We start from the raw sequence: 41,681 nt of genomic DNA on the forward strand, positions 1-41,681 counted from the left end.
CGGCTGTACGGCGCGATCGACGGCGGCAGCGTCTGCCAGTGCTGGTAGCGCGCGAGCACCGACCACGGCCCGTTGTTGTACGTGAGGCCCGCTTCCTGCTGGTACAGCGTCTGCGTCCCGTTGATGAACTGGTTCGCCGAGCCGAGGTCTTCGGGATACGTGTTGTCCGAGACCTTGTTGTAATAGACGTAGCCGCCGAAGCCGCCGCCGAAGTTCTGCTGGTGCTGCCAGTAGATCGCGTAGCGGTTGCGGTGCGCGAGCCGGTCATCCGGCAGGTAATTGGCCGTAAACGTGCCCGAATACGACGGCGACAGATAGCGGAACGTCGCTTCGGTCATCACGCCGCGCCGCGAGATGATGCGCGGCGTGAGCGTCAGGTCGCGGTTCGGCGCGATGTTGAAGTAGTACGGCAGCGACAGCTCGAAGCCGTTGCTCGAGTTCATCGAGAACGTCGGCGGCAGCAGGCCGCTGCGCCGCTCGCCCGACAGCGGGAACGTCATCCACGGGCTCGCGAAGATCGGCACGCCCTGGAAGAACAGCACGCCGTTGCGCGCGGTGCCTTCGTCGGCGCCCGTATCGAAATCGAAGCGGCTGCCCTTGATGTACCACGCGGGGTTCGTCGAGCACTGGCACGCCGTATACGTGCCGTTGACGAACACCGAGCGCTCGTTGTCGACCATGTCGACACGCTCCGCGCTGCCCGAGCCGCCCGTCACGTTGAAGTGATACTTCGGCGCGGTCATGAAGCCCTGGTTCGCCTCGATCTTCAGGTGCGCCTCGGGCCCGGCGAACGACGTGCCGCCATTGATCACCTTGACCTGGCCGTACGCATCGGCCATGTCGGTATCCTGATCGTAGTGGATCGCGTCGGCCTTCACGACGGCGTCGCCGCGCCGCAGCTCGGCCGAGCCCTTCGCGGCGAGATCCTGCTCGGCGGTGCCGCTCGTATGGTCAGCGATCACGAAGGCGGCGGGCTTCGCGCCGTCCTTCAGCGGATGATCCTCGAGCTGGGGCGCGAGACGCAGATCCCACGGCGAGTCGAGCGGCTGCGGCTGCGCAGCCGCGCCCGACAGCTGCGCATACGACACGGCCGGCACGAGGCCGGGCACGGCCAGGAGCGCGAGCGCGAGCCGCCGTTTGCGCGGCGCCCCGTCACCGGGGAAAACATTCGGGAATAGCGGTTTGGGCGGCATCTATCGTTTGGCGAATCGCCCCTTGTCAACCGCGCCTGCACGGCACCTCGCGCGCGGCGGCCGCGCCGTCGAGCCGCGACTGCGGCTCTTCGCAAACCGGGGAGGCGATCGGGCGGACGGCGCGACAGGCGGCGGGCCTGCACGGCGGAAGCTGACGCGGGGCGCGTCAAAAAAGTCGTGGGGTATTATATGGCAAGACGTTCCCCCCTCCGCCGAGTTTCATGACGCCCCCATCCGCCGCATCCCAGCCCGACGCCCGCCTCGACGCGCTCACCGCGTGGCTGCACCCGCTCGCCGAGCGCTACGCCCTCGACCTGTCGACCCTCGCGCCCGCCTCGTCGGACGCCAGTTTCCGCCGCTACTTCCGCGTCGCGTCGGCCGCGAGCCCCGGCGGCACGCTGATCGCGGTCGATGCGCCGCCGCCCGAGAAGTGCCGCGAGTTCGTCCAGGTCGCGCAGTTGCTCGCCGCGGCCGGCGACCACGTGCCCGACGTGCTGGCCCACGATTTCGACGCGGGCTTCATGCTCGTGACCGACCTCGGCCGCACGTCGTACATCTCGGTGCTCGATCCGGCCGACCCGGCCGCCGCACGCCCGCTGATGCGCGCCGCGCTCGATGCGCTGATCCGCTTCCAGCTCACGTCGAAACCGGACGTGCTGCCGCCGTTCGACGAAGCGTTCCTGCGCCGCGAAATGGAGCTGCTGCCCGAATGGTTCGTCGGCCGCCACCTCGGCAAGCCGGTCACCGACGCGATGCGCGGCACGCTCGACCGCACCTTCGCGCTGCTGGTCGCGAGCGCGCACGCGCAGCCGCAGGGTTTCATGCTGCGCGACTTCATGCCGCGCAACCTGATGGTCTGCGAGCCGAACCCCGGCGTGCTCGACTTCCAGGACGCCGTGTATGGGCCGCTGACGTACGACGTCGTGTCGCTGCTGCGCGACGCCTTCATCAGCTGGGACGAGGAGTTCGAGCTCGACTGCTTCGCGTATTACTGGGAAAAGGCGAAAAAGGCCGGCCTGCCGGTCGATCCGGATTTCGGCGAGTTCTATCGCCAGCTCGAATGGATGGGGCTGCAGCGCCATATCAAGATCCTCGGCCTGTTCGCGCGCATCAACTACCGCGACGGCAAGCCGCATTACCTGAACGACCTGCCGCGCTTCCTGACCTATGCGCGCAAGGTCGCGCTGCGCTATCGCCCGCTCGTGCCGTTCGCGAAGCTGCTCGACGAGCTCGAGGGCAACGCGCCGGCCGACGTCGGCTATACGTTCTGACCGTCCTCACGCCCCCCAGTCGAACATGAGCACTACCCTGACCACGGCGATGATCTTCGCCGCCGGACGCGGCGAGCGGATGCGCCCGCTGACCGACACCCGCCCGAAACCGCTGCTCGAAGTCGGCGGCAAGCCGCTGATCGTGTGGCAGATCGAGGCGCTCGCGCGGGCGGGCATCGAGACGATCGTGATCAACCACGCGTGGCTCGGCGAGCAGATCGAGGCGGCGCTCGGCGACGGTTCGCGCTGGGGCGTGCGGCTCGCGTATTCGGCCGAAGGCGACGCGCTGGAGACCGCGGGCGGCATCGCGCAGGCGCTGCCGCTCATCGAGCGCGACGGGCGGCCGGCCGTGTTCGCGGCCGTCAGCGGCGACGTGTACTGCGCGTTCGACTACCGGACGCTCGCCCCGCGCGCCGCCCGGATGGCCGCGCTCGACACGCCGGCGATGCACCTGGTGATGGTGCCGAACCCGCCATTCCACCCGGCCGGCGACTTCGCGCTCGGCGACGACGGCCGTCTGGCGCTCGACGGTGCCGCGCGCCTCACGTTCGGCAACATCGGCCTGTACGACACGCGGATGTTCCGCGACCTCGCGCCCGGCACGCGGCGCGCGCTGACACCGTACTATCGCGCGGCGATCGAAGCCGGCCACGCAAGCGGCGAACTGTACGAAGGCATCTGGGAGAACGTCGGCACGCCCGCACAGCTCGGCGAACTCGACGCGCGGCTGCGCGCCGCGGCAAGCTGATCGTTTCGCGACTGACTGCCGGTTCCCCGGCGTGGCGGCCGATGGACTCACAGGCTGATGACGGTGCCTGGTCAACCGGCCGCGAACCGATCCGGGATCGAATGCCGGGAACGCCCCGCCGGCTCACCCGGCCGTGACGGCGTCACGCTGCACGCCGCCGGACAGCCGACCCACCATCCGCTCCAGCCACCCGCCGTGTCGCGCGGCACCCACGCTCAAGCAGCCTCGGCCTCTTCCCCACCCGCCGCCGCACGCTGCCGTTGCAGCGCCCACATCTGCGCATACAGCCCGTCGGCGCGCACGAGTTCGTCGTGCGTGCCGCGCTCGACGATCCGCCCGTGGTCCATCACGAGGATCTGCTGCGCGTGCACGACCGTCGACAGACGGTGCGCGATCACGAGCGTCGTGCGATGCCGCGCGATCTGGTCGAGTTCGTGCTGGATCGCGCGTTCCGAGCGAGAATCGAGCGCCGACGTCGCTTCGTCGAACAGCAGCACCGGCGGGTCCTTCAGCAGCGTGCGCGCGATCGCGACGCGCTGCTTCTCGCCGCCCGACAGCTTCAGCCCGCGCTCGCCCACCGGCGTGTCATAGCCCTTCGGCAAAGTTTCGATGAAATCGTGGATGTGCGCGGCGCGCGCGGCCGCGACCACCTCGTCGCGGGTCGCCGTCGGCCGACCGTACGCGATGTTGTAGTAGATCGAGTCGTTGAACAGCACCGTGTCCTGCGGCACGATCCCGATCGATGCGCGCAGCGATTCCTGCGTGACGTCGCGGATGTCCTGACCGTCGATCCGGATCGCACCGCCCGTCTCGCGGTCGAGATCGTAGAAACGGAACAGCAGCCGCGACAGCGTCGATTTGCCCGAACCGCTGTGGCCGACCACCGCGGTCGTCGTGCCGGCCTCGATCGTAAACGTCACGTCGTGCAGGATCTGCCGCGACGGCTCGTACGCGAAGTTCACGTGTTCGAAGCGCACCTGCGCGCCGGCCACCGCGAGCGGCCGCGCATCGGGCCGGTCGGCCACTTCCTTCGGCGCGGACAGCAGCCCGAACATCCGGTCCATGTCGGTCAGGCTCTGCTTCAGCTCGCGATAGACGACGCCGAGAAAGTTCAGCGGAATGTACAGCTGCAGCATGAACGTGTTGATCAGCACGAGATCGCCGAGCGTCAGCTTGCCCGCGAGCACGCCCTGCGTCGCGCGCCACAGGATGAACACGAGGCCTGTGCCGATGATCGCCTGCTGGCCGAAGTTCAGCACCGACAGCGAGTTCTGCGAGCGGATCGCGGCCTTCCGGTAGCGCTTCAGGTTCTCGTCGTAGCGCTGCGCCTCCCACTCCTCGTTGCCGAAGTACTTCACCGTCTCGTAGTTGATCAGCGAATCGATGGCCCGCGAGTTCGCGCGCGAATCGAGCTCGTTCATCGTGCGGCGGAAGTGCGTGCGCCAGTTGGTGACCTTCACGGTGAACACGATGTACGTGACCAGCGCGGCGAACGTCACGTACGCGTAGTAGGCCTCGTACTTGACCACGAAGAAGCCGAGCACGAGCCCGACCTCGACGAGCGTCGGCAGGATGCTGTACAGCGAATACGAAATCAGTTGCTGGATGCCGCGCGTGCCGCGCTCGATGTCGCGCGACATGCCGCCCGTCTGGCGTTCGAGATGAAACCGCAGCGACAGCCCGTGCAGATGCCGGAACACCTGCAGCGCGAGCTGGCGCACCGCGCTCTCGGTGACCTTCGAGAACAGGATCTCGCGCAGCTCGGTAAAGAGCGACGTCGACAGCCGCACGAGCGCATACGCGACCACCAGCAGCCCGACGCCGCCCGCGAGCACGATGCCGGCCGACTGTTCGGCACGGCCGAGCGCGGTGAGCTGCTGGACGTAGGACAGATGGTCGACGATGCGCTTCATCACGACCGGCACGCCGAGGTTCGCGACCTTCGCACCGATCAGGCAGCCGAGCGCGAGCGCGACGCGCCATTTGTAGGTGGTCAGGTACGGCAGCAGCGACCGGATGGTCTGCCAGTCGTTGCGAGGCCCGGTCGAAGCCGGCGCGGGCTCGCCGGAAGCAGGAAATCGGCGCATGGGGAAGGGTTCCGCGGCGGGGCTCCAACCGTGTCTCGACGGCCGGCTCGCGCGCTTTCTCGTACAATTTGTGAACGTTGTATTGTCGCAGAAGCCGCTTCGCGCCGCTGCCGGCGCCCTCGCCGGCCAAGCCTGCGCGCGGCGGCTCATTTATTACAGGATGAAAGCCCCCGCCATGACCGATTCGACCCTCGAACTCCCGCAGAAGCAACCCGCGCTGCGCGTCGTCCCGCAACCGCACGACGCGAACGTCCACGGCGACGTGTTCGGCGGCTGGATCATGTCGCAGGTCGACATCGCCGGCTCGATCCCCGCGAGCCAGCGCGCGAACGGCCGCGTCGCGACGGTCGCGGTCAACTCGTTCGTGTTCAAGCAGCCGGTATTCGTCGGCGATCTGCTGAGCTTCTACGCCACCATCATGCGCACCGGCAACACGTCGATCACCGTCGACGTCGAGGTGTACGCACAGCGCATGCGCCTGATGGGCGAAGTCGTGAAAGTCACCGAAGCGACGCTCACCTACGTCGCGACCGGGTCGGACCGCAAGCCGCGCCAACTGCCGCCGCTCTGACGACGGACACGCGCCGCGCCGCAGCATACGGCCGTCAGTGCGTGGCGGCCAGCCCGAACTCCCGCATCGCCGGCACGAAATCGTGATTCAGCGCCGGCTTGCGCGACAGCTTGACCAGCACGTAGCGCTGGAATGGCGCAAGCCGCTGCCACTGCGCGAGCGCCGGCGCCGGCAGCCCGGCCAGCGCGCTTTGCTGCACGAGCGACGCCGGCACCGTGTCGACGGCGCGCCAGGCCGGTTGCTCGTCCGGCTGGAACCATGACGGCTCCAGATCGGCGTGCGTGCGCAGCATTTCGAACAGCGCGTGATCGAAATTGGGCTCGATCGCGGTGTCGTCGTCGGCCGGAAAGCGCGCGAGCAGCTTGCGGTCCTCGAGCGGCAGCAGTTGCCACTGTTCGAGCGAAATCCGCAGCCCGAAGCGGTCGAGATTGAAACGCACGATCATCGGGATATACGTGAAGTTTTCCGACGAATCGTGTTCGAAGTTGAAGAGCAACGGAGCGTCGCTGAGTCCCATGGTCGTTACCTGACGTGGCGGATGCCGGCGCGGCCGGCTTGCCTGGGGTATTTTAGAACCTCTGCGCGCGGGCGGCGGCACGATCGTCGCCGACCGCGCTTCGAATCAACGGGAGTGCTCGTGAATCCGACCCAATCAGACGAACTGCACGACGCATTGCGCGACGAACCGCGCGGCGCGATCGAGCTGCCCGTGAGCCGCACGCGCGGCGGCGCGGTCGAGACCGCGCACGACTTCGTCGGCCAGGAATGGCCGGTCGCACTCGTCTTCAACGGCATCTCGCACGCGGTGATGATGTGTACGCCATGCGACCTCGAAGCGTTCGCGGTCGGCTTCGCGATCTCGGAAGGCATCGTCGCGCGCGGCAGCGACATCAAGGACATCGAAGTGATCCTGCACGCCGACGCGCCGCTGCCGCATGCGGAAGTCCATCTGGAAGTGGTCCAGCAGGCGTTCGCCGCGCTGAAGGACCGGCGCCGCGCACTCGCGGGGCGCACGGGCTGCGGCGTCTGCGGCATCGAGAGCATCGACCTGCTCGACCTCGCGCCCGAACGCGTGCCCGATACCGGTTTTCTCGCGCGCCTCGCGCCCGACGCGCTGGCGCGCGCCGCGCATGCGCTGCCGGCGCATCAGGCGCTCACGAAACTGACCGGCGGCCTGCACGCGGCCGCGTGGTGCGACGCAACAGGCGCGATTCGCGCGGCATTCGAGGATGTCGGCCGCCACAACGCGCTCGACAAGCTGATCGGCTCGCTCGTGCTGTCGCGCGCCGATACCACCGACGGCTTCGTGTTCCTGTCGAGCCGCGCGAGCTACGAGCTCGTACGCAAGGCCGCGCGGGTCGGCATCCCGCTGGTCGCGACCATCTCCGCGCCGTCGTCGCTCGCGATCGAGATCGCGAAGGCGGCCGGCTTGCGGCTCGTCAGCTTCTGCCGCGAAACCGGCCACGTCGATTACGGCACGGCCTGATCCAGACCGTGCGAGCGCGCCGACGGTCTCCCGCTGGCGCGCGCCGGTCCGTCAGTCGAACTGACGGAAATCCGGCTTGCGCTTCTCGAAGAACGCGGTCATCGCCTCGCGCGCCTCCGGCGCGCGCAGCATCTCGGAGAAGTGCGCGGCTTCCTCGGCCATCCGCGCGGGCGTCGCCACGCCGCCCGTATCCTTGAGCAGCGCCTTCGTCACCCGCAGCGATGCCGCCGGCAACGCGGCCAGCTTCGCCGCCTGCTTCGCCGCGAACGCGTCGAGTTCGGCCGCCGGCAGCACGCGGTTGACGATGCCGATCCGGTGCGCTTCCAGCGCGTCGAACGCCTCGCCCAGCAGCAGCTTCTCGGCGGCGACCTGATGGCCTGCCAGGCGCGGCAGCAGTGCGCTCGACGCAGCTTCCGGGCACAGCCCGAGCTGCACGAACGGCAGCGAGAACGTCGCGGTGTCGGCCGCGTAGACCAGATCGCAGTGCAGCAGCATCGTCACGCCGACGCCGACCGCGATGCCCGGCACCGCGGCCACGACCGGCTTGCTCGCGCTGCTGATCCGCGCCAGGAACTGGAACACCGACGCGGTGTCGTCCTGCGGCGGCGCCTTCAGGAAATCCTCGAGATCGTTGCCCGCGCTGAAATTGCCGTCGCTGCCGCGCAGCAGGATCACGCGCGTCGCCTTGTCTTCCTGCGCGTCGGCGAGCGCATCGGCCATCGTCTGGTACATCGCCGCCGTCAGCGCATTCTTCTTCGCCGGGCGCGCGATCGTGATCGTCATCACGCCGTCGGCGCGTTCCACTTGAATGTCGGCCACAACCGTCTCCTTTGACTGTCTCTACCGGAATGAAAAAACGGTGCGCGAGCTCGTGGCCCGCGCACCGTCGTCGCTTCTCGTCGTGTCCCGCTTACAGGCGTTCGATGATGCCCGCCGCACCCATGCCGGTGCCAACGCACATCGTGACCATCCCGTACTTCAGGTTGCGGCGGCGCAGGCCGTGCACGACGGTCGCCGCGCGGATCGCGCCGGTCGCGCCGAGCGGGTGGCCCAGTGCGATCGCGCCGCCCATCGGGTTGACCTTCGACGGATCGAGACCGAGGTCGCGCATCACCGCCAGCGACTGCGCGGCGAATGCCTCGTTCAGCTCGATCCAGTCGAGATCGTCCTGCTTCAGGCCCGCGGCCTTCAGCGCGGCCGGAATCGCTTCCTTCGGACCGATCCCCATGATTTCCGGCGGCACGCCGCGCACCGCGAAGCTCACGAAGCGCGCGAGCGGCGTCAGGTTGAATTCCTTGAGCACCTTCTCCGACACGACGAGCAGCGCACCCGCGCCGTCCGACGTCTGCGAGCTGTTGCCGGCCGTGACCGAACCCTTGTTCGCGAACACCGTGCGCAGCTTCGCGAGGCCTTCGAGCGACGTATCGGCGCGCGGACCTTCGTCGAGCTTGATCTCGCGCGTCTTCACGTCGACTTCGCCGGTCGCGAGGTTCGGGAACCGCTCGGTGATCGTGTACGCGGCGATTTCGTCGCCGAACTCGCCGGCCTGCTGCGCGGCGAGCGCCTTGCGGTGCGACTCGACCGAGAACGCGTCCTGGTCGTCGCGGCTCACCTTCCACTGTTCGGCGACGCGCTCGGCCGTCAGGCCCATCCCGTACGCGATGCCGAAGTCTTCGCTGCGATCGAAGATGTGCGGCGACATCGACGGCTTGTTGCCCATCATCGGCACCATGCTCATCGATTCGCAGCCGCCCGCGAAGATCGCGTCCGATTCGCCGACGCGGATGCGGTCGGCCGCCATCGCCAGCGCGGTGATGCCCGACGCGCAGAAGCGGTTGACCGTCACGCCGCCGACCGTCTGCGGCAGGCCGGCGAGCAGCGCGCCCATGCGCGCGACGTTCAGGCCCTGCTCGGCTTCCGGAATCGCGCAGCCGATGATCGCGTCCTCGATCACCTTCGTGTCGAGACCGGGCACCTGCGCGACGGCCGACTTGATCGCGTGAACCAGCAGCTCGTCGGGGCGCGTGTTCTTGAAGACACCGCGCGGGGCCTTGCCGATCGGCGTGCGGCTGGCGGCGACGATGTATGCGTCTTGCAGTTGTTTGCTCATTTCAGACTCCTTGTCTGCTCGCTCAGTTACGCACCGGCTTGCCGGTCTGCAACATGCCCATGATCCGTTCCTGCGTCTTCTGCGTGCCGAGCAGCTCGACGAACGCGCGGCGCTCCAGCGCGAGCAGCCATTCTTCGTCGACGAGGCTGCCGGCTTCGACGTCGCCGCCGCACACGGCTTCGGCGATGCGGCTCGCGATCAGGTAGTCGTGGTCGCTGATGAAGCGGCCGTCACGCATGTTGACGAGCGATGCCTTGATCGTCGCGATCGCCGAGCGGCCCGCGACCGGCACGTCCTTCGCGCGCAGCGGTGCGCGATAGCCGGTATCGGCCAGCGCACGCGCTTCCTTCTTCGCGGTGTCGAGCAGTTCGAACACGTTGAAGACGATCGTGTCGGACGGCTTCACGTAGCCCATCGCCCGTGCGTCGTGCGCGGACGCCGACACCTTCGCCATCGCCGCGTTCTCGAACGACTTCGTGACGAACTTCAGGATGTCGGTGGTCGCGTTCGCGGCCGTCGCGGCGTCTGCCGCGCGCAGCGCCGCTTCCTTCAGGCCGCCGCCGGCCGGCACGAGGCCGACGCCCACTTCGACGAGGCCGATGTAGCTCTCGACGTGCACGACGCGCTTCGCGCTGTGCAGCATCAGCTCGCACCCGCCGCCGAGCGCGATGCCCGACACGGCTGCCACGACCGGCACGTTCGCGTACTTCACGCGCAGCATGCCTTCCTGGAACTTCTTCACGAACGGCTCGATGCCCTTCGCGCCGCCCATCATGAACGCGGGCATCGCCTCTTCGAGGTTCGCGCCGGCCGAGAACGGGCCGCCCGGCGTGCCGAGCTTCAGCGACGTCGGCTGCCAGATCACGACGCCCTTGTAGTCCTTCTCCGCGAGTTCGATCGCCTGCACGAGGCCGTCGATCACGCTCGGTCCGATCGTGTTCATCTTCGACTTGAACGACACGATCACGACGTCGTCTTCACCGGCACGGTCGTCGACCCACGCGCGCACCGCGTCGGTCTCGAACAGCGTCTTGCCGTACGTCTTCGGATCGGCGCCCGCTTCGCCCAGCAGCGGCGCGCGGAACACCTGCTTGCGGTACACGGGCAGGTCCGAACGCGGCACGAAGCGCTTCGATGCCGGCGCCCACGAGCCTTCGGCCGTGTGCACGCCGCCCTTCTCGGCGACCGGGCCCTCGAGCACCCACGACGGCAGCGGCACGTTCGCGAGCGCCTTGCCGGCCGCGATGTCTTCCTGCACCCACTCGGCGACCTGCTTCCAGCCGGCGGCCTGCCAGCCTTCGAACGGGCCTTCGTTCCAACCGAAGCCCCAGCGGATCGCGAGGTCGACGTCGCGCGCGTTGTCGGCGATCGACTCGAGATGCACGCCGATGTAGTGGAACACGTCGCGGAAGATCGACCACAGGAACTGCGCATGCGGATGATCCGTCTCGCGCAGCAGCTTCAGGCGTTCCGCCGGCGGGCGCTTCAGGATGCGGCCGACCGTTTCGTCCGCCTTCGCGCCGGAATCGACGTAGCTGCCCGTCTTCGCGTCGAGCACCTTGATCGCCTTGCCTTCCTTCTTGTAGAACCCGCCGCCCGTCTTCTGGCCGAGCGCGCCCTGCTTCACCAGTTCGGCGAGCACGGCGGGCGTCTGGTAGACCGGAAAGAACGGATCGTCGGCGAGGTTGTCCTGCATCGTCTTGATCACGTGCGCCATCGTGTCGAGGCCGACCACGTCCGCGGTGCGGAACGTCGCCGACTTCGCGCGGCCGAGGCGGCTGCCGGTCAGATCGTCGACTTCGTCGAAGCGCAGGCCGAACTTCGCGGCCTCGGTGATCACCGCGAGGATCGAGAAGATGCCGACGCGGTTCGCGATGAAGTTCGGCGTGTCCTTCGCGCGCACGACGCCCTTGCCGACGACGCTCGTCAGGAAGGTTTCGAGCTGGTCGAGGATTTCCGGACGCGTATGCGCGGTCGGGATCAGCTCGACGAGGTGCATGTAGCGCGGCGGGTTGAAGAAGTGCACGCCGCAGAAGCGCGCCTTCAACTCGTCCGAGAAACCTTCGGACAGCTTCGTGATCGACAGGCCCGACGTGTTGGTCGCGAAGATCGCGTTCGGCGCGATGTGCGGCGCGACCTTCTTGTACAGGTCGTGTTTCCAGTCCATCCGCTCGGCGATCGCTTCGATCACGACGTCGCATTCGGCGAGCTTCGCGATGTCGTCTTCGTAGTTCGCCGCCTCGAGGTACTTCGCATCGTCCTTCACGCCGAACGGCGCGGGCGACAGCTTCTTCAGGTTTTCGATCGCCTTCAGCGCGATCGCGTTTTTCGGGCCTTCCTTGGCCGGCAGGTCGAACAGCAGCACCGGCACGCGCGCGTTGACGAGGTGCGCGGCGATCTGCGCGCCCATCACGCCGGCGCCCAGCACGGCGACCTTGCGAATCAGGAAATTGCTCACGGGATGTCTCCGGATAGTGTCGTGCAGCGCGGAATGTGAGGGCTGCACGGCGAAGTGAGTACCAGGAACCGTTGCGTTCGGGCGGCGCGGCACGCGGCGCGCACCGCCCGGACTCGCGTCAGAACAGCGATTCGTCGACTTCCATCAGCGTCTTCGAACCGGCGCGCGCGGCGCGGATCGTCGATGCCGTTTCGGGCAGCAGACGCGCGAAGTAGAAGCGGGCGGTGGCGAGCTTCGACTTGTAGAACGGATCGCCCGACGCTTCCTTGTCGAGGGCGAGGCGCGCCATGCGCGCCCAGAAGTACGAGAACACCAGGTGGCCGACGGTACGCAGGTACGGCACGGCGGCCGCGCCGACTTCGTCCGGGTTCTGCATCGCCTTCATGCCGATTTCCATCGTCAGCTTCTGCACCTTTTCACCGATGTCGGCGAGCGGGTTGATGAACTCGGCCATCTCCGGCTTCACGCCTTCGGCTTCCGCGAATTCGGTCACGAGCTTGCCGAACTTCTTCAGCTTCGCGCCCATGTCGCCGAGCACCTTGCGGCCCAGCAGGTCGAGCGACTGGATCGAGTTGGTGCCTTCGTAGATCATGTTGATCCGCGCGTCGCGCACGTACTGCTCCATGCCCCACTCGGAGATGAAGCCGTGGCCGCCGTAGATCTGCATCGCGTGGTTGGTCGACTCGAACGCGTTGTCGGTCAGGAACGCCTTGATGATCGGCGTGAGCAGCGCGACGAGGTCGGCCGCTTCCTTGCGCACCGCTTCGTCGGCGTGCGACAGCTCCTTGTCGATCTGCAGCGCGGACCAGTACGTGAATGCGCGCGCGCCTTCCGCGTAGGCCTTCTGCGTGAGCAGCATGCGGCGCACGTCCGGATGCACGATGATCGGGTCGGCCGGCTTGTCCGGTGCCTTCGGGCCCGTCAGCGAGCGCATCTGCAGGCGTTCCTTCGCGTACGTCAGCGAGTTCTGGTACGCGACTTCCGTGAGGCCGAGGCCCTGCATGCCGACGCCGAGGCGCGCGGCATTCATCATCACGAACATCGCGTTCAAGCCCTTGTTCGGCTCGCCGACCATCCAGCCCTTCGCGCCGTCCAGGTTCATCACGCACGTCGAGTTGCCGTGGATGCCCATCTTGTGCTCGATCGAGCCGCACTTGATGCCGTTGCGCTCGCCCGGCTCGCCCGCGGCGTCCGGAATGAACTTCGGCACGATGAACAGCGAGATTCCCTTCGTGCCTTGCGGCGCGTCCGGCAGGCGCGCGAGCACGAGGTGGATGATGTTCTTCGACATGTCGTGCTCGCCGCTCGAGATGAAGATCTTCGTGCCGCTGATCGAGTACGAGCCGTCGCCGTTCGGTTCGGCCTTGGTGCGCAGGATGCCGAGGTCGGTGCCGCAGTGCGGCTCGGTCAGGCACATCGTGCCCGTCCATTCGCCCGACACCAGCTTCGGCAGGTATTGCTGCTGCAGTTCCGGCGCGCCGTGCGCGTGCAGGCATTCGTACGCGCCGTGCGACAGGCCCGGATACATCGTCCACGCCTGGTTCGCCGAGTTCAGCATTTCGTAGAGTGCGTTGTTCACGAACGCGGGCAGGCCCTGGCCACCGTAGTCCGGATCGCAGCCGAGCGCCGGCCAGCCGGCCTCGACGTACTGCTGGTAGGCTTCCTTGAAGCCGGTCGGGGTCTTCACGACGCCGTCGCCTTCATACGTGCAGCCTTCGCGGTCACCGACCTGGTTCAGCGGGAACAGTACCTCGGAGCAGAACTTGCCCGCTTCCTCGAGGACCTGGTTGATCGTGTCGGCGTCGAGGTCCGCATGCTTGGGCATTTGCTTGACTTCGGCTTCGACGTTCAGAAGCTCGTGCAACACGAATTGCATGTCGCGCAGCGGCGCGGCGTACTGTCCCATGACTCTCTCCAAAGGTGGGCAAACGGCTCGAGCTCCTGGCGGGCGGGTCACGCGCCGCTAACGGCTCTCGCTCTGATACGAAACAATCGTCTTTTCCAGCGCGGCCCACGTGAGGCGCACGGCGTCCGGCGAATGCAGGAAGCGTGCGTCGTGATGCAAGCCGAGCGTGAAGCTGTACAACTCGAAGAGCATCAGTTCCGGATCCGTATCCGCACGCAGATGCCCTTCTTCCATCGCCTGCGAAATGGCGCGCAGCAACGCGGCACGCCAGGCGGTCACGCTCGCGATCAACTGCTCGCGCACGGGGCTGTCCGGCCGGTCGTCGTACTCCACTGCGCCGCTGATGTAGATGCACCCGGTCGTCACCTCCTGGATGCGCTTCTCGATCCAGCGCGCCAGCATCGCCCGAAGACGCGGCAGACCGCGCGACTCGCGCAGGCTCGGAAAGAACACCTCGTTCTCGAAACGATGGTGGTACTCGCGGACGACCTCGACCTGCAGGTCTTCGCGCGATCCGAAGTGCGCGAACACGCCGCTCTTGCTCATCTGCATGCGCTCGGCCAGCAGGCCGATCGTCAGCCCCTCCAGCCCGTCACGGCTGGCGAGGTCCAAAGCAGCTTCAAGTATCGCGGCACGCGTCTGTTCGCCTTTTCGCATAGCTATTTCTGTAACCGTTCGGGGGTTCGAATAAAATCGAACGGCCGTACTATTATTGAGTGCGGCCGCTCGCGAAACAAGGAAATTATTAGAAACCGGTGTCTAACCGAGCCGCTATTTTGCGCGATTCCGGCGGGACCGGAGCGGCTTTTCCGCACGAACGTGCGGACAGATTTTTGAAGCGAATACTTAGTCGGCGTCAGTCGTAACCGCCGACCGTCAGCGCCTTCATCACGACGCGGTACGTGGTGTACGCGAGCCAGTTCAGCAGCCGTTCGATGCGCGGGCGGGCGGCATAGTGCGCGGCGTCGATCTCCCGCCCTTCGGCAAACGCGGTGGCGATCGCGTCGCGCAACTGGTTCGTCACTGCATCGTAGCGCACCAGCACGACGTTCGCTTCATTGTTCAGCATCAGGCTCAGCGCGTCCAGATTCGACGAGCCGACCGTCGCCCAGTTGTCGTCGATCACGGCGACCTTGCCGTGCAGGATCGTCTTGTCGTATTCGGCCACGCGCACGCCCGCGCGCAACAGCGAGTGATACAGGAACGGCACGGCCGTATCGAGCGCCGTGAACTCCTTGCGGCCGATCAGCACCTGCACGTCGACGCCGCGCCGTGCCGCGCCCGTCAGCGCGCGGCGCAGCTTGCGGCCCGGCATGAAGTACGGATTCGCGAGCAGGATGCGCTGGCGCGCCTGGCCGATCGCCGCGAGATACGCCTTTTCGATCGCGCGGCGGTTCACGACGTTGTCGCGCGCGACGAACGCGACGCTCGGCTCCGTCACGACCCGCAGCGCGCCGGCCTTGACCCACCGGTGGCTGCGCATCCAGCGCCGGAACATGTCGGGGAACGCTTCGCCGCCGTGCAGTCCGGCCGCGTACTGCGCATACGGCTTGTGGCCGAACTGGATCCGGTGCCACTGCAGCTCGAACGCGGCGCGCACGTCGGACACCGCGGGCCCGGCCATCTCGACCGCGAAATCCCAGCGCGGGAACGGCAGCGTCGCGCTGCCCTGCGTGTAGTCGTCGACGATGTTGATGCCGCCGCAGAACGCGGCCGTCTGGTCGATCACCGCGAGCTTGCGGTGCGTGCGCGAGAAGCCGAAACGGCCGAACAGGAAACGGTTGTAGATGCAGTGCTCGACGCCGGCTTCGGCCCATGTGTCGAACAGCGGCAGGCGCGCGGTGCCGATGCCGTCGGTGATCACCCGCACGCGCACGCCGCGCTGCGCCGCGCGGATCAGCGCATCGGACACCGGACGGCCGGCCTCGTCGTCGCAGAAGATGTAGGTTTCGAGCATCACCTGCTCGCGGGCGGCGTCGATCCGCTCGATCAGCGCGTGGAAGAATTCGCCGCCGGTTTCGCACAGCCGCACCGTGTTGCCGGCCGTAAACGCGAGCCGCGACGCCGAGCCGCGCTCCTGCAGGAACATCTGCCGCAATTGCGCGAAGCGCTTGCGGGTCTCCGCATTCATGCGGACGAGCCGTGCGGCGCACGCGCGAGGGTCATGCGTGCGGGCAATTGCAGGATCGCCTCGGCGTTCGACGGCGAGAAGCAGCGCGCGGCCGCCTCGCGGAACGGCAGCCACGCATGGTCGACATGCTCGCGCGGCGACAGCGTCACGTCGACGCGATGCGGCACGCACAGGCCGAACCAGTGCTCGACGTTGCGCGTGACGCCCGGCGCATAGCGATGCAGGTATTGCGGATAGATCGTGTACTCGATCCGGTGATGCCAGTCGACGAGCGCGCTGGCCGGCACGTCCGGCGTGCCGACCGCGATGCCGGTTTCCTCGGCCACTTCACGCGCGGCGGTGAGCGCGAGCGGCTCGTCGAGCGTGTCCTTCGAGCCGGTGACCGATTGCCAGAAATCGGGCTGGTCGGCACGCTTGATCACGAGCACATCGAGGTCGGGCGTGTAGATCACGACGAGAACGGATTCGGGGATTTTCGGCGGCTTCGTCATCTTTGTTTCATGCGGCACAGGGCCGTGCGCCGGGCCTGCGCCCGAACGTGCGGCAAGTGCTGCGACTGTACCGCAAAAAACGAAAAAGGCGCATCACTGCGCCTTTTTCAGGGTGCCGTGCGTGCGTGACCGCACACACGACCGGGGGCGAAAGCGCGTTACGCCTTCGGCTGCTCCGGCTGACGCAGACGGATGTGCAGCTCGCGCAATTGACGCTCGTCGACCGGGCTCGGCGCCTGCGTGAGCAGATCCTGCGCACGCTGCGTCTTCGGGAACGCGATCACGTCGCGGATCGAATCGGCGCCGGCCATCATCGTGACGATGCGGTCGAGGCCGAATGCGATACCGCCGTGCGGCGGCGCGCCGTACTGCAGCGCGTCCAGCAGGAAGCCGAACTTCAGTTGCGCTTCTTCCGCACCGATCTTCAGCGCGCGGAACACCTTGCTCTGCACTTCCTCGCGGTGGATACGCACCGAGCCGCCGCCGATTTCCCAGCCGTTCAGCACCATGTCGTAGGCCTTCGCGAGGCAACGGCCCGGGTCGGTCTCGAGATACTCGAGGTGCTCGTCCTTCGGGCTCGTGAACGGGTGGTGCGCGGCGACGTAGCGCGCATCTTCGTCGTCGTATTCGAACATCGGGAAGTCGACGACCCACAGCGGCTTCCAGCCGGCCTGGACCAGACCGTTCGCCTTGCCGAATTCCGAATGGCCGATCTTCAGGCGCAGCGCGCCAAGGCTGTCGTTGACGATCTTCGCGCGGTCGGCCGCGAAGAAGATGATGTCGCCGTCTTCGGCGCCGGTGCGCTCGAGGATCGCGGCGATCGATGCGTCGTGCAGGTTCTTGACGATCGGGCTTTGCAGGCCGTCGCGGCCCTTCGCCTTCTCGTTGACCTTGATCCACGCGAGGCCCTTCGCGCCGTAGATCCGCACGAATTCCGTGTAGCCGTCGATGTCGCCGCGCGACAGCTCGCCGCCCTTCGGCACGCGCAGCGCCGCGACGCGGCCGTCCTTCGCGTTGGCCGGCGTGCTGAACACCTTGAAGTCGACGTCCTTCATCGCGTCGGTCAGCTCGGTGAATTCGAGCTGCACGCGCAGGTCCGGCTTGTCCGAACCGAAACGCGCCATCGCTTCCGAGTACGGCATCACCGGGAATTTCGCGTCGAGCTCGACGTCGATCGTCGTCTTGAAGATGTGACGGATCATGTCCTCGAACAGGTCGCGGATTTCCTGCTCGCCGAGGAACGACGTCTCGCAGTCGATCTGCGTGAATTCCGGCTGACGGTCGGCGCGGAGATCCTCGTCGCGGAAGCACTTGGTGATCTGGTAGTAACGGTCGAAGTTCGCGACCATCAGCAGCTGCTTGAACAGCTGCGGCGACTGCGGCAGCGCGAAGAACTGGCCCGCGTTCACGCGCGACGGCACGAGGTAGTCGCGCGCGCCTTCCGGCGTGCTCTTCGTCAGCATCGGCGTCTCGATGTCGATGAAGCCCTGCTCGTCGAGGTACTTGCGCGCCTCGATCGCGACGCGGTAGCGCAGGCGCAGGTTGTGCTGCATCTGCGGGCGACGCAGGTCGAGCACGCGGTGCGTGAGACGCGTCGTTTCCGACAGGTTGTCGTCGTCGAGCTGGAACGGCGGCGTGACCGACGCGTTCAGCACGTTCAGTTCGTGGCACAGCACTTCGATCTTGCCGCTCTTCAGGCCGGCGTTGACCGTGCCTTCCGGACGGTTGCGCACGAGGCCCTTGATCTGCACGCAGAACTCGTTGCGCACGCCTTCGGCGGTCGCGAACATCTCGGCGCGATCCGGATCGCACACCACTTGCACGAGGCCTTCACGATCGCGCAGGTCGATGAAGATCACACCGCCGTGATCGCGGCGGCGCTGCACCCAGCCGCACAGCGACACGGTTTGGCCCAGCAGATGTTCGGTCACGAGACCGCAGTATTCAGTACGCATCGACATGATGTTTGCTTTCGTTCGGTTTGATCAACGGGCGCCGCAACGCGCGGCCCGGGGCGATGATTCTTTACTTACAGCGGCGGCTCGACGGGACGGCGGGCGGGCGCCGGAGCAGGCGCCGAAGGCGCCACGACGCCCATCGAGACGATGTACTTGAGCGCGGCATCGACCGACATGTCGAGTTCGATGACTTCGCTCTTCGGCAGCATCAGGAAGAAGCCCGACGTCGGGTTCGGCGTCGTGGGCACGTACACGCTCACGTACTCTTCCGTCAGATGGTTGACCACGTCGCCGCCGGGCGTGCCGGTCAGAAACGCGATCGTATACGAGCCGCGGCGCGGGTATTCGATCAGCAGCGCCTTGCGGAACGCGTTGCCGCTGCTCGACAGCAGCGTGTCCGATACCTGCTTGACGCTCGTGTAGATCGGCCCGACGACCGGGATGTGGCGCACGACCGCGTTCCACCACGTGACGAGCTTCTGGCCGATGAAGTTCTGCGTGGCCAGCCCGACGACGAAGATGAACGCGAGCGTCAGCACCGCGCCGATCCCCGGCAGATGGAAGCCGAGCATCCGCTCGGGCTGCCACGATTCGGGCAGCAGGAGCAGCGTCTGGTCCATCGTGCCGATGATGAGGCCGAGCACCCACAGCGTGATCGCGAGCGGGACGAGAACCAGCAAGCCGGTCAGGAACACCGTTTTCAGGGTCGTCTTTTTCATCATCTGCCGTCAATGAACCGCGCCTGCGGCGCGAGTGGGTCGCGACCCGGCCGGGCCGCGACGGTCAACTGCCGGCGGCGGGCGTCGCGGCCGGAGCCGGCGCGGCGCTCGTCGTCGTGGTGCTGCCCGAACTGCTCGCCGCAGCCGGCGCGGCAGCGGCGGGTGCGGCTTCCGCCGCGGGTGCTGCCGGCGCCGCGTCGCCCGACGCCGTCGCCGGTGCGCTGGCGCCGCCCGAGCCGCCGCGGAAATCGGTGACATACCACCCCGAGCCCTTCAGCTGGAAACCGGCGGCGGTCACCTGTTTGCGAAAAGCATCCTTCCCGCATTCAGGGCATTGCGTCAGCGGCGCGTCGCTCATCTTCTGGAGCACGTCCTTCGCGAAACCGCACGCTTCGCATCGATAGGCGTAGATCGGCATGATATTTTTCCCGCAGAAACTGGAAACGGCTTGCAAAACCTTGAATTATAGCCGAAACCCCGACGCGCTCCGGCAATGGCCGCGACGCCCGCGCATCAGCGACGGCGCCACGTGAGCCAGCGCTCGTGCCCGTCGAACACGGCCAGCGAATCGGTCACGGGCAAATCCTCGAGCAGCTCGAAGTACGGCGCGAGCAGCGCATCGAGTTCCGCCCGCTCGATCCCGAACGGCGGCCCCTTCGGTTTGGCCACCACGAAGAAATAGCCGGCCAGCAATCCGCCCGTGGGCAGCAGTTCGGCCATCCGCGCCGCATAACCGGCGCGCAGGCTCGGCGGCAACGCGCACAGGAACGCGCGCTCGTACACCCACTGCACGTCGAACGGCGGCCGGTACTGGAAAAAATCGGCCTGCTCGACGACGTCCGCATGCGCGCCGAGTTGCGCCTTCGCCGCAGCGACCGCCTGCGCGGCGAAATCGATCGCACGCACCGGCCAGCCGGCCTGCGCAAGCCAGCCGGCCTCCTGCGCACTGCCGCAGCCGGGAATCAGCACCGCGCACGGCTCGTGCCGCTGTGCGAATGCGCGAAACCCGTCCGGCACGCCGCCGAATTCCCACGGCGTCACGCCGCGTGCGAAACGCTCGTCCCAGAACGATGCGCTACCGGGGTCGCGCGTCGCGAAATCGGCGGCCGACGGGGCGGCCAGTTGCTTCGGATCGGACATCGCCGCGCTCCTTTCGATCAAGCGCCGTACGCGAGCGCGAGCAGCACGCGCGCGACGAGCGCCCCGACGCCGACGGCCAGGCCGAAGATCAGCAACGCCTGCAGCAGCCGGTTCGTCCGCTTCTGCTCGACGAGGACCTGACGCATCAGCTCCTCGCTCGCGGCACGCGGCGCGTCGTGGCGCGCGGCCAGTGCATGGTGGATCAGGCGCGGCAGTTGCGGCAGCGTCTTGCTCCACTGCGGCGCCTCGACCTTGAACCGCTCGTACCAGCCGCGCAGGCCGATCTGCTCGGTCATCCAGCGCTCGAGATACGGCTTCGCGGTCTTCCACAGGTCGAGTTCGGGATCGAGCGAGCGGCCGAGCCCTTCGACGTTCAGCATCGTCTTCTGCAGCAGCACGAGCTGCGGCTGGATCTCGACGTTGAAACGGCGCGACGTCGAGAACAGGCGCATCAGCACCTGGCCGAGCGAGATGTCCTTCAGCGCGCGATCGAAATACGGCTCGCACACCGCGCGGATCGCGCTTTCGAGCTCCTCGACGCGCGTCGAGGGCGGCACCCAGCCCGATTCGAGGTGGAGCGTCGCGACACGGTGATAGTCGCGCTTGAAGAACGCGAGGAAGTTCTGCGCGAGGTAATTCTTGTCGAAATCGGACAGTGCGCCGACGATCCCGAAATCGAGCGCGATATAACGGCCGAACGTGTTCGGGTCGAGGCTCACCTGGATGTTGCCCGGATGCATGTCCGCATGGAAAAAGCCGTCGCGGAACACCTGCGTGAAGAAGATCTCGACGCCTTCGCGCGCGAGCTTCTTGATGTCGACGCCGGCCGAACGCAGCGTCTCGACCTGGCTGATCGGCACGCCGGTCATGCGCTCCATCACGAGCACCTGCGACGTCGAGAAATCCCAGAACATCTCGGGTACGAGCAGCAGGTCGAGGCCCGCGAAGTTGCGGCGCAGCTGGCTGCCGTTCGCGGCCTCGCGCATCAGGTCGAGCTCGTCGTGCAGGTACTTGTCGAATTCGGCGACGACCTCGCGCGGCTTCAGGCGCCGGCCGTCGGCCCACATGCGCTCGGTCCACGTCGCGATGTCGCGCATCAGCGCGAGGTCGGAATCGATCACCGGCAGCATGTTCGGCCGCAGCACCTTGACGGCGACGGCCTTGCCCGCGTGCACGCCCTGCTTCAGCTTCGCGAAGTGCACCTGCGCGATCGACGCGCTCGCGATCGGCTCGCGCTCGAATTCGTCGAACAGCTCGTCGACCGGCGCGCCGAGCGACTTCTCGATGATCGCGATCGCGACGGCCGAATCGAACGGAGGCACCTGGTCCTGCAGCTTCGCGAGTTCGTTCGCGAAATCGACCGACAGCAGGTCGCGGCGCGTCGACAGCACCTGGCCGAACTTCACGAAGATCGGGCCGAGGCTTTCGAGCGCGTGACGCAACCGCACGGCGGGCGGATCGGAGAAGCGGCGGCCGATCGTCGTGATCCGCAACAGCAGCTTCACGCGCCGGTCGTCGATCCGGGACAGCATCACTTCGTCGAGACCAAAGCGGATGACGGTGTAGACAATCTTGATGAAACGGAAAATGCGCATGCCCTGCGGCCCTCAGTGCGCGCCGCGCGGGCCGGAACCCGTGCGCGCGCCGATTTTTTGTTCGAGTCGCTCGACCCGCTTTTCGACCCGCGCGAGCGCATCGCGTGCGCGCGCCAGTTCGGCGTCGAAGCCGCCGAGCGACGCGCGCCGGACGACCTGCGGGTTCTCGTCGAGCCAGTATTCGGCGACGGAATCGAGCACATTGCGGCCGGTGCGGCGCGCGCGCGCGCCGGCGTCGCGCACGACCGTCGCGATCCGGTACGCCGCCGCGTCGCCGACCAGCTTCGCGAGATCTTCTTCCGGCTCCCAGCGCAGGTGCTCGGCCAGCTTCGCGATCTGCGTCGCGAATTCCGCGTCGCCTTCGATCTTCACATGCTTCATCACGGCCGCCTGGCCGCCCTGCAGGAACGCGGCGACCGTGTCGCCGGCAAGCGCGATCGACACGTCGACCTGTTGCGCATCGTGCGCGTCGACGGCCGACAGATAGCCGTCGGGCTGCACCAGCAGCGTGAGCGTGACGGGGGACACGTCGATCCGGGCAGTCTTGCCCGCATAGGGAATCAGGCGGTCGCGCGCCCACGATTCGCGCGCGAGCAAGTGGTTGACGGCAGCAGCAAAAGGCTTGGCGGCAAAGGTCATCGGGCTGGGAAAGAAAAAACCCGCGCAGGCCGGGCGCCCACGCGGGTTTCTATTGTAACGTCGGATCGGCGGCAGACCGTGCCTGACCGTACACCCGGGCGGCAAGCGGTCGCAGTGCGGCGGCCGTCGCCCGGGTGCCCGGCGGCGCAGGCCGCCGGCCACGCTCAGTGCGTGTTGATCTGCTGGATACCCGCGAGCAGCCAGCCCTGACTGCCCGACTTCGACAGGTTCCACACCTCGTCGAACGGCGCGGCCGACGTATTCGCCGATTCGCGGATCAGGCCGTGGAAGCGCACGCTCGCCGACTGCTCGATGCCGCGATCCTCGATCGCGACCAGTTCCGCGTCGAGCTGCACGACGTCGGTCTGATTCGCATCGTTGCCGCGCGAATCGAGGTCGATCTTGATCTCGGCGAACATTTCGGGCGTCGTGAACTCGCGGATGTCGGCCAGGTTGCCCTGGTCCCACGCCGCCTGCAGGCGCACGAAATAGACTTTCGCGCTGCGCAGGAACGCTTCGGTGTCGAAGCCGGCCGGCACCTGCAGCGGCGCCGCTGCCGCCGCGGCCGCGCCGGCGGCCGCTGCACCGCCGCCGAACACGCCCTGCGCTTCGTTCGCATAGCTGCTGCCGCTGCCCGCGTAATTGCTGCCGGTGTTGCCCTGCTGGAACGACGGGCTTTGCGAGTAGCCGCCCGACGACGAAGCCGCGCCGCCGACCGAATACGCCGGCTCCTGCGGGCGACGGCGGTTCATGAACTTGCGGATCAGCCAGATGCCGACCATCGCGAGCAACGCGATCACGATGACGTTCGCCATCATGCTCGCGAATGCGCCGCCGAGACCGAAGTGCGACAGCAGCGCCGCGATGCCGAGACCGGCCGCGAGGCCGGCGATCGGCCCAAGCCAGCGCGAGCGGTTGGGCTGCGCGGCCGGCGTGGGCGCGGCCGGGTTCGCACGCTGCGCCTGCGACGGCGCGGCCTGCTGCATCGGCTGCTGCGCGGGCGGCGTGGCCTGGCGCTGCGTGACGGTGGAATTCTGGCGGCCGATGCTGCGCCCGCCGCCCATGCGCCGGGCTTCGGCGTCGAGCGATGCGAACGTGCCGGCCGTGAGCAGGCCGACCATCAGCAGCGTGCCGACCCGTCGAGCCCACGGCTTCGACGGTTTGCTACGGTTGAACAACGAACGCGATTCAGACATCAGCTTCTCCGAATGTAAGACGAATGTAGGGAAAGAACCCCTTAGTACTTGGTCCCTAGGTGTAAAGCTACCACGCCACCTGACAAATTGTAATATTTGACGGCGTCGAGGCCCGCTTGTTCCATCATCGTCTTCAGCGTGTCCTGATCGGGGTGCATCCGGATAGATTCAGCAAGATACCGATAACTTTCAGCATCTTTCGCGAACTTGTCGCCAAGCCACGGTAATACTTTGAAAGAATACAGATCGTACGCCTTTTTCAGCGGATCCCAGACTTTCGAGAATTCCAGCACCATCACGCGGCCGCCGGGCTTCGTCACGCGGCGCATCTCGGCGAGCGCGGCATCCTTGTGCGTCATGTTGCGCAGCCCGAACGCGACCGTGACCACGTCGAAGTAGTTGTCCGGAAACGGAATTTTCTCGGCGTCGCACAACAGCGACGGCGTCACGACGCCCTTGTCGAGCAGCCGGTCACGGCCGACGCGCAGCATCGATTCGTTGATGTCGGTATGCCAGACCTCGCCCGTCGGCCCGGCCGCCTTCGCGAACGACTTGGTCAGGTCGCCGGTGCCGGCCGCGATGTCGAGCACCTTGAAGCCGGGGCGCACATTCGCCTGCGCGATCGTGAACGCCTTCCACGCGCGGTGCATGCCCGCCGACATCAGGTCGTTCATCAGATCGTAGTTGCTCGCGACCGAATGAAACACGCCCGCCACTTTCTTCGCTTTTTCGTTTTCCTCGACGCTCTCGAAGCCGAAGTGGGTTTTGCTCATCGCGTTGATCCTCAGTAAATGGCAAGACGGCGCCGAGCGGGCGCCGTCGATTTCAGTGGCAGTGGCCCTGCGGCGCGCCGGCCGCCTGCATCGGCGCGTCGCGCTCGACGCCCGCCGCCTTCAGTTTGTCGAAATAGTCGCGCCACAGCGCGTCCTGCTGCGTCGCCAGCTCGTACAGCAGATCCCACGAGTAGATGCCGGTCGAATGGCCGTCGGAGAACGTCGGCTGCAGCGCGTAGTTGCCGACGCCCTCGAGCGCGGTGATCGTCACTTCGCGCTTGCCGGTCTGCAACGTCTCCTGGCCGGGCCCGTGGCCGCGCACCTCGGCCGACGGCGAATAGACGCGCATCAGCTCGAACGGAATCCGGTAACTCTCGCCGTTCGGATACTGCAATTCGAGCACGCGCGACACCGCGTGCACGACGACGCCGGACGGAATCGGCGTCGTGGAAGTCAAACCGCTCATGCTTGCCTCGAATCGGTCATGCGTTGAATTTCCTCGCGCACCGCATTGTGCAGCAGCGAGGCCTGCGCCGCGCGCGAGCGCAGCAGCGCCTCGGACACGCTGCGCTGGCGCGGTGCCCACACGGGCTGCGGAAAATGGGCATCGTTGGAAAAACGCGGAATCACGTGCCAGTGCACGTGCGGCACCATGTTGCCGAGGCTCGCGAGATTCACCTTGTTCGGCTGCATCACGCGGCGCACGGCCCGCTCGACCGCGTAGACCACGCGCATCAGATGTGCCCGCTCGGGCTCGCCGAGATCGGAGAACTCGGCCACGTGCGCGCCCCAGATCACCCGGCAGAAGCCCGGGTAGTCGTGCTCGCCCGTGGCGAGCACGACGCGCAGCGCATCGTCCTGCCAGAGCACCTCGCCGCCGTCTTCACGGCAAAACACGCATTCCATCGTCGCTCCCATGTGGACAGGCGCCGGCATGGCATGCCGGCGCCCGCTCATTCCCGGCCCGGTCGGGCGGTCGTCATGCCCGCATTAGACCAGCACGCGCTCGATCCCGCCATGGTTCGCCCGTGCGACATAATCGGCCATCCAGTTCTCGCCGAGCACCTGGCGCGCGATTTCGACCACGATGTAGTCGGCTTCGAGGTTCGCGTCCTCGCTGTAGCGCGACAGGCCCTGCAGGCACGACGGACAGCTCGTCAGGATCTTCACGTCCGGGCCGTTCGCGGCCGCGGCGGCCGGCGCCGGCGCATCGCCCGCCACCACGGGAATCGCGCGCAGCTTCGCGGCGCCCTTGCGGATCTCCTCTTCCTTGCGGAAGCGGACCTGCGTGGAGATGTCCGGCCGCGTGACCGCCAGCGTGCCCGATTCGCCGCAGCAGCGATCGTTCTTCTCGATCTTGTAGCCGTCCTTTTCCGAACCCATCAGCTCGTTGACCAGCTTCACCGGGTCGATCGTCTTGATCGGCGTGTGGCACGGGTCGTGATACATGTAGCGCGTGCCCGTCACGCCATCGAGCTTCATCCCCTTCTCGAGCAGGAACTCGTGGATGTCGATGATCCGGCAGCCCGGGAAGATCTTGTCGAATTCGTAACCCGCGAGCTGGTCGTAGCAGGTGCCGCACGACACGACCACCGTCTTGATGTCGAGGTAGTTCAGCGTATTCGCGACACGGTGGAACAGCACGCGGTTGTCCGTGACGATCTTCTCGGCCTTGTCGTACTGGCCCGAGCCGCGCTGCGGATAGCCGCAGCACAGGTAGCCCGGCGGCAGCACCGTCTGCACGCCGGCTTCCCACAGCATCGCCTGCGTGGCCAGCCCGACCTGCGAGAACAGCCGCTCGGAGCCGCAGCCCGGGAAGTAGAACACCGCTTCCGAATCGACGGTCGTCGACTTCGGGTTGCGGATGATCGGCACGATCTTGTTGTCCTCGATGTCCAGCAGCGCGCGCGCCGTCTTCTTCGGCAGGTTGCCCGGCATCTTCTTGTTGACGAAGTGGATCACCTGCTCGACCGCCGGCGGCTTGCCGGTCGTCGCGGGCGGGTGCTGCGTCTGCTTCGTCACGACCTTCTTCAGCATGTCGTTCGCGAAGCGCTGCACCTTGTAGCCGACGCCCATCATCACGCCGCGTGCGAGGTTGATCGTCTGCGGATTGGTCGCGTTCAGGAAGAACATGCCCGCCGCATTGCCGGCGTTGAATTTCTTCTTGCCCATCTTGCGCAACAGGTTGCGCATGTTCATCGTGACGTCGCCGAAGTCGATCTTCACCGGGCATGGCGTCGCGCACTTGTGGCACACCGTGCAGTGGTCGGCCACGTCGTTGAACTCGTCCCAGTGCTTGATCGACACGCCGCGGCGCGTCTGCTCTTCGTACAGGAACGCCTCGACCAAGAGCGACGTCGCGAGAATCTTGTTGCGCGGGCTGTACAGCAGGTTCGCGCGCGGCACGTGGGTCGCGCACACCGGCTTGCACTTGCCGCAGCGCAGGCAGTCCTTCACCGAATCGGCGATCGCGCCGATGTCGGACTGCTGCATGATCAGCGATTCATAGCCCATCAGCCCGAAGCTGGGCGTGTACGCGTTGCGCAGGTCGGCGCCGTCGAGCAGCTTGCCCTTGTTGAAGCGGCCGTTCGGGTCGACGCGCTGCTTGTACGCGCGGAATTCGGCGATCTCGTCGTCGGTCAGGAATTCGAGCTTCGTGATGCCGATCCCGTGTTCGCCGGAAATCACGCCGTCGAGCGAGCGCGCGAGCGTCATGATGCGGGCGACCGACGCGTGCGCGTCCTGCAGCATCTCGTAGTTGTCGGAGTTGACCGGGATGTTGGTGTGGACGTTGCCGTCGCCCGCGTGCATGTGCAGCGCGACGAACACGCGGCCGCGCAGCACGCGCTTGTGGATCGCCTGCGCCTCGTCGAGGATCTGCTTGAACGCGCCGCCGTTGAAGATCGCGCGCAGCTCCGCGCGGATCTCCTGCTTCCACGAGATGCGGACCGTGCGGTCCTGCGTGATGTGGAACACGGTCGCGCCCGGCTGCTCGTCCGCGCGATCCGCGAACTTCTCGGCGAGCGCCTCGTAGCCGAGCTGCACCAGGTAGTGCTGCGCCTCGCGCAGCGGCTGGTCGAGCCGGTCGCGCACGAATTCCCAGCGCGCGCGCACGCGCTTGAGCAGTTCCAGCGCCTGCTGCACACGGTCTTCCAGCAGTTCGGCGCTCGGGATCTCGTTCGCGTCGTCGGTCTTGCCGAGCGGCAGGTTGCCGCCGCGGAAGAACGCTTCGAGCGCATCCACCAGTTGCAGCTTGTTCTTCAGCGACAGCTCGATGTTGATCCGCTCGATGCCGTCGGTGTACTCGCCCATCCGGTTCAGCGGGATGACGACGTCCTCGTTGATCTTGAACGCGTTCGTGTGCTTCGCGATCGCGGCCGTGCGACTGCGGTCGAGCCAGAAGCGCTTGCGCGCCTCCGCGCTGACCGCGACGAAGCCTTCGCCGCTCTTGCCGTTCGCCATCCGGATCACTTCGGACGTCGCCTGTGCGACCGCGTCGGCGTCATCGCCGACGATGTCACCGATCAGCACCATCTTCGGAAACGCATTGCGCTTGCTCTTGGTCGCGTAGCCGACCGCGCGCAGGTAGCGCTCGTCGAGGTGCTCGAGGCCCGCGAGGATCGCGCCGCCCTGCTTCGACGTCTCGAACAGGTAGTCCTTGATCTCGACGATGCTCGGGATCGCCTCGCGCGCCTGGCCGAAGAATTCGAGGCAGACGGTGCGCGTGTGCGCGGGCATCTTGTGCAGCACCCAGCGCGCGGACGTGATGAGCCCGTCGCAGCCTTCCTTCTGCACGCCCGGCAGGCCGGCGAGGAACTTGTCGGTGACGTCCTTGCCGAGCCCTTCCTTGCGGAACCGGCGGCCTTCGATCTCGAGCATTTCAGTGCGCAGCAGCTTCTCGCCGGGCGCGTACGCGCCGTCGAACCACTTCAGCTCGAAGCGCGCGACCGCGATGTCGTGGATCTTGCCCTGGTTGTGCTCGTGGCGCGTGACTTCGAGCCAGTTGCCGTCCGGGTCGACCATTCGCCACCAGGCCAGGTTGTCGAGCGCGGTGCCCCACAGCACGGCCTTCTTGCCGCCCGCGTTCATCGCGACGTTACCGCCGATGCACGATGCGTCGAGCGAGGTCGGATCGACCGCGAACACGTAGCCGGCCGCTTCCGCCGCCTCGGTCACGCGGCGCGTGACGACGCCTGCGCCGGAGAAGATCGTCGGCACCTTGTGCGCGACGCCCGGCAGCTCGGTCAGTTCGACCGCGCCGAGCTGTTCGAGCTTTTCGGTGTTGATCACCGCGGAGAACGGCGTGAGCGGCACCGCGCCGCCCGTGTAGCCGGTGCCGCCGCCGCGCGGGATCACGGTCAGGCCGAGCTCGAAGCACGCCTTGATCAGGCCGGCGATCTCGGCTTCGGTGTCGGGCGTCAGCACGACGAACGGGTATTCGACGCGCCAGTCGGTCGCGTCGGTCACGTGCGACACGCGCGACAGCCCGTCGAAGCGGATGTTGTCCTTCTGCGTGCAGCGGCCGAGCGCCTTGGTCGCGCGGCGGCGCAGGTCTGCCATCTTGTCGAATTCGTCCGCGAACTCGTTGACCGCGCGCTGCGCGGCGGTTTCGAGCATCTCGACGCGCGACGCGCGCTCGCGGCCGGCGTCGTCGCGGTGCTCGGTGAGATCGGCGCTGCGGCGCTTGCCGATCTCGGTCAGGCGGTGGTTCAGCGCCTCGATCAGCAGCGCGCGGCGCTTCGGGTTGTCGAGCAGGTCGTCCTGCAGATACGGGTTGCGACGCACGACCCAGATGTCACCGAGCACTTCGTACAGCATCCGTGCCGAGCGGCCCGTGCGGCGCTCGGCACGCAGTTCGTCGAGCACCGACCACGCCTCTTCGCCGAGCAGGCGGATCACGATCTCGCGATCCGAGAAGGACGTGTAGTTGTAGGGAATCTCGCGCAAGCGGGGCGCGGGGTCGGCGGCGACGGCGGCGGCCGCGCCATGCGGATCGAAAACTTGTGGTGCGTTCATGTTCGGACGACTCGGAGGGCCGATACACCGTGCACGGGCGTCGGCAAGCGCGTAGGCGCAATCTTGGGGAAATCTGTTCTGTTACCAGGCGCGCGGCTGTCCTTCATGGGGCCGGAGCGGGCGACTCGCCCCTCCTGGCCGGCGACAGGGCCTGGCGGCACTCGGAATCATCAGCACGATCGCGCGCGGCGCGCATGCCGTTCGGCCGCGGGGCTGGCTGCGCGCGGCGTCGGCTTCAACGGTGCGATCCGAGGGTGCCTCTGCATCTTCCGAATCCTTGATTCAAAACGGAATTCTAACCCATGATCGGCCCGCCCGTGGCACGCCGGACAGGTCGTGGGGCTATCGCCGTGAGCCGCGCCGGGCGGGGCTCGGCGCGATTTCATGTGATCATTCGCCGTCCGTCCGGTCGGTAACCATGCGGTTAAACCGGTAAAGTGCGCCGGTAAAAGGCGGCGCCCGACGGCGCGAATGCCCTGTCCGCCCGCGCACGCGAGCGCTCACAGCCGCCCGCCCGGCATGCCGCTTGCGTGCGGGCGGACCCTTGGCGCTATCATTGACCCTTTACCGTCTGCATCCGCACTGCCCGCGAGCGCCCATGGCATCCCACGATTACCTGAAGAAAATCCTCACCGCGCGCGTCTACGACGTCGCGATCGAGACGGAACTCGAACCGGCCCGTAACCTGTCGGCCCGGCTGCGCAACGCCGTTTACCTGAAGCGCGAGGACAACCAGCCGGTGTTCTCGTTCAAGCTGCGCGGCGCGTACAACAAGATGGCGCACATTCCGGTGGACGCGCTCGCGCGCGGCGTGATTACCGCGTCGGCCGGCAACCACGCGCAGGGCGTTGCGTTCTCGGCGGCCCGGATGGGCGTCAAGGCCGTGATCGTCGTACCGGTCACGACGCCGCAGGTGAAGGTCGACGCGGTGCGCGCGCACGGCGGCCCGAGCGTCGAGGTGATCCAGGCGGGCGAATCGTACAGCGATGCGTACGCGCACGCAGTCAAGGTCCAGCAGGAGCGCGACCTCACATTCGTCCACCCGTTCGACGATCCGTACGTGATCGCCGGTCAGGGCACGATCGCGATGGAGATCCTGCGCCAGCACCAGGGCCCGATCCACGCGATCTTCGTGCCGATCGGCGGCGGCGGGCTCGCGTCCGGCGTCGCCGCGTACGTGAAGGCGGTGCGCCCGGAGATCAAGGTGATCGGCGTGCAGGCCGAGGACTCGTGCGCGATGGCGCAGTCGCTGGACGCGGGCGAGCGCGTCGAGCTGAGCGAAGTCGGCCTGTTCGCGGACGGCACCGCGGTGAAGCTCGTCGGCGAGGAAACCTTCCGGCTGTGCCGCGAATTCCTCGACGGCGTCGTGACGGTCAACACCGACGCACTGTGCGCGGCGATCAAGGACGTGTTCCAGGACACGCGCAGCGTGCTCGAGCCGTCCGGCGCGCTCGCGGTCGCGGGCGCGAAGCTGTATGCGGAACGCGAAGGCATCGAGAACCAGACGCTCGTCGCGGTCACGTCCGGCGCGAACATGAACTTCGACCGGATGCGGTTCGTCGCCGAGCGCGCCGAGGTCGGCGAAGCACGGGAAGCCGTGTTCGCGGTCACGATCCCCGAGGAACGCGGCAGCTTCAAGCGCTTCTGCTCGCTCGTCGGCGATCGCAACGTCACCGAGTTCAACTACCGGATCGCCGACGAGAAGTCCGCGCACATCTTCGTCGGCGTGCAGATCAAGCGCCGCGGCGAATCGGCGGAGATCGCCGCGAACTTCGAGTCGCACGGCTTCAAGAGCGTCGACCTGACGCACGACGAGCTGTCGAAGGAACACATCCGCTACATGGTCGGCGGCCGCTCGCCGCTCGCGCTCGACGAGCGCCTGTTCCGCTTCGAATTCCCGGAACGGCCGGGCGCGCTGATGAAGTTCCTGTCGTCGATGGCGCCGGACTGGAACATTAGCCTGTTCCACTACCGTAACCAGGGCGCGGACTACAGCTCGATCCTCGTCGGGCTGCAGGTGCCGCAGGCCGATCGCGCCGAATTCGAACGCTTCCTCGCGGCGCTCGGCTATCCGTATGTCGAAGAGAGCGCCAACCCGGCTTACCGCCTCTTCCTGTCGTAAAGGCTTCGTGCAATGAATCCCGAACATTCCCCGCTCGGCAAGGCCACCGTCTACGCGGCGCAGTACGACGCGTCGCTGCTGTTCCCGATCCCGCGCGCCGGCGCGCGCGAGCAGCTCGGCATCACGTCGGCGCTGCCGTTCTTCGGCACCGACATCTGGAACGCGTACGAGCTGTCGTGGCTCAACGCGCGCGGCAAGCCGCAGGTCGCGATCGCGACGTTCTACGTGCCGGCCGAATCGCCGAACATCGTCGAATCGAAGTCGTTCAAGCTGTATCTCGGCTCGTTCGCGCAGTCGAAGTTCGACTCGGTCGATGCGGTGCGCGACGTGCTGAAGCGCGACGTGTCGGCCGCGTGCGGCGCGAGCGTGTCGGTCCAGCTGGTGTCGCCGCACGATTTCGCCAAGCTCGAGATGGACGAGCTCGACGGACTGTCGCTCGACCGGCTCGACCTCGACACCGACGTGTACGAACCCGATCCGTCGCTGCTGTCGGCGGCCGACGGCGAGAACGAAGCGCCGGTCGAGGAGACGCTCGTGTCCGACCTGCTGCGCTCGAACTGCCCGGTCACGGGCCAGCCCGACTGGGGCAGCGTGCAGATCCACTACGTCGGGCCGCAGATCGACCACGCGGGCCTGCTGCGCTACATCATCTCGTTCCGCAATCACACGGGCTTTCACGAGCAGTGCGTCGAGCGGATCTTCCTCGACATCCTGCATGCGTGCAAACCGGTGAAGCTCGCGGTGTACGCGCGCTATACGCGCCGCGGCGGGCTCGACATCAACCCGTTCCGCACGAATTACAACCAGCCGATGCCGGACAACGCGCGGACGGCGCGGCAGTGAAACCCGCCGGCGACCGTTCGCCCGCCCCTTCCGGGCGGCGGACGGCCCGGTTCATCCTTGCACCGGGCGCTCCGGGAGAATTTCCACCAGGCGCAGCAGGTAGCCGTCGGGGTCTTGCACCAGCATCTCGATCTGGCCGTGTTCGATGTCGTCCTGCCGATACCAGGAGGTTCGGGGGTCGGTGAACAGCGCCACGCCCGCGGCGACGATCCGGTCATGAATCGGGCCGATCGCATCGACCTCGATCTGCAGGTTGATTCCCCGCCCGAACGGCGGCTCCATCGCGCCCGTCAGCCAGCTTTCCGGGCTCTGCTGCTCGAGCATCAGCTGAGCCCCTCCGAGCTCGAGGTACGCGAATCCGTCTTCCGGACGCTCGAAGCGAATCCGGAAACCCAGCACGTCACGATAGAAGCGCACGCTTCCGGCAAGGTCCGAGCAGATCAGCTCCGGCACCAGTGCAGCCCATTCCATACATGTCCTTTCAGTCGTTCGGACAGCACGTTACACGAACGGGCTGAATGCGTTGCAACGGTTGCAGCCGCGTGACGGCGTCGAGTCCGTCGGACCGCGCCCGGAAAATGACAAAACGGGCCCGGTGCTGTTCACACCGGGCCCGTTGCGCGTATCGACTCGCCGCGGCCGCGTTACTTCACCGGCGGCTTGTACGCGATGCAATCGACCTCGACCTTGCAGTCGATGACCATGCTCGACTGCACGCACGCGCGTGCCGGCGGATGCTCGCCGAAGTACGACACGAACACCTTGTTGAACGACGCGAAATCGCGCGCGTCGTCGAGCCACACGCCGCAGCGCACGACGTGCTCGAGTCCGTAGCCGGCTTCCTTCAGGATCGCGATCACGTTCTCGATCGTCTGCTTCGACTGCGTGACGATCCCGCCTTCGACGACCTCGCCGTTTACCATCGGCGTCTGGCCCGACACGTACAGCCAGCCGTCGGCCTCGACCGCCCGTGCAAACGGCATCACCTGGCCGCCCGTGCCCTTCGCTTCGCCTACGCCATATCGCTTCATCGTTTCACTCCTCACATTTCGGTTACGGATGCGCGCGCCGGCTTGGGCACGCGCGGAAGATCGGAACACCTGCCGCGTTCAGAACGCCGCATCGGCACTCGCCGGCACGCGCTCGCCGCGCGCGACGAAACCGCCGGCGCGCTCGCCGGTCGGCTGGCCGTTTTCGTATGTCAGCACGCCGTTCACCCACACCGCGTCGATCCCGTGCGCGGGCTGTTGCGGCTTCTCGAACGTCGCGGCGTCGATCACGCTCGCCGGATCGAACAGCACGAGATCCGCGTGGTAACCGACATGCACTTCGCCTCGCTTCGGGATGCCATAGCGACGCGCGGACAGCGACGTCATCTTGCGGATCGCCTCCTCGAGCGGCAACAGGTTGGTGTCGCGCACGTAATGGCCGAGCACGCGCGGGAACGCGCCCCACAGCCGCGGGTGCGGCAGCGGATCGTTCGGCAGGCCGTCGGAGCCGACCATCGTCGCCGGATGCGACAGGATCCGACGCACGTCGTCCTCGGACATGTTGTGGTACACGGCGCCCGCGGGGCGAATGCGCTGCGCGGCTTCTTGCTCGGTCATGCCCCAGTCGGCCGCGATCGCCTTCAGCAGCTTGCCCGCGACTTCCGGGTGCGGCTCCGACCACGTGATCGTGATGTCGATGTCGCCCGTCACCTGCTTCAGGTCGAGCGTCGACGAACTGCGGCTGTACGGATAGCAGTCGCAGCCGACCGGCTGGTAACGTCGCGCGCCGTCGAGCGACGCGAGCACCTCGGTGCTGCGCCCCCAGTTCGACGGGCCCGCGCACTTCAGGTGCGAGATCACGACCGGCACCTGCGCGTGGCGGCCGACGCGGTAAGCCTCGTCCATCGCGTCGAGGATCGCGTCGAACTCGGTACGCATGTGCGTGGTGTACAGCGCACCGGATTGGGCGAGCGGCTCGGCGAGCGCCATCACTTCCTCGGGCGGCGCCGCGAACGCGGAGCCGTACGCAAGGCCCGACGACAAGCCGAGCGCGCCGTTCGCGAGCGCCTCCTCGAGCTGCGCGCGCATGCCGGCGATCTCGCCGTCGGTCGCCGCGCGGTCGAGGCGGTCCATCTGGTTGTTGCGCAGCGCCGTATGGCCGACGAGCGCCGCGACGTTCACGGCCGGGCGCGCGTCGTTGACGGCCGCGACGTAAGCGGCGAAGCTCGGGTACTGGAACGCGCCGCGCTCGCCGAGCAGGTTCATCGGATCGGGCGGGTCGCCGGCGAGCGTCACCGGCGATGCGCTGATTCCGCAGTTGCCGACGATCACGGTCGTCACGCCCTGCGAGATCTTCGGGATCATCTCCGGCGCACGGATCACGTGCGTGTCGTCGTGCGTGTGCACGTCGACGAAGCCCGGCGCGAGCGCCCGGCCGTTCGCGTCGACGACGTGCTCCGCGAGCCAGTTCGACAGATTGCCGATCGCCGCGATCAGGCCGTTGCGGATCGCGACGTCGCGCGTGACGGGCGGCGCGCCGGTGCCGTCGTACAACTGCGCGCCGACGATCAGCGTATCGGCCGCTTCGGGATACGAATGCATGGTCAGTCTCCTACCGGTTGACGGTCGCCGCCGCCGCGGTGCGCGTCGAGCGCGTGTTTGATGCGGCGCAGCGATTCCCGGCCCGCATCGCCGAGCCGCAATGCGACGCCGGTGACGAGCACGTCGATCGCCATCATCATCGCGTAGCGCGAGGTCGACGGCTTGTAAATGAAATCGGTTTCGAACGCGACGACCGGGATCAGGTGGTCGGCGAGCTTCGCGAGCGGCGACGCCGGCGCGGTGATCGCGATCAGCTTCGCGCCGTAGCGCTTCGCGAGCCGGCAGCTCTCGAGCAGCTCGGGCACGCGCCCGCTCACCGACAACGCGACGACGACGGTGTCGCCCGACAGCGTCGCGGCCACCATCCGTTGCAGCAGGCTGTCCTGGTAGCTCGCGACCGGCCGGCCGAAACGCACGAGCCGGAAGCGCAGCTCGTCGGCCAGCGCGGTCGAGCCGCCGCCCTGCCCGTACACGTACGTCATCTTCGCGCCGGCGAGCAGGTCGGCCGCCGCGTCGAACGACGTGTTGCGCAGCAACTGGTGGTTGTGCGCGAGCGCCACGCGAATCTCGTCGTAGACCATCGATGCGGGGCTCGCGTCGTCGGCCGGCGCGTCGTCGGACGGCACCAGGAAACGCTGACCGACGGCCGCCGCCTGCGCGACGAGCACCTTCAGTTCGCGCACGTCGCGGCAGCCGACGGCCTTCGCGAAACGCGTGACCGTCGCGACGCTGACCTCCGCGTCGCGCGCGAGCGCGCCGATGCTCGCATGCGCGGCGCGCGCCAGATCGGCGAGGATGAACGCGGCAACCTTGCGCTCGGCTTCGCGCAGCTCGGGCGCGCATTCGGCGATCCGCGCGACGATGTCGAGGACCGGCGGGGCGGCCTGAGCCGGATGCGGCTCGGCGGCAGGCGGAGCGGACGGGGAAGCGGACGTATTCATCGGCGGAAAAGGGTGTGAAGCGGGATGTTATTAAATAACATCACCGCGCCGATGCTACTTTCTGTACCATCTGCATGTCAACTTCAGTGCAATGCATAGTGATGATGGAGCGGGATGACATGAAAGTTACAAACTATCAGGAAGCGACGATCGATCCGTTCGGCAAGGGCCTGGGCAATCTGCCGAGCGCGAGCGTGCCGCTCGGCGACGCGAGCCGGCTCGAATGGAATCTGCTCGCGGAAGACGTCAGCCTGCCGGCCGCCGTGCTTTACGAGGATCGCGTCGAGCACAACCTGAACTGGATGCAGGCGTTCGTGCAGAAATACGGTGTCAAGTTCGCGCCGCACGGCAAGACGACGATGGCGCCGCAACTGTTCCGCCGCCAGCTCGACGCCGGCGCGTGGGGCATCACGCTCGCGACCGCACACCAGACGCAGGCCGCGTATCACGGCGGCGTGCGCCGCGTGCTGCTCGCGAACCAGCTGGTCGGCCGCCAGAACATGACGATCATCGCGGGGCTGCTGTCCGATCCCGATTTCGAATTCTTCTGTCTCGTCGATTCCGCGGAGAGCGTCGACCAGCTCGGCCGCTTCTTCGGCGCCGCGAAGAAATCGCTGAACGTGCTGATCGAGCTCGGCGTGCCGGGCGGTCGCGCGGGCGTGCGCGATGCCGCGCAGCGCGAGGCCGTGCTGGCCGCGATCGCGCGCTATCCGGACACGCTGAAGCTGGCCGGCATCGAGCTCTATGAAGGCGTGCTGAAGGAGGAAGGCGAGATCCGCGCGTTCCTGCAGCAGGCGGTCGCGCTCACGCGCGAGCTGGCCGAAGCCGGCCGCTTCGCGCGCACGCCGGCGATCCTGTCCGGCGCCGGTTCGGCGTGGTACGACGTGGTCGCGGAAGAATTCAGGAAGGCGTCCGACGCGGGCTTCGCGGAAGTCGTGCTACGTCCGGGCTGCTACCTGACGCACGACGTCGGCATCTACAAGAAGGCGCAGACCGACGTGTTCGCGCGCAACCCGATCGCCCGCTCGATGGGCGAAGGGCTGCTGCCGGCGCTGCAGCTGTGGGCGTACGTGCAGTCGGTGCCGGAAGCCGACCGTGCGATCGTCGCGCTCGGCAAGCGCGACGCGGCGTTCGACGCGGGCCTGCCCGAGCCGGCGCGCCACTTCCGCCCGGGCCGCGACACCGCGCCGCGCGACGTCGCCGCCGCCGAAGGCTGGGCCGTCACCGGGATGATGGACCAGCACGCATACCTGCAGATCCCGCCGGGCGCGGACGTGAAGGTCGGCGACATGGTCGCGTTCGACATCTCGCACCCGTGCCTGACGTTCGACAAGTGGCGCCAGGTGCTCGTGCTCGATCCGCAGTTCCGCGTGACGGAAGTCGTCGAAACCTTCTTCTGACGCCCGCCGCGCGCGGCGCCGCCCTGCCGCTCGCGCGGGGCGGCCGTCACGCGCGCTTCAATCTGCCGGAGTACACTGCGCTTTCGTCCTCGGGGCCCGTCGCGGCCGTCATGCACGGCGCGACCGGGCCTTCAACGCTGCTTCACTGGAGAAAGCCATGGCCGCGAAGAAGATCCTGTTCCTGACCGGCGATTTCGCCGAAGACTACGAAACGATGGTGCCGTTCCAGGCGCTGCAGGCCGTCGGCCACCACGTCGATGCAGTCTGCCCCGGCAAGCGCGCGGGCGACAAGATCAAGACCGCGATCCACGATTTCGAGGGCGACCAGACCTACACCGAGAAGCCCGGCCACAATTTCACGCTGAACGCGGCGTTCGACGACGTCGATGCGGCGCGCTACGACGCGCTCGCGATCGCGGGCGGCCGTGCGCCCGAATATCTGCGACTCGATCCGAAGGTGATTTCGCTCGTGCGCGAGTTCGCCGAAGCCGGCAAGCCGATCGCGGCGATCTGCCACGCGGCGCAACTGCTCGCGGCCGCCGACGTGATCCGCGGCAAGCGCATTTCGGCCTACCCGGCCTGTGCGCCGGAGGTGAAGCTCGCGGGCGGCGAATACGCGGACATCCCGGTCGACGCGGCCGTGACCGACGCGCCGTTCGTCACCGCGCCCGCGTGGCCCGCGCATCCGGCCTGGCTCGCGCAGTTCCTCGCGCTGCTCGGCACGCGCATCGAGCTGTAAACCTGCACCCACTCGGAATGAAACGAAGCGATGGCCGGCGGCGCTGACGTGCCGCCCGGCTCCGCACGTCAACGCGCGGCTGGCGTCGACCCGACGTCCGCGATCCGCGATTCCAGCATCGCGAGCGCGCCCGACAGCGCATTCAGCACGTCGTCCGGCAACTGCGCCATCGTCTGTTCGAGAAACGCCTTGCGGCGCGGCAGGCACGCGTCGAACGCCGCGCGGCCGGCGTCCGTCAGCGTGACGTTGGTCACGCGGTTGTCGCGCGCGTCCGATGCACGCTCGATCCAGCCGAGCGCGTCGAGCGACTTCAACTGGCGCGTGAGCGCGCCCGGATCGATGCGCAGCACTTCGACGAGCTTCTTCTGCGACGCATGACCGTCCATCGTGTGCAGCGCGACCATGATGCGCCAGCGCGGCATCGGCTGCCCGACGTGCGCTTCGAACGCGGTCATGAAGGCGCGATACGTGCGTCCGAATTGCTGCAAGATCGCGACGCGGTCCTGTTCTTCCATGCGCTGATTTCGTTCCGGTGAATCGTTGAGTCGTCGAATCGCTCGCCCGATCGGTCAATCGGCCGCGACGTGCGGTTCGATCTTGCGCCGCAGCGCGATCGGCGGCACGCGACGGCACTGCCACACCGACACCACGGCGACGACGGCCGCCATCGCGACACCCAGGTGAATCGCGCCGACCAGCGATTCGCGGGCCGCTTCCAGCAGCAGCGCGCCATTATGCCCGGCACGCGTCAACTCCGCGACGAGACCGCCCTGCGCCGCGCGATCGATCAGGATCTGCGGATCGGCGAGCCGCGCGTGCCACTGCATCGCGTGGTCGCCCGACAGCGCGTCGCGCACGCCGCCCGAATACATCTGGTTGACGAGCGTGCCGGTGAGCGCGGTGCCGAGCATCCCGCCGACCATCCGCAGCGACTGCAACAGCGCCGTGGCGATGCCGAGATGCTCGCGGCCGGCCGTCTGCTGCGCGAACACGGTGAGGTTCGGCAGCACGAAGCCGAGCCCGATGCCGCCCGCGACCATCAGCGCCATCAGCATCCAGGTCGGCGTCGTGTGGGTCGACACGACGACGCCCGCGCACGCGATGGCGAACAGCACGAAGCCGACGTGCAGCATCGTGTTCGGATGGCGAATGCGCGTGACGACGCGGCCGTTCATGATGCTGCCGATCGTGATGAACACGACGAGCGGCGTGATCACGAGCCCGGCCTCTCTCGGCGACATCCCGAAGCCGCCCTGGAACAGCAACGGCGCGTAGAACAGGAGCGAGAACATCGAGAAACCGGCGAGGATCGCGAGCACGAAGAGGGCCGACAGCGCGCGGTTGCCGAACATGTCGAACGGCAGAATCGGCTGCGCGCAGCGCTTTTCCCAGTGCCACAGGCCGATGCCCGCCGCGACCGCGACGACGAGCAGCAGCGACGCCCAGCTCGCGACGCCGTACTTCGGCAGCCATTCGACGAACAGTTGCAGCGCACCGAGCGACAGCGCGATCAACAGCGCGCCCGGCCAGTCGAGCCGCATCTTGCGGTCGTGCTCGACGTGGCGCAGGTGCGGCAGGTAGCGCCACACGAAGAACAGCGACAGGATGCCGATCGGCAGGTTCACATAGAACACCGAGCGCCAGCCGAACGACTGGGTCAGCACGCCGCCGAGCGACGGGCCGACCGCGTTCGCGATACCGAACGCCGAACTCATCAGCACCTGCCAGCGCAGCCGCACGACGGAATCGGGAAACAGATCGGGAATGCACGCGAACGCGGTGCCGACCAGCATCCCGCCGCCGATTCCCTGCAGCCCGCGCGCGAGCACGAGATACAGCATGTCGTTGGCCATCCCGCACAGCACCGACGCGCCGGTAAACACGACGATCGACGCGATCACGAACGGCCTGCGGCCGTAATAGTCGCCGAGCCGGCCGAAGATCGGCACCGTGATCACGGAACTGAGCAGGTACGAGGTCGCGACCCACGCGTACAGGTCGAAGCCGCGGAGTTCGGCGACGATGGTCGGCAGCGCGGTGCCGACGACCGTCTGGTCCAGCGCGACCAGCATGGTGACGAACGAGATCCCGATCATCGCGAGCAGCGATTCGCGGAACGGCAGGACTTGCCCGCTCGAATGGTGGGCGGCGGTATGAACGGCCATTTTTTGTCGATGCAACTTTTGCCGGGTCAAATAATCTCAAAATTCTAGCATGCCGGAGTAATCTAGGCTGACGATAGGTTCAGGGCCTGTTCAGGCCAAGGAGAAAGATGGAACCGATTTCAATCACCCCTGCGACGGCGCTTTCGCCGGAGGATCGGGACGCGCTGCGGCGCGCGAAGCAGGTGCTGGAAAGCCCGTCGCTGACGATGAAGCTGACGGGCGTGCTCGGCGCGCCGGTCGAGAAAATGATCGCGCGGCTGCCGGACTTCGCGACCGGCAAGATCAACGACGCGACGCAGCTCGCGCTGCGCAAGTGCCTGAACATCGCGCTGCGCACGCTCGGCAAGCCACAGGCGCCGGACGCCGAGCCTGAAAAGCCCAGCAACCTGCTGCACAAGCTCGCGGTCGCGACGACCGGCGCGGCGGGCGGCGCGTTCGGCTTTCTCGCGCTGCCGGTCGAGCTGCCGGTCACGACCACGCTGATCTTCCGCTCGGTGTGCGACATCGCGCGCAGCGAGGGCGAGGACCTGACGTCGGTCGATACGCAGCTGCAATGCCTGGCCGTGCTGGGCATGGGCGGCAACCCGGACAAGCAGGAGGAAGACGCCGATCTCGGCTATTTCGTGCTGCGCGGCGCGCTCGCGCAGGCGATCTCGAAGGCGTCGTCGGACATCACCGCGAAAGGCATCGCCGCGCACAGCTCGGCGGCTGTCTTCAAGCTCGTGCAGACGGTGGCGTCGCGCTTCTCGGTGCAGGTGACCGAGCAGATGGCCGCGAAGTCGATCCCGGCGATCGGCGCCGTGCTCGGCGCGACCGTCAACACGCTGTTCATCGACCACTTCCAGCAGATGGCGCACGGCCACTTCACCGTGCGCCGGCTCGAACGCAAGTACGGCTCGGTGGCCGTCCAGGCCGCCTATCAGGCCATCGACGCCTCGCCCGCGCGCTGAACCGCACGTTCGACCGCGACGCGGCGCAGGAACGCGGCCGCGCGGTCGAGCGCGTCGCGCGCTTCCGGCACCATCGGCGCGTACAGTTGCCACACGTGCGGCATGTCGGGCCACACCTCAATTTCAACCTGAACGCCGGCCGCCTTTGCCTTCTCGGCGACGCGGCGCGAATCGTCGAGCAGCACCTCGGTGCTGCCGACCTGGATATACAGCGGCGGCAGGCCCGTGAAATCGGCGTAGAACGGCGACGCGTACGGATGCGTCGCCGGCGCGTCGCCGAGATACAGCTTCGCCGCCTTCGGCAGCGCCGCGGCCGCGAACATCGGGTCGACGCCGTCGTTGCTGCGCATCGTGCCGCCGGTGCCGGCCAGGTCCGTCCACGGCGAGAACAGGATCGCGCCGGCCGGCAGCGGCTCGCCGCGATCACGCAGCGCGACGAGCG

General features: G+C 67.2%; 37 protein-coding genes. 9 read left to right on the plus strand and 28 right to left on the minus strand.

Annotation, left to right across the window (positions count from 1 at the left end; all coding sequences use genetic code 11):
* Nucleotides 1–1,193 (minus strand): LPS-assembly protein LptD (locus H3O04_RS11770; protein ID WP_202587737.1); only part of this gene is annotated, 1,193 nt, incomplete at its 3' end.
* 221 nt (nucleotides 1,194–1,414) lie between these two features.
* On the opposite strand from H3O04_RS11770, the gene H3O04_RS11775 reads away from it, so the two are divergent.
* Both H3O04_RS11775 and murU read left to right on the plus strand, forming a co-directional pair.
* The gene (locus H3O04_RS11775; RefSeq protein WP_027811447.1) at nucleotides 1,415–2,464 is read left to right on the plus strand and encodes an aminoglycoside phosphotransferase family protein; all 1,050 of its coding nucleotides are present in this window, start codon (nucleotides 1,415–1,417) and stop codon (nucleotides 2,462–2,464) included.
* A gap of 25 nt (nucleotides 2,465–2,489) precedes the next feature.
* Nucleotides 2,490–3,212 carry an N-acetylmuramate alpha-1-phosphate uridylyltransferase MurU gene (murU, locus tag H3O04_RS11780; RefSeq protein WP_202587738.1) on the plus strand — a complete coding sequence of 241 codons (723 nt, stop codon included), beginning with the start codon at nucleotides 2,490–2,492 and terminating at the stop codon, nucleotides 3,210–3,212.
* A 215-nt stretch (nucleotides 3,213–3,427) separates the two neighbouring features.
* Here the strand turns inward: murU and H3O04_RS11785 are convergent, their stop codons facing one another.
* A complete protein-coding gene (locus H3O04_RS11785) occupies nucleotides 3,428–5,299 on the minus strand; it encodes an ABCB family ABC transporter ATP-binding protein/permease (protein ID WP_202587739.1) in 1,872 nt (623 codons plus the stop codon).
* Nucleotides 5,300–5,474: 175 nt separating this feature from the next.
* Between H3O04_RS11785 and H3O04_RS11790 the strand changes: the two genes are divergently transcribed.
* A complete protein-coding gene (locus tag H3O04_RS11790) occupies nucleotides 5,475–5,870 on the plus strand; it encodes an acyl-CoA thioesterase (RefSeq protein ID WP_027809384.1) in 396 nt (131 codons plus the stop codon).
* A 34-nt stretch (nucleotides 5,871–5,904) separates the two neighbouring features.
* Here H3O04_RS11790 and H3O04_RS11795 read toward each other — a convergent pair whose 3' ends face one another.
* The gene (locus H3O04_RS11795; protein WP_027811450.1) at nucleotides 5,905–6,387 is read right to left on the minus strand and encodes a nitrate reductase associated protein; all 483 of its coding nucleotides are present in this window, start codon (nucleotides 6,385–6,387) and stop codon (nucleotides 5,905–5,907) included.
* A gap of 114 nt (nucleotides 6,388–6,501) precedes the next feature.
* On the opposite strand from H3O04_RS11795, the gene fdhD reads away from it, so the two are divergent.
* Nucleotides 6,502–7,356, plus strand: a complete 855-nt coding sequence (gene fdhD / locus H3O04_RS11800; RefSeq protein WP_011546179.1) for a formate dehydrogenase accessory sulfurtransferase FdhD — start codon at nucleotides 6,502–6,504, stop codon at nucleotides 7,354–7,356.
* Between the two features lie 51 nt (nucleotides 7,357–7,407).
* On the opposite strand, the gene H3O04_RS11805 is transcribed toward fdhD, so the two are convergent.
* The 18 genes from H3O04_RS11805 to H3O04_RS11890 form a co-directional block, all read right to left on the minus strand.
* Nucleotides 7,408–8,175, minus strand: a complete 768-nt coding sequence (locus H3O04_RS11805; RefSeq protein WP_006477850.1) for an enoyl-CoA hydratase — start codon at nucleotides 8,173–8,175, stop codon at nucleotides 7,408–7,410.
* A 91-nt stretch (nucleotides 8,176–8,266) separates the two neighbouring features.
* On the minus strand, nucleotides 8,267–9,466 hold the full coding sequence (locus tag H3O04_RS11810) for an acetyl-CoA C-acyltransferase (protein ID WP_006477849.1): 1,200 nt from the start codon (nucleotides 9,464–9,466) through the stop codon (nucleotides 8,267–8,269).
* Between the two features lie 22 nt (nucleotides 9,467–9,488).
* A complete protein-coding gene (locus H3O04_RS11815) occupies nucleotides 9,489–11,924 on the minus strand; it encodes a 3-hydroxyacyl-CoA dehydrogenase/enoyl-CoA hydratase family protein (RefSeq protein WP_023477434.1) in 2,436 nt (811 codons plus the stop codon).
* 118 nt (nucleotides 11,925–12,042) lie between these two features.
* The gene (locus H3O04_RS11820; protein WP_006485746.1) at nucleotides 12,043–13,830 is read right to left on the minus strand and encodes an acyl-CoA dehydrogenase C-terminal domain-containing protein; all 1,788 of its coding nucleotides are present in this window, start codon (nucleotides 13,828–13,830) and stop codon (nucleotides 12,043–12,045) included.
* Nucleotides 13,831–13,887: 57 nt separating this feature from the next.
* The gene (locus H3O04_RS11825) at nucleotides 13,888–14,487 is read right to left on the minus strand and encodes a TetR/AcrR family transcriptional regulator (protein WP_006477846.1); all 600 of its coding nucleotides are present in this window, start codon (nucleotides 14,485–14,487) and stop codon (nucleotides 13,888–13,890) included.
* Nucleotides 14,488–14,686: 199 nt separating this feature from the next.
* Nucleotides 14,687–15,961 (minus strand): cardiolipin synthase ClsB, encoded by a 1,275-nt coding sequence (gene clsB, locus H3O04_RS11830; RefSeq protein WP_006477845.1) that lies wholly within the window; start codon nucleotides 15,959–15,961, stop codon nucleotides 14,687–14,689.
* Nucleotides 15,958–16,452 (minus strand): dihydroneopterin triphosphate diphosphatase, encoded by a 495-nt coding sequence (gene nudB / locus H3O04_RS11835; RefSeq protein ID WP_202587740.1) that lies wholly within the window; start codon nucleotides 16,450–16,452, stop codon nucleotides 15,958–15,960. The genes clsB and nudB overlap by 4 nt, the downstream gene beginning before the upstream one ends.
* 158 nt (nucleotides 16,453–16,610) lie before the next feature.
* Nucleotides 16,611–18,413 carry an aspartate--tRNA ligase gene (gene aspS, locus H3O04_RS11840; RefSeq protein ID WP_202587741.1) on the minus strand — a complete coding sequence of 601 codons (1,803 nt, stop codon included), beginning with the start codon at nucleotides 18,411–18,413 and terminating at the stop codon, nucleotides 16,611–16,613.
* 68 nt (nucleotides 18,414–18,481) lie between these two features.
* Nucleotides 18,482–19,132 carry a DUF502 domain-containing protein gene (locus H3O04_RS11845; protein ID WP_006477842.1) on the minus strand — a complete coding sequence of 217 codons (651 nt, stop codon included), beginning with the start codon at nucleotides 19,130–19,132 and terminating at the stop codon, nucleotides 18,482–18,484.
* A 61-nt stretch (nucleotides 19,133–19,193) separates the two neighbouring features.
* Nucleotides 19,194–19,547, minus strand: a complete 354-nt coding sequence (locus tag H3O04_RS11850) for an FmdB family zinc ribbon protein (protein ID WP_011546185.1) — start codon at nucleotides 19,545–19,547, stop codon at nucleotides 19,194–19,196.
* Nucleotides 19,548–19,642: 95 nt separating this feature from the next.
* Nucleotides 19,643–20,269: an SAM-dependent methyltransferase gene (locus H3O04_RS11855; protein WP_202587742.1), complete on the minus strand. Its 627-nt coding sequence runs from the start codon at nucleotides 20,267–20,269 to the stop codon at nucleotides 19,643–19,645.
* A 17-nt stretch (nucleotides 20,270–20,286) separates the two neighbouring features.
* Nucleotides 20,287–21,864 (minus strand): ubiquinone biosynthesis regulatory protein kinase UbiB, encoded by a 1,578-nt coding sequence (gene ubiB, locus H3O04_RS11860; RefSeq protein WP_202587743.1) that lies wholly within the window; start codon nucleotides 21,862–21,864, stop codon nucleotides 20,287–20,289.
* 12 nt (nucleotides 21,865–21,876) lie between these two features.
* A complete protein-coding gene (locus H3O04_RS11865) occupies nucleotides 21,877–22,503 on the minus strand; it encodes a ubiquinone biosynthesis accessory factor UbiJ (protein ID WP_174388613.1) in 627 nt (208 codons plus the stop codon).
* A 164-nt stretch (nucleotides 22,504–22,667) separates the two neighbouring features.
* Nucleotides 22,668–23,699, minus strand: coding sequence for a Tim44 domain-containing protein (locus tag H3O04_RS11870; protein ID WP_006477838.1), 1,032 nt, complete (start codon nucleotides 23,697–23,699; stop codon nucleotides 22,668–22,670).
* 41 nt (nucleotides 23,700–23,740) lie between these two features.
* On the minus strand, nucleotides 23,741–24,472 hold the full coding sequence (gene ubiE, locus H3O04_RS11875; protein WP_006477837.1) for a bifunctional demethylmenaquinone methyltransferase/2-methoxy-6-polyprenyl-1,4-benzoquinol methylase UbiE: 732 nt from the start codon (nucleotides 24,470–24,472) through the stop codon (nucleotides 23,741–23,743).
* 52 nt (nucleotides 24,473–24,524) lie between these two features.
* A complete protein-coding gene (locus H3O04_RS11880; protein ID WP_202587744.1) occupies nucleotides 24,525–24,938 on the minus strand; it encodes a gamma-butyrobetaine hydroxylase-like domain-containing protein in 414 nt (137 codons plus the stop codon).
* On the minus strand, nucleotides 24,935–25,378 hold the full coding sequence (locus H3O04_RS11885; protein WP_011546191.1) for an HIT family protein: 444 nt from the start codon (nucleotides 25,376–25,378) through the stop codon (nucleotides 24,935–24,937). The genes H3O04_RS11880 and H3O04_RS11885 overlap by 4 nt, the downstream gene beginning before the upstream one ends.
* An 84-nt stretch (nucleotides 25,379–25,462) precedes the next feature.
* On the minus strand, nucleotides 25,463–29,488 hold the full coding sequence (locus H3O04_RS11890; protein ID WP_006477834.1) for a DUF3683 domain-containing protein: 4,026 nt from the start codon (nucleotides 29,486–29,488) through the stop codon (nucleotides 25,463–25,465).
* A 598-nt stretch (nucleotides 29,489–30,086) separates the two neighbouring features.
* Here H3O04_RS11890 and ilvA point away from each other — a divergent pair.
* Nucleotides 30,087–31,610, plus strand: coding sequence for a threonine ammonia-lyase, biosynthetic (gene ilvA, locus H3O04_RS11895; RefSeq protein WP_027810296.1), 1,524 nt, complete (start codon nucleotides 30,087–30,089; stop codon nucleotides 31,608–31,610).
* A 12-nt stretch (nucleotides 31,611–31,622) separates the two neighbouring features.
* Nucleotides 31,623–32,453 (plus strand): NADPH-dependent 7-cyano-7-deazaguanine reductase QueF, encoded by an 831-nt coding sequence (queF, locus tag H3O04_RS11900; protein ID WP_011546193.1) that lies wholly within the window; start codon nucleotides 31,623–31,625, stop codon nucleotides 32,451–32,453.
* Between the two features lie 51 nt (nucleotides 32,454–32,504).
* Here queF and H3O04_RS11905 read toward each other — a convergent pair whose 3' ends face one another.
* The 4 genes from H3O04_RS11905 to H3O04_RS11920 form a co-directional block, all read right to left on the minus strand.
* Nucleotides 32,505–32,924 carry a bleomycin resistance protein gene (locus H3O04_RS11905; protein ID WP_202587745.1) on the minus strand — a complete coding sequence of 140 codons (420 nt, stop codon included), beginning with the start codon at nucleotides 32,922–32,924 and terminating at the stop codon, nucleotides 32,505–32,507.
* 173 nt (nucleotides 32,925–33,097) lie between these two features.
* A complete protein-coding gene (locus H3O04_RS11910; protein WP_006477830.1) occupies nucleotides 33,098–33,484 on the minus strand; it encodes a RidA family protein in 387 nt (128 codons plus the stop codon).
* 78 nt (nucleotides 33,485–33,562) lie between these two features.
* Nucleotides 33,563–35,044, minus strand: a complete 1,482-nt coding sequence (locus H3O04_RS11915; RefSeq protein ID WP_202587746.1) for an N-acyl-D-amino-acid deacylase family protein — start codon at nucleotides 35,042–35,044, stop codon at nucleotides 33,563–33,565.
* A 2-nt stretch (nucleotides 35,045–35,046) separates the two neighbouring features.
* Nucleotides 35,047–35,985, minus strand: coding sequence for a MurR/RpiR family transcriptional regulator (locus H3O04_RS11920; protein ID WP_011546196.1), 939 nt, complete (start codon nucleotides 35,983–35,985; stop codon nucleotides 35,047–35,049).
* Nucleotides 35,986–36,104: 119 nt separating this feature from the next.
* On the opposite strand from H3O04_RS11920, the gene H3O04_RS11925 reads away from it, so the two are divergent.
* Entirely contained in the window at nucleotides 36,105–37,385 is a 1,281-nt protein-coding gene (locus tag H3O04_RS11925; protein WP_012329215.1) for an amino acid deaminase, read from the plus strand.
* Nucleotides 37,386–37,542: 157 nt separating this feature from the next.
* The gene (locus tag H3O04_RS11930; RefSeq protein WP_006477826.1) at nucleotides 37,543–38,124 is read left to right on the plus strand and encodes a DJ-1/PfpI family protein; all 582 of its coding nucleotides are present in this window, start codon (nucleotides 37,543–37,545) and stop codon (nucleotides 38,122–38,124) included.
* A gap of 68 nt (nucleotides 38,125–38,192) precedes the next feature.
* Here H3O04_RS11930 and H3O04_RS11935 read toward each other — a convergent pair whose 3' ends face one another.
* Both H3O04_RS11935 and H3O04_RS11940 read right to left on the minus strand, forming a co-directional pair.
* Nucleotides 38,193–38,639 carry a MarR family winged helix-turn-helix transcriptional regulator gene (locus H3O04_RS11935; protein ID WP_011546198.1) on the minus strand — a complete coding sequence of 149 codons (447 nt, stop codon included), beginning with the start codon at nucleotides 38,637–38,639 and terminating at the stop codon, nucleotides 38,193–38,195.
* Between the two features lie 54 nt (nucleotides 38,640–38,693).
* On the minus strand, nucleotides 38,694–40,289 hold the full coding sequence (locus H3O04_RS11940; protein WP_202587747.1) for an MDR family MFS transporter: 1,596 nt from the start codon (nucleotides 40,287–40,289) through the stop codon (nucleotides 38,694–38,696).
* A 107-nt stretch (nucleotides 40,290–40,396) separates the two neighbouring features.
* On the opposite strand from H3O04_RS11940, the gene H3O04_RS11945 reads away from it, so the two are divergent.
* Nucleotides 40,397–41,239, plus strand: a complete 843-nt coding sequence (locus H3O04_RS11945; protein WP_011546200.1) for an EcsC family protein — start codon at nucleotides 40,397–40,399, stop codon at nucleotides 41,237–41,239.
* Here H3O04_RS11945 and H3O04_RS11950 read toward each other — a convergent pair.
* Nucleotides 41,209–41,681: alpha/beta hydrolase fold domain-containing protein (locus H3O04_RS11950; RefSeq protein ID WP_202587748.1), on the minus strand; the 473-nt coding region annotated here is incomplete at its 5' end. The two genes, H3O04_RS11945 and H3O04_RS11950, sit on opposite strands and share 31 nt — an antisense overlap.

Origin of the sequence: Burkholderia sp. KCJ3K979, from assembly GCF_016759955.1 — a bacterium.
Lineage (GTDB): Bacteria > Pseudomonadota > Gammaproteobacteria > Burkholderiales > Burkholderiaceae > Burkholderia > Burkholderia orbicola.

What these genes read in the sequence shown, in the direction of transcription:
- queF (WP_011546193.1), top strand. Translation starts at nt 31,623, where the DNA reads ATGAATCCCGAACATTCCCCGCTCGGCAAGGCCACCGTCTACGCGGCG.
- ilvA (WP_027810296.1), top strand. Translation starts at nt 30,087, where the DNA reads ATGGCATCCCACGATTACCTGAAGAAAATCCTCACCGCGCGCGTCTAC.
- H3O04_RS11935 (WP_011546198.1), bottom strand. Translation starts at nt 38,639, where the DNA reads ATGGAAGAACAGGACCGCGTCGCGATCTTGCAGCAATTCGGACGCACG.
- H3O04_RS11945 (WP_011546200.1), top strand. Translation starts at nt 40,397, where the DNA reads ATGGAACCGATTTCAATCACCCCTGCGACGGCGCTTTCGCCGGAGGAT.
- H3O04_RS11785 (WP_202587739.1), bottom strand. Translation starts at nt 5,299, where the DNA reads ATGCGCCGATTTCCTGCTTCCGGCGAGCCCGCGCCGGCTTCGACCGGG.
- H3O04_RS11825 (WP_006477846.1), bottom strand. Translation starts at nt 14,487, where the DNA reads ATGCGAAAAGGCGAACAGACGCGTGCCGCGATACTTGAAGCTGCTTTG.
- H3O04_RS11890 (WP_006477834.1), bottom strand. Translation starts at nt 29,488, where the DNA reads ATGAACGCACCACAAGTTTTCGATCCGCATGGCGCGGCCGCCGCCGTC.
- nudB (WP_202587740.1), bottom strand. Translation starts at nt 16,452, where the DNA reads ATGACGAAGCCGCCGAAAATCCCCGAATCCGTTCTCGTCGTGATCTAC.
- H3O04_RS11940 (WP_202587747.1), bottom strand. Translation starts at nt 40,289, where the DNA reads ATGGCCGTTCATACCGCCGCCCACCATTCGAGCGGGCAAGTCCTGCCG.
- clsB (WP_006477845.1), bottom strand. Translation starts at nt 15,961, where the DNA reads ATGAATGCGGAGACCCGCAAGCGCTTCGCGCAATTGCGGCAGATGTTC.
- H3O04_RS11790 (WP_027809384.1), top strand. Translation starts at nt 5,475, where the DNA reads ATGACCGATTCGACCCTCGAACTCCCGCAGAAGCAACCCGCGCTGCGC.
- H3O04_RS11845 (WP_006477842.1), bottom strand. Translation starts at nt 19,132, where the DNA reads ATGATGAAAAAGACGACCCTGAAAACGGTGTTCCTGACCGGCTTGCTG.
- ubiE (WP_006477837.1), bottom strand. Translation starts at nt 24,472, where the DNA reads ATGAGCAAAACCCACTTCGGCTTCGAGAGCGTCGAGGAAAACGAAAAA.
- H3O04_RS11795 (WP_027811450.1), bottom strand. Translation starts at nt 6,387, where the DNA reads ATGGGACTCAGCGACGCTCCGTTGCTCTTCAACTTCGAACACGATTCG.
- H3O04_RS11820 (WP_006485746.1), bottom strand. Translation starts at nt 13,830, where the DNA reads ATGGGACAGTACGCCGCGCCGCTGCGCGACATGCAATTCGTGTTGCAC.
- H3O04_RS11910 (WP_006477830.1), bottom strand. Translation starts at nt 33,484, where the DNA reads ATGAAGCGATATGGCGTAGGCGAAGCGAAGGGCACGGGCGGCCAGGTG.
- H3O04_RS11850 (WP_011546185.1), bottom strand. Translation starts at nt 19,547, where the DNA reads ATGCCGATCTACGCCTATCGATGCGAAGCGTGCGGTTTCGCGAAGGAC.
- murU (WP_202587738.1), top strand. Translation starts at nt 2,490, where the DNA reads ATGAGCACTACCCTGACCACGGCGATGATCTTCGCCGCCGGACGCGGC.
- H3O04_RS11880 (WP_202587744.1), bottom strand. Translation starts at nt 24,938, where the DNA reads ATGAGCGGTTTGACTTCCACGACGCCGATTCCGTCCGGCGTCGTCGTG.
- H3O04_RS11905 (WP_202587745.1), bottom strand. Translation starts at nt 32,924, where the DNA reads ATGGAATGGGCTGCACTGGTGCCGGAGCTGATCTGCTCGGACCTTGCC.
- H3O04_RS11855 (WP_202587742.1), bottom strand. Translation starts at nt 20,269, where the DNA reads ATGTCCGATCCGAAGCAACTGGCCGCCCCGTCGGCCGCCGATTTCGCG.
- H3O04_RS11920 (WP_011546196.1), bottom strand. Translation starts at nt 35,985, where the DNA reads ATGAATACGTCCGCTTCCCCGTCCGCTCCGCCTGCCGCCGAGCCGCAT.
- H3O04_RS11930 (WP_006477826.1), top strand. Translation starts at nt 37,543, where the DNA reads ATGGCCGCGAAGAAGATCCTGTTCCTGACCGGCGATTTCGCCGAAGAC.
- ubiB (WP_202587743.1), bottom strand. Translation starts at nt 21,864, where the DNA reads ATGCGCATTTTCCGTTTCATCAAGATTGTCTACACCGTCATCCGCTTT.
- H3O04_RS11865 (WP_174388613.1), bottom strand. Translation starts at nt 22,503, where the DNA reads ATGACCTTTGCCGCCAAGCCTTTTGCTGCTGCCGTCAACCACTTGCTC.
- H3O04_RS11775 (WP_027811447.1), top strand. Translation starts at nt 1,415, where the DNA reads ATGACGCCCCCATCCGCCGCATCCCAGCCCGACGCCCGCCTCGACGCG.
- H3O04_RS11915 (WP_202587746.1), bottom strand. Translation starts at nt 35,044, where the DNA reads ATGCATTCGTATCCCGAAGCGGCCGATACGCTGATCGTCGGCGCGCAG.
- H3O04_RS11925 (WP_012329215.1), top strand. Translation starts at nt 36,105, where the DNA reads ATGAAAGTTACAAACTATCAGGAAGCGACGATCGATCCGTTCGGCAAG.
- H3O04_RS11870 (WP_006477838.1), bottom strand. Translation starts at nt 23,699, where the DNA reads ATGTCTGAATCGCGTTCGTTGTTCAACCGTAGCAAACCGTCGAAGCCG.
- H3O04_RS11810 (WP_006477849.1), bottom strand. Translation starts at nt 9,466, where the DNA reads ATGAGCAAACAACTGCAAGACGCATACATCGTCGCCGCCAGCCGCACG.
- aspS (WP_202587741.1), bottom strand. Translation starts at nt 18,413, where the DNA reads ATGTCGATGCGTACTGAATACTGCGGTCTCGTGACCGAACATCTGCTG.
- H3O04_RS11885 (WP_011546191.1), bottom strand. Translation starts at nt 25,378, where the DNA reads ATGGAATGCGTGTTTTGCCGTGAAGACGGCGGCGAGGTGCTCTGGCAG.